Origin of the sequence: Streptomyces sp. V2I9, assembly GCF_030817475.1 — a bacterium.
In the GTDB taxonomy this organism is placed as follows: domain Bacteria; phylum Actinomycetota; class Actinomycetes; order Streptomycetales; family Streptomycetaceae; genus Streptomyces.
In genome coordinates this window covers 1792120-1849386 of record NZ_JAUSZJ010000002.1, presented here as the reverse complement: position 1 = coordinate 1849386, position 57267 = coordinate 1792120, and the positions used below count along the sequence as shown (strand labels likewise).

General features: G+C 72.5%; 49 protein-coding genes, 2 tRNA genes and 1 pseudogene (1 of these 52 only partly in view). 35 read left to right on the top strand and 17 right to left on the bottom strand.

All coding sequences use genetic code 11. The features are described 5' to 3' along the window. The first annotated feature begins 71 nt into the window (after positions 1 to 71). From rsfS to QFZ71_RS08300, 6 genes are all read left to right on the top strand, one after another. On the top strand, positions 72 to 503 hold the full coding sequence (gene rsfS, locus QFZ71_RS08320) for a ribosome silencing factor (RefSeq protein WP_307667616.1): 432 nt from the start codon (positions 72 to 74) through the stop codon (positions 501 to 503). Next, a complete protein-coding gene (locus tag QFZ71_RS08315; protein WP_307671376.1) occupies positions 500 to 1153 on the top strand; it encodes a histidine phosphatase family protein in 654 nt (217 codons plus the stop codon). Before rsfS ends, QFZ71_RS08315 begins: the two co-directional genes overlap by 4 nt. A gap of 150 nt (positions 1154 to 1303) precedes the next feature. Further along, positions 1304 to 1376 (top strand) — tRNA-Ala (locus tag QFZ71_RS08310). 132 nt (positions 1377 to 1508) lie between these two features. Beyond that, positions 1509 to 1697, top strand: coding sequence for a hypothetical protein (locus tag QFZ71_RS30440; RefSeq protein WP_373465091.1), 189 nt, complete (start codon positions 1509 to 1511; stop codon positions 1695 to 1697). A gap of 3 nt (positions 1698 to 1700) precedes the next feature. After that, positions 1701 to 1934: a hypothetical protein gene (locus QFZ71_RS08305; RefSeq protein ID WP_003969224.1), complete on the top strand. Its 234-nt coding sequence runs from the start codon at positions 1701 to 1703 to the stop codon at positions 1932 to 1934. A 183-nt stretch (positions 1935 to 2117) separates the two neighbouring features. Then, positions 2118 to 2190, top strand: a tRNA-Ala gene (locus QFZ71_RS08300). Between the two features lie 122 nt (positions 2191 to 2312). On the opposite strand, the pseudogene QFZ71_RS08295 reads toward QFZ71_RS08300, so the two are convergent. Both QFZ71_RS08295 and QFZ71_RS08290 read right to left on the bottom strand, forming a co-directional pair. Next, positions 2313 to 3888 (bottom strand): annotated as a pseudogene (locus tag QFZ71_RS08295) (NADH-ubiquinone oxidoreductase-F iron-sulfur binding region domain-containing protein). Next, positions 3885 to 5438 (bottom strand): hypothetical protein, encoded by a 1554-nt coding sequence (locus QFZ71_RS08290; protein ID WP_307667615.1) that lies wholly within the window; start codon positions 5436 to 5438, stop codon positions 3885 to 3887. Before QFZ71_RS08290 ends, QFZ71_RS08295 begins: the two are co-directional and overlap by 4 nt. Positions 5439 to 5812: 374 nt before the next feature. Here QFZ71_RS08290 and leuS point away from each other — a divergent pair, with 374 nt between their 5' ends. The 5 genes from leuS to QFZ71_RS08265 all read left to right on the top strand — a co-directional run bounded on the left by leuS (position 5813) and on the right by QFZ71_RS08265 (position 14841). After that, a complete protein-coding gene (gene leuS / locus QFZ71_RS08285; protein WP_307667614.1) occupies positions 5813 to 8680 on the top strand; it encodes a leucine--tRNA ligase in 2868 nt (955 codons plus the stop codon). A 150-nt stretch (positions 8681 to 8830) separates the two neighbouring features. After that, positions 8831 to 9613 carry a hypothetical protein gene (locus QFZ71_RS08280; protein WP_307667613.1) on the top strand — a complete coding sequence of 261 codons (783 nt, stop codon included), beginning with the start codon at positions 8831 to 8833 and terminating at the stop codon, positions 9611 to 9613. 212 nt (positions 9614 to 9825) lie between these two features. Then, positions 9826 to 10671, top strand: a complete 846-nt coding sequence (locus QFZ71_RS08275; protein WP_307667612.1) for a DegV family protein — start codon at positions 9826 to 9828, stop codon at positions 10669 to 10671. A gap of 577 nt (positions 10672 to 11248) precedes the next feature. Beyond that, a complete protein-coding gene (locus QFZ71_RS08270) occupies positions 11249 to 12193 on the top strand; it encodes a ComEA family DNA-binding protein (RefSeq protein ID WP_307667611.1) in 945 nt (314 codons plus the stop codon). Next, positions 12190 to 14841, top strand: a complete 2652-nt coding sequence (locus QFZ71_RS08265; RefSeq protein WP_307667610.1) for a ComEC/Rec2 family competence protein — start codon at positions 12190 to 12192, stop codon at positions 14839 to 14841. The genes QFZ71_RS08270 and QFZ71_RS08265 overlap by 4 nt, the downstream gene beginning before the upstream one ends. 45 nt (positions 14842 to 14886) lie before the next feature. Here QFZ71_RS08265 and QFZ71_RS08260 read toward each other — a convergent pair whose 3' ends face one another. Further along, positions 14887 to 15348, bottom strand: coding sequence for a pyridoxamine 5'-phosphate oxidase family protein (locus QFZ71_RS08260; protein ID WP_307667609.1), 462 nt, complete (start codon positions 15346 to 15348; stop codon positions 14887 to 14889). 364 nt (positions 15349 to 15712) lie between these two features. Between QFZ71_RS08260 and QFZ71_RS08255 the strand changes: the two genes are divergently transcribed. Further along, entirely contained in the window at positions 15713 to 16594 is an 882-nt protein-coding gene (locus QFZ71_RS08255; RefSeq protein WP_307667608.1) for a YceI family protein, read from the top strand. Positions 16595 to 16621: 27 nt separating this feature from the next. Here QFZ71_RS08255 and QFZ71_RS08250 read toward each other — a convergent pair whose 3' ends face one another. Then, positions 16622 to 16867, bottom strand: coding sequence for a hypothetical protein (locus QFZ71_RS08250; protein WP_307667607.1), 246 nt, complete (start codon positions 16865 to 16867; stop codon positions 16622 to 16624). A gap of 143 nt (positions 16868 to 17010) precedes the next feature. Between QFZ71_RS08250 and holA the strand changes: the two genes are divergently transcribed. Continuing rightward, entirely contained in the window at positions 17011 to 17997 is a 987-nt protein-coding gene (holA, locus tag QFZ71_RS08245; RefSeq protein ID WP_307667606.1) for a DNA polymerase III subunit delta, read from the top strand. A 359-nt stretch (positions 17998 to 18356) separates the two neighbouring features. Here holA and rpsT read toward each other — a convergent pair whose 3' ends face one another. Beyond that, positions 18357 to 18623: a 30S ribosomal protein S20 gene (gene rpsT / locus QFZ71_RS08240; protein WP_307667605.1), complete on the bottom strand. Its 267-nt coding sequence runs from the start codon at positions 18621 to 18623 to the stop codon at positions 18357 to 18359. Positions 18624 to 18839: 216 nt separating this feature from the next. Here rpsT and lepA point away from each other — a divergent pair, with 216 nt between their 5' ends. Both lepA and QFZ71_RS08230 read left to right on the top strand, forming a co-directional pair. Next, the gene (lepA, locus tag QFZ71_RS08235; RefSeq protein ID WP_307667604.1) at positions 18840 to 20714 is read left to right on the top strand and encodes a translation elongation factor 4; all 1875 of its coding nucleotides are present in this window, start codon (positions 18840 to 18842) and stop codon (positions 20712 to 20714) included. 491 nt (positions 20715 to 21205) lie between these two features. Further along, positions 21206 to 23095: a long-chain fatty acid--CoA ligase gene (locus QFZ71_RS08230; protein ID WP_307667603.1), complete on the top strand. Its 1890-nt coding sequence runs from the start codon at positions 21206 to 21208 to the stop codon at positions 23093 to 23095. A gap of 477 nt (positions 23096 to 23572) precedes the next feature. Here QFZ71_RS08230 and QFZ71_RS08225 read toward each other — a convergent pair whose 3' ends face one another. Continuing rightward, positions 23573 to 23731 carry a hypothetical protein gene (locus tag QFZ71_RS08225; RefSeq protein WP_307667602.1) on the bottom strand — a complete coding sequence of 53 codons (159 nt, stop codon included), beginning with the start codon at positions 23729 to 23731 and terminating at the stop codon, positions 23573 to 23575. Positions 23732 to 23939: 208 nt separating this feature from the next. Beyond that, positions 23940 to 24503 (bottom strand): hypothetical protein, encoded by a 564-nt coding sequence (locus QFZ71_RS08220; protein WP_307667601.1) that lies wholly within the window; start codon positions 24501 to 24503, stop codon positions 23940 to 23942. A 141-nt stretch (positions 24504 to 24644) separates the two neighbouring features. Between QFZ71_RS08220 and QFZ71_RS08215 the strand changes: the two genes are divergently transcribed. Then, a complete protein-coding gene (locus tag QFZ71_RS08215) occupies positions 24645 to 26609 on the top strand; it encodes an ATP-binding SpoIIE family protein phosphatase (protein WP_307667600.1) in 1965 nt (654 codons plus the stop codon). Positions 26610 to 26684: 75 nt separating this feature from the next. Further along, positions 26685 to 27926 carry a radical SAM family heme chaperone HemW gene (gene hemW, locus QFZ71_RS08210; protein ID WP_307667599.1) on the top strand — a complete coding sequence of 414 codons (1242 nt, stop codon included), beginning with the start codon at positions 26685 to 26687 and terminating at the stop codon, positions 27924 to 27926. Between the two features lie 66 nt (positions 27927 to 27992). Here hemW and QFZ71_RS08205 read toward each other — a convergent pair whose 3' ends face one another. The 3 genes from QFZ71_RS08205 to QFZ71_RS08195 all read right to left on the bottom strand — a co-directional run bounded on the left by QFZ71_RS08205 (position 27993) and on the right by QFZ71_RS08195 (position 32753). Then, entirely contained in the window at positions 27993 to 30869 is a 2877-nt protein-coding gene (locus QFZ71_RS08205; protein WP_307667598.1) for an ABC transporter substrate-binding protein, read from the bottom strand. Positions 30870 to 31017: 148 nt separating this feature from the next. Further along, positions 31018 to 31836: a DUF3097 domain-containing protein gene (locus QFZ71_RS08200; protein WP_307667597.1), complete on the bottom strand. Its 819-nt coding sequence runs from the start codon at positions 31834 to 31836 to the stop codon at positions 31018 to 31020. A gap of 185 nt (positions 31837 to 32021) precedes the next feature. After that, a complete protein-coding gene (locus QFZ71_RS08195; protein ID WP_307667596.1) occupies positions 32022 to 32753 on the bottom strand; it encodes an MBL fold metallo-hydrolase in 732 nt (243 codons plus the stop codon). A 183-nt stretch (positions 32754 to 32936) separates the two neighbouring features. Between QFZ71_RS08195 and hrcA the strand changes: the two genes are divergently transcribed. The 7 genes from hrcA to QFZ71_RS08160 all read left to right on the top strand — a co-directional run bounded on the left by hrcA (position 32937) and on the right by QFZ71_RS08160 (position 39472). Further along, positions 32937 to 33953: a heat-inducible transcriptional repressor HrcA gene (gene hrcA / locus QFZ71_RS08190; protein ID WP_307667595.1), complete on the top strand. Its 1017-nt coding sequence runs from the start codon at positions 32937 to 32939 to the stop codon at positions 33951 to 33953. Next, positions 33954 to 35093, top strand: coding sequence for a molecular chaperone DnaJ (dnaJ, locus tag QFZ71_RS08185; protein WP_307667594.1), 1140 nt, complete (start codon positions 33954 to 33956; stop codon positions 35091 to 35093). Between the two features lie 133 nt (positions 35094 to 35226). Next, a complete protein-coding gene (locus QFZ71_RS08180) occupies positions 35227 to 36300 on the top strand; it encodes a nitronate monooxygenase (RefSeq protein WP_307667593.1) in 1074 nt (357 codons plus the stop codon). Next, complete coding sequence (locus QFZ71_RS08175) at positions 36297 to 37043, top strand: 16S rRNA (uracil(1498)-N(3))-methyltransferase (protein WP_307667592.1); 747 nt, start codon at positions 36297 to 36299, stop codon at positions 37041 to 37043. Before QFZ71_RS08180 ends, QFZ71_RS08175 begins: the two co-directional genes overlap by 4 nt. Before the next feature lie 107 nt (positions 37044 to 37150). Then, entirely contained in the window at positions 37151 to 37510 is a 360-nt protein-coding gene (locus QFZ71_RS08170; RefSeq protein WP_307667591.1) for a histidine triad nucleotide-binding protein, read from the top strand. 26 nt (positions 37511 to 37536) lie between these two features. Continuing rightward, on the top strand, positions 37537 to 38448 hold the full coding sequence (locus QFZ71_RS08165; protein WP_307667590.1) for a ribonuclease Z: 912 nt from the start codon (positions 37537 to 37539) through the stop codon (positions 38446 to 38448). A 31-nt stretch (positions 38449 to 38479) separates the two neighbouring features. After that, the gene (locus QFZ71_RS08160; RefSeq protein ID WP_307667589.1) at positions 38480 to 39472 is read left to right on the top strand and encodes an adenosine deaminase; all 993 of its coding nucleotides are present in this window, start codon (positions 38480 to 38482) and stop codon (positions 39470 to 39472) included. 61 nt (positions 39473 to 39533) lie between these two features. Here the strand turns inward: QFZ71_RS08160 and QFZ71_RS08155 are convergent, their stop codons facing one another. Then, the gene (locus QFZ71_RS08155) at positions 39534 to 40877 is read right to left on the bottom strand and encodes an MFS transporter (RefSeq protein ID WP_307667588.1); all 1344 of its coding nucleotides are present in this window, start codon (positions 40875 to 40877) and stop codon (positions 39534 to 39536) included. A gap of 472 nt (positions 40878 to 41349) precedes the next feature. Here QFZ71_RS08155 and QFZ71_RS08150 point away from each other — a divergent pair, with 472 nt between their 5' ends. The 7 genes from QFZ71_RS08150 (at position 41350) to era (ending at position 48616) form a co-directional block, all read left to right on the top strand. Beyond that, positions 41350 to 42528: a carbohydrate kinase family protein gene (locus QFZ71_RS08150; RefSeq protein WP_307667587.1), complete on the top strand. Its 1179-nt coding sequence runs from the start codon at positions 41350 to 41352 to the stop codon at positions 42526 to 42528. A 150-nt stretch (positions 42529 to 42678) separates the two neighbouring features. After that, positions 42679 to 44811 carry a PhoH family protein gene (locus tag QFZ71_RS08145; protein ID WP_307667586.1) on the top strand — a complete coding sequence of 711 codons (2133 nt, stop codon included), beginning with the start codon at positions 42679 to 42681 and terminating at the stop codon, positions 44809 to 44811. 12 nt (positions 44812 to 44823) lie between these two features. Further along, entirely contained in the window at positions 44824 to 45321 is a 498-nt protein-coding gene (gene ybeY / locus QFZ71_RS08140) for an rRNA maturation RNase YbeY (protein WP_307667585.1), read from the top strand. Continuing rightward, the gene (locus QFZ71_RS08135; RefSeq protein ID WP_307667584.1) at positions 45318 to 46616 is read left to right on the top strand and encodes a hemolysin family protein; all 1299 of its coding nucleotides are present in this window, start codon (positions 45318 to 45320) and stop codon (positions 46614 to 46616) included. Before ybeY ends, QFZ71_RS08135 begins: the two co-directional genes overlap by 4 nt. After that, complete coding sequence (locus QFZ71_RS08130) at positions 46613 to 46966, top strand: MmcQ/YjbR family DNA-binding protein (protein WP_307667583.1); 354 nt, start codon at positions 46613 to 46615, stop codon at positions 46964 to 46966. Before QFZ71_RS08135 ends, QFZ71_RS08130 begins: the two co-directional genes overlap by 4 nt. Before the next feature lie 158 nt (positions 46967 to 47124). Next, the gene (locus QFZ71_RS08125; protein WP_307667582.1) at positions 47125 to 47487 is read left to right on the top strand and encodes a cytidine deaminase; all 363 of its coding nucleotides are present in this window, start codon (positions 47125 to 47127) and stop codon (positions 47485 to 47487) included. Between the two features lie 154 nt (positions 47488 to 47641). Then, on the top strand, positions 47642 to 48616 hold the full coding sequence (gene era, locus QFZ71_RS08120) for a GTPase Era (RefSeq protein ID WP_373465090.1): 975 nt from the start codon (positions 47642 to 47644) through the stop codon (positions 48614 to 48616). A gap of 24 nt (positions 48617 to 48640) precedes the next feature. Here the strand turns inward: era and QFZ71_RS08115 are convergent, their stop codons facing one another. Then, complete coding sequence (locus QFZ71_RS08115; protein ID WP_307667580.1) at positions 48641 to 48907, bottom strand: protealysin inhibitor emfourin; 267 nt, start codon at positions 48905 to 48907, stop codon at positions 48641 to 48643. 105 nt (positions 48908 to 49012) lie between these two features. Continuing rightward, positions 49013 to 50089 carry a M4 family metallopeptidase gene (locus tag QFZ71_RS08110; protein WP_307667579.1) on the bottom strand — a complete coding sequence of 359 codons (1077 nt, stop codon included), beginning with the start codon at positions 50087 to 50089 and terminating at the stop codon, positions 49013 to 49015. A 293-nt stretch (positions 50090 to 50382) separates the two neighbouring features. Between QFZ71_RS08110 and leuA the strand changes: the two genes are divergently transcribed. The 4 genes from leuA to QFZ71_RS08090 all read left to right on the top strand — a co-directional run bounded on the left by leuA (position 50383) and on the right by QFZ71_RS08090 (position 54672). Further along, positions 50383 to 52161 (top strand): 2-isopropylmalate synthase, encoded by a 1779-nt coding sequence (gene leuA, locus QFZ71_RS08105; protein WP_307667578.1) that lies wholly within the window; start codon positions 50383 to 50385, stop codon positions 52159 to 52161. Between the two features lie 165 nt (positions 52162 to 52326). Further along, positions 52327 to 53031 carry a TerB family tellurite resistance protein gene (locus QFZ71_RS08100; RefSeq protein ID WP_307667577.1) on the top strand — a complete coding sequence of 235 codons (705 nt, stop codon included), beginning with the start codon at positions 52327 to 52329 and terminating at the stop codon, positions 53029 to 53031. A gap of 57 nt (positions 53032 to 53088) precedes the next feature. Then, the gene (gene recO, locus QFZ71_RS08095; RefSeq protein ID WP_307667576.1) at positions 53089 to 53835 is read left to right on the top strand and encodes a DNA repair protein RecO; all 747 of its coding nucleotides are present in this window, start codon (positions 53089 to 53091) and stop codon (positions 53833 to 53835) included. 21 nt (positions 53836 to 53856) lie between these two features. Then, on the top strand, positions 53857 to 54672 hold the full coding sequence (locus tag QFZ71_RS08090) for an isoprenyl transferase (protein ID WP_307667575.1): 816 nt from the start codon (positions 53857 to 53859) through the stop codon (positions 54670 to 54672). Positions 54673 to 54739: 67 nt separating this feature from the next. Here the strand turns inward: QFZ71_RS08090 and QFZ71_RS08085 are convergent, their stop codons facing one another. From QFZ71_RS08085 to QFZ71_RS08070, 4 genes are all read right to left on the bottom strand, one after another. Next, on the bottom strand, positions 54740 to 55174 hold the full coding sequence (locus QFZ71_RS08085; RefSeq protein WP_307667574.1) for a Fur family transcriptional regulator: 435 nt from the start codon (positions 55172 to 55174) through the stop codon (positions 54740 to 54742). 155 nt (positions 55175 to 55329) lie between these two features. Next, entirely contained in the window at positions 55330 to 56229 is a 900-nt protein-coding gene (locus QFZ71_RS08080) for a metal ABC transporter permease (RefSeq protein WP_307667573.1), read from the bottom strand. After that, complete coding sequence (locus QFZ71_RS08075; protein WP_307671375.1) at positions 56229 to 57035, bottom strand: metal ABC transporter ATP-binding protein; 807 nt, start codon at positions 57033 to 57035, stop codon at positions 56229 to 56231. Before QFZ71_RS08075 ends, QFZ71_RS08080 begins: the two co-directional genes overlap by 1 nt. Before the next feature lie 38 nt (positions 57036 to 57073). Further along, positions 57074 to 57267 carry the 3' portion of a metal ABC transporter substrate-binding protein gene (locus tag QFZ71_RS08070; protein WP_307667572.1) on the bottom strand. The gene runs 835 nt beyond the window's last position, so only the last 194 of its 1029 coding nucleotides appear in the window; its start codon lies off the right edge, out of view — the gene reads right to left on this strand; the stop codon is at positions 57074 to 57076.

Genomic DNA, 57267 nt, shown 5'->3' with positions numbered 1-57267 from the left:
ACGCAGTAAGGCTCTGTCGGCGGTCCGTGAGACCCTGGAGGTTGTATCCGACCGCCGACGAAAGCCTGCATGTGACCGCCACGGACCGCTCCATCGAGCTCATCAACGCCGCCGCTCAGGCGGCCGCCGACCGGCTCGCGCACGACATCATCGCCTACGACGTCAGCGATGTGCTGTCGATCACCGACGCCTTCCTGCTGGCCTCGGCCCCCAACGACCGCCAGGTCAAGTCGATCGTCGACGAGATCGAGGAGCGGCTCCAGAAGGAGCTCGGCGCCAAGCCGGTGCGCCGCGAGGGCGACCGCGACGCCCGCTGGATCCTCCTCGACTACGTCGACATCGTCATCCACGTCCAGCACAGCGAGGAGCGCGTCTTCTACGCGCTGGAGCGCCTGTGGAAGGACTGCCCGGAGATCGCCCTCCCCGAGGACGCGGTCAAGACCCGCGGCAAGGCCGACGAGCACGCACAGCTCAACGGCGGCACGGAAGGTGACCCGAGCTGAACGGCAGCAAGAGCGGCAAGGGCCGCAGGATCGTCCTCTGGCGCCACGGCCAGACGGCGTGGAACCTGGAGCGCCGCTTCCAGGGCTCCACGGACATCGAGCTCACCGAGACCGGTGTCGGGCAGGCCCGCCGCGCCGCCCGGCTGCTCGCCTCGCTGAAGCCGGACGCCATCGTGGCGTCCGACCTCCGGCGGGCGGCGGCCACGGCCGCCGAGCTGTCCGCCGTCAGCGGTCTGCCGGTCGCCCACGACGCCGCACTCCGCGAGACGTACGCGGGCGCCTGGCAGGGGCTGACCCACGAGGAGATCATCGAGCGGTACGGCGAGCAGTACGCGGCCTGGAAGCGCGGCGAGCCGGTGCGCCGGGGCGGCGGCGAGCTGGAGACCGAGGTGGCCGACCGGGCCGCGCCGGTCGTCCTGGAGCATGCCGACAAGCTCCCGGACGACGGCACGCTCGTCGTGGTCAGTCACGGTGGCACGATCAGGACGACGATCGGCCGGCTGCTCGGTCTGGAGGCGCACCACTGGGAAGGGCTCGGCGGGCTGTCCAACTGCTGCTGGTCCGTCCTCGGGGAGGGCGCGCGCGGCTGGCGCCTGCTGGAGCACAACGCCGGAACACTTCCGGAGCCGGTGCTCGGCGACGACGACTAGACGTCCTGCGGACGGTTGTTCCAGGGATGTCGGGGGACGGCCCGCGGGCTGTCCCCGGGCGGCTCCGGCCGGATTTCACTTTCCGGGCGGTCGCAGGCTAGAGTTCTTCTTGTTCGCAGGGCGGAAACGCCGGGAAACACAGCGAACAGCGGGGCTATAGCTCAGTTGGTAGAGCGCCTGCATGGCATGCAGGAGGTCAGGAGTTCAATTCTCCTTAGCTCCACAATCAGGATCCCGTCCCCACCAGGGGGCGGGATCTTCTGCGTGGTGGGCGCCGAGCGGGCTGACCCTCTTGCGGGGCCATGGCAGAATCGGAACGCCGGAGGGGGCGACGTACCGATCGGGAGGGAGCGCGATGCCTGCGAGTCGCGACCACGTTCCCGACCAGCGCCTTGTCACCGCCTCGCCCCTCGGTCCCGTAACGTCCGACGAACGATCCCGTCCCGGCCGGCCGTCCTGCGGTTCGTCCCATGTCGCCCCGGTGCCGGGTGACAGCGGAGGGGTCTCCTACGTGTGCACGGCCTGCGGCCACAGCTGGAGCTGACTGATGGGTGCACACAGGCGTAAGTGCGACTGGTGCGGCAGCGGTACGCCCATCGTCAGGGACATGGACCCGGTCAACGCCGAGTACCAGTATTGGTGCGAGGAATGCGCACGGGCGCTGATCATAAAAGGCGACCCCATCGAGACCTATCGGGAGCTGGAGGGGGAGCCGATCTACGGGCGGCTCCTGGAGGAGCACTGCACCCTCAAGCGCTTCTACTCCTTCGCAACCGCCTGACCGTCCGCTCGTCCGGCCGCCGTTCGGCACCGCCTGTCCGCACCCCTCTGACCTGCGGTGGAAGATCAGCCGCTCCGGACGATTCGGGCATAGTGGCGCAAGCCGGAAACGATTTGGTGAAGCACCGGGGTGACCGTGTAATGTTCTCGATGTCGCCAAGGGAAACCGGGCGGAACACAACACGGGGCTATAGCTCAGTTGGTAGAGCGCCTGCATGGCATGCAGGAGGTCAGGAGTTCAATTCTCCTTAGCTCCACAAGTTCGACAGTGAAGAAGCGGGCCGCCCGGATCGGGTGGCCCGCTTCTTCGCGTTCGGCTTTCCTGCCCGACTCGGCCTCGAAGCGGCTTCGGCCCGACGCGGCCCGGCCTCCGTCCGGATCAGCCGCGCCCGCTGCCCAGGGCGCGCCGTCCCGTTGTCGGCGGAGCCGGGCGCCGGTCGGCCGGAGGCTGCTCGACGCGGAGCGCCAGGGCGGGGTACCGCCGCACGGCACGCTGGGCGCTCCCGCGCAGATGCATCGGAACGGCGGCGTCCGCGAGTGCCGGGTAGCCGTCCGGGCTCAGCCTGATCAGCTCGGGGACGATATCGGCGCACAGACCGTGGCCCCGGCAGAGCGTCCAGTCGACCGCCAGCTTCTCGCCGCTCGGGATCGACTCCTCCAGGCCCTGCTGTCCGGACGCGGGCAACGGCAGTACCCCGGCCGTCTCCCGTCCGCAGCCACCGCCCAGGACATGGGCGGCGAGGTCGTCCGTGAACACCGACAGGGCCGAGAACAGGAACCGGGCGGAACCGTCCGGGTGTTTGCACGCCTCACGGCCCCTCACCGCCCGGGTCACCTCGCGCAGCGCCTCCAGGGCGGCGGGCCCACCGCCGTTCAGCACGTCGGAGAGCCCGCCCGCGACGGCGGGGAGCCCCAGCTTGCACGGTCCGCACTGGCCGGCGGTCTCGGCGGCCGGCCGGTTGGCTATCCGCGGGGACTCGCCGAGCGGGCAGGTGTCCGGCCCGATCGGCAGGATGGCCCCCGCGCCGAGCGCGCCGCCCGCGGTGGTCAGGGACTCGCGGGAGACCAGGGCGTCGTGCGCGGCGACCGCGTCGATCCAGTTGCCGTGGTAGCCGCCGGTCAGCACCCCCTGGGGGAACGGCGGGGACCCGGCCAGTTCCAGGACGTACCGCAGCGGCACCCCGGTCGGCACCTCGACGACCATGGGCCGCGCCACGGCCCCGGAGAGGGGGAGCAGGACGGTTCCCGGCTCGCTCGGCAGCCCGGTGTGCGCGTAGCGGCGGGGCCCGATCCGGGCGGCGACGGCGAGCTGGGCGTACGTCTCCGCGTTGGACAGCAGGGTCGGGGCCCCGCCCACCCCGGTCTCCGCCGCCCGCTCGCGCCGTCCCGGTGGCAGGGCGGGCCCGCCGTTCGCCGCCCGGATCACCGAGGACGCCTCGCCCGAGACCATGCGTTCCGGGGTGCGGACCACGCGGGCGCGCAGCCGTCGGCCGCGCCGGTCGGAGAGGCCGCGCTCGGCGAGGGCCGCGCGCACGGAGAGTTCCGTGGAGTTGCGGGTGACGGCGATGACCAGGGTGCGCGCCGAGTGCCTCCGCAGCCAGCAGAGCGCTGTCCAGGATCAGGTGCGGGGCGCGGTTGAGCAGGACGGTGTCCTTGCGGCATGCGGGTTCGCCCTCACCGCCGTTGATCACGACGGCGGGCCGCACCCCGCGCCGGATCGCCGCCTCCGCCACGGCCCGCAGCTTCCTGCCGAACGGGAAGCCGGCGCCTCCCCTTCCGTGCAGCACGACCGCTTCGGCCAGTTCGGCCAGCCGTTCACCGGTCATCGGCTTCAGCGGTCCGTGCACCTTCAGGTGCATGGCGAGGTCGAGCCGTTCCACCAGGTCGAAGCCGGATGTCAGGTGGGGCAGCCCGACGACGCGGACCTCGGGGACATCGGGGAGCGGGACGTTCACGGCCGGTCTCCTGCGGGTGTGTGCCAGGGCTCACCGGCCGGGGGCGCGGTGCACGGTCCGGCCCCCGGATCGGGTACGGCGCGGGGCGTGGGGGAGGCGAAGGGGGAGGGCGGCGGAGTGTAGGTGTGTTCCGGAGAGGTGTGCGCGGCCGGTTCCCGCCGGGGTGAGCCGTGGCGGGCCTGCGCGGGCGGTGCGGGGGACGGTGCGGGCCAGCGGGTGCCCGGCCGGGGCGACGGGCCGCTGCCGAACGACACCGCGCGGTAGCCGGCGGCCAGGCCGGGGCCGGGAGCGGTGCCCGGTCCGGGCGTGCCGTGGCCCCGGCCGGTCAGCCCCTGGTCGGGAAGGTCCGGGTGGGGGAGCCCCGGATTCGACAGGTCGTCCGGAAGGCCGAAGGCGAGGCGGTCGGCGCTGCGGGGCGGCGGTTCGTACGGCGGCTCGTGAAGGGGCCGGTGGAGCGGCATGTGAAGGGACGGCCCGGCTCCGTACAGCGTCTTCGCCGTCGTCTCCGTCTCCGTCTCCGTTTCCGGTGAAGGGGGCGCGGGCGGGGGCGCTGCCAGCGTGCGCGGGCGCATCGGCGTACCCGCGAACCCGAGGGCGTGCTCCGACCGGGTCCCGGCGGGCGGGTCGGGCCAGGCCGACGGGGCGGTCCAGGGCTCCGGGGCGGCCGGAGCCCCCGACGCGGAGCCCGCCCCGGAGGATGAGGGGAAGACGGGCTGCTCGGTGTCTCGCAGGACCGGATCGGGGGCGGCCGGCGGCCCCTGGCCCAGCAGCTCGGAGACCCGGGCGGCGATCCGCCGCTTCACCGGGTGCGGCAGCAGCCGCAGACACAGCGCCCCGGCGACGCCGGTGAGGCAGAGCCCGTACATCACGATCACCCAGGTGGCGGGCGCACGCCCCGCGTACAGACCGTGGATCAGCGCGGCGCACCAGGCCGGGTACGCCAGCGCGTGCAGGGAGCGCCACCGGCCCGCGATGCCGCCCGTATCGCGGGCGGACCCCAGTGACTGGCCGAGCCGGGCGGCTGTCGGGGAGGGCTGGGCGAAGGCGCTGCGCAGGGCGCCGGTGGCCGCCGTGACGAGCATCAGCAGGCCGGCCAGCGAGCCGAAGCCGATCAGCCCTGCGGTGCCGGTGACGCCGAGGCCGAAGGGTATGAGGGCGCCGGTCGGGGCGACATGGCCGAGGGCCACCTTCACCGTTCCGTGCAGCAGCAGGAAGCCGAGCGCGGCGATGGCGGTGGCCCGATGGACGCCTTGGCAGACGATCCGCCCGCGGGCGGAGGGGAACACCCGGTCGGTGGCCAGCAGGCCCCAGACGACGGCCGCGCTGAGCGACACCAGCGACAGCACTCCGGTGGTGAAATCGAGAGCGGCCCGCAGTGCGTCGCTTCCCACGACGGCGGGCAGAGGGGCGAAAACCAACGTGGCGGCGGTCAGACCGCCCTGCACCGGCCGACTCGGTGCGGGGCTCATGCCGGTGGATACGCGGATCTTGCGATGAGGGTTCGTGGGGGCGACTCCGAACAGTTCGGCAAAGCGGTCCCGTTGCCGCATGCTAGGACGCTCCATACCAAGCAGTACGGGCTTTGCTCTGTTGTTGTCCCGATAGAGGTCGGTACGCGGAGTAACCTCGCTCTCCGGGCGGGCCCTGCCCGTCCGGCGCCGCTCCCCACGGGCTCACGGCCGCCGCGCAGCCGGCCGCCCCGCGGTCACGTCCAGGAGCCGGTCGCTCCTCGGTCACTCCCCGCAGTGTTCCGGGGCCGTGCGGTACCCTGGCGCCATGCGTGCCGTACGCCTTCTGCTTAGCGAGCCGCGCTGAACAGTCCCGACCGGTGAGTACGCCTGGTCGGAGTCAGCGCGGCGTCCCCTCCTGTGCGAGGGGATTTTTCGTTTCCCGGCAGATGACGATCGATGGAGCTTTGAGGATCATGAGCGAGACGAATTCCGCTGCCGAGACGGCCGCGACGCACCGCTACACGGCGGCGATGGCTGCCGACATCGAGGCACGCTGGCAGGACTTCTGGGACGCCGAGGGGACGTACGAGGCGCCGAACCCCACCGGTGATCTGGCGGGCGACCCCGAGGAGGCCGCCAAGCCGAAGAAGTTCATCATGGACATGTTCCCGTACCCCTCGGGCGCGGGTCTGCACGTCGGACACCCGCTGGGCTACATCGCCACCGACGTCTACGCCCGCCACCAGCGGATGACCGGCCACAACGTGCTGCACACCCTCGGCTTCGACGCGTTCGGCCTGCCCGCCGAGCAGTACGCGGTCCAGACCGGCACGCACCCACGGGTCTCCACCGAGGCCAACATGGAGAACATGAAGCTCCAGCTGCGCAGGCTGGGCCTGGGGCACGACAAGCGCCGCTCCTTCGCGACGATCGACGCCGAGTACTACAAGTGGACGCAGTGGATCTTCCTGCAGATCTTCAACTCCTGGTACGACACCGAGGCCGACCGGGCCCGCCCGATCGCCGAGCTGGTCGAGCAGTTCGAGAGCGGTGCCCGCACCACCCCCGACGGCCGTGAGTGGGGGGCGCTGAGCGCCACCGAGCGCGCGGACCTGCTGAGCGAGTACCGCCTGGCGTACGCCTCCGACGCCCCGGTGAACTGGGCGCCCGGCCTGGGCACGGTCCTGGCCAACGAGGAGGTCACCGCCGACGGCCGCTCCGAGCGCGGCAACTTCCCCGTCTTCAAGGCCAAGCTGCGTCAGTGGAACATGCGCATCACCGCCTACGCCGACCGGCTGCTGAACGACCTGGACGGGCTGGACTGGCCCGAGGCCATCAAGCTGCAGCAGCGCAACTGGATCGGTCGCTCCGAGGGCGCCCGCGTCGAGTTCCCGGTGGACACCGCGGGCGGTATCACTGTCTTCACCACGCGCCAGGACACCCTGTTCGGCGCCACGTACATGGTGCTGGCACCCGAGCACGACATGGTGGAGCGGATCATTCCGGCCGCCTGGCCCGAGGGCACCCACCCGGTGTGGACCGGTGGCCACGCGAACCCGGCCGAGGCCGTCACCGCGTACCGCAAGCAGGCCGCCGCCAAGTCCGACGTCGAGCGACAGGCCGAGGCCAAGGACAAGACCGGCGTCTTCACCGGCGCGTACGCCACCAACCCCGTCAGCGGCGAGAAGGTCCCCGTCTTCATCGCGGACTACGTCCTGATGGGCTACGGCACCGGCGCGATCATGGCCGTACCGGCGCACGACGCGCGCGACTTCGCCTTCGCGCGCGCCTTCGAGCTGCCGATGCGCTGCGTCGTCCAGCCCTCCGACGACCGCGGGACCGACCCGTCCACCTGGGACGACGCCTTCAGCTCGTACGACGCGAAGCTGGTCAACTCCGCGAACGACGAGATCTCGCTGGACGGCCTGGGCGTCGTCGAGGCCAAGGCGAAGATCACCGAGTGGCTGCGGGAGCACGGCGTCGGCGAGGGCACCGTCAACTTCCGGCTGCGCGACTGGCTGTTCAGCCGGCAGCGCTACTGGGGCGAGCCCTTCCCGATCGTGTACGACGAGGACGGCATCGCCCACCCGCTGCCCGAGTCGATGCTGCCGCTGGAGCTGCCCGAGGTCGAGGACTACTCGCCGCGCACCTTCGACCCGGACGACGCGACGGCCCAGCCCGAGACCCCGCTGTCGCGCAATGCCGACTGGGTCGACGTCACGCTGGACCTGGGCGACGGACCGAAGAAGTACCGCCGCGAGACCAACACCATGCCCAACTGGGCCGGTTCCTGCTGGTACGAGCTGCGCTACCTGGACCCGACCAACAGCCGTCAGCTGGTCGACCCCGCGATCGAGCAGTACTGGATGGGCCCGCGCGAGGGGCAGCCCACCGGAGGCGTCGACCTGTACGTCGGCGGCGCCGAGCACGCCGTACTGCACCTGCTGTACGCGCGCTTCTGGTCGAAGGTGCTGTTCGACCTGGGCCACATCTCGTCCGCCGAGCCGTTCCACAAGCTGTACAACCAGGGCATGATCCAGGCGTTCGTCTACCGCGACAGCCGGGGCATCGCCGTCCCCGCCGCCGAGGTGGAGGAGCGCGACGGCGCTTTCTACCACGCGGGCGAGAAGGTCAGCCGCGTCCTGGGCAAGATGGGCAAGTCCCTGAAGAACGCGGTCACACCGGACGAGATCTGCGGCGAGTACGGTGCGGACACCCTGCGCCTCTACGAGATGGCGATGGGCCCGCTGGACGTGTCGCGTCCCTGGGACACCCGCGCCGTCGTCGGCCAGTACCGCCTGCTGCAGCGCCTGTGGCGCAACGTCGTCGACGAGGAGACCGGCCAGGTCACCGTCGTCGACACGGAGCCGGACGAGGACACGCTGCGCGCCCTGCACAAGGCCATCGACGGGGTCGGCCAGGATCTGGAGGGGATGCGGTTCAACACCGCCATCGCCAAGATCACCGAGCTGAACAACCACCTGACGAAGGCGGGCGGCCCGCTGTCGCGGTCCGTGGCCGAGCGGCTGGTCCTGCTGATCGCCCCGCTGGCCCCGCACATCGCGGAGGAGCTGTGGCGGCGGCTGGGCCACACCGAGTCGGTCGTCCACCAGGACTTCCCGGTGGCGGACCCGGCGTACGTCGTGGACGAGACCGTCACCTGTGTGGTCCAGGTCAAGGGCAAGGTCCGGGCCCGCCTGGAGGTATCGCCGTCGATCACGGACGAGGAGCTGGAGAAGCTGGCGCTGGCCGACGAGGCAGTCGTCACGGCGCTGGGCGGGGCGGGCATCCGCAAGGTGATCGTGCGCGCGCCGAAGCTGGTGAACATCGTCCCCGCGTGACGGCGGCCGGTTGACGGCCCCCGTATACGGTCAGGGCCATCCCCTACGGGCAGGTTGGGGGTTCCGAAGGAACCCTCGGCCTGCCCGTTCCGTTTACGGTGGAGGGGGCGACCGGGACCGGCGGCCGCATCGAGACACCGAGGGGCATTCATGGAAGCCGCGATCACGATCCTGGCGCTGCTCTTGGTCGCGTTCATCGCCCTGGGTGTCTACGCGACCGTGAAGGCCGTAGGCGCGGCCAAGCGCGGCATGGACCGCACGATCACCCAGGCCCGCCGCACCGTGGAGGACACCACGCTCCGGGCCAAGAGCTTCGGGCAGACGGGTGTCGCCGGCGAGCTCGCCCAGCTCCGGCTCGCCCTGCGCACCTCGATGCGGGCCACCCAGGACGCCCTGCACGCCGGAGCCGCCGAGGACGCGTCCCTGACCGAGTCGGTGGCCCTGTTCCGGAGGCTGAGCGCGCACGGCCTGGAGCTGGACGACGAGCTGAAGCGGCTGGAGCGCGAGCCGGACCGGACGACGGTGGCGAGCCTGCTCCCCAAGCTGAGGGAGCGCACGCAGCAGATCACGCACTCGGCGGAGTCGCTGCGCTGGGCGGCGCGGGACCGTGCGCGGCAGTTCGCCGACGACGATCTCGACGCGCTGAACGCCCAGATCGACATCGAGGCCGGCGCGCTGCGGCACTGGACCACGGACGAGTCCTCGCCGACGAGCGGCGGGAGGGCCGCTGCGTCGCCGGGGCAGGGACCGGGGACGGACTGGCCCGAGCCGGCCGCCACCGCCGACCCCTCGGCCGCGAACGGCAGCACGGCCGACGAGGCGTGGTCCGGTCCGGCCCGCGAGGAGAGCCCGCAGGCGATCACCGCCCCGGACCCGCGGCTGCGCACCACCTACCCCTGGCAGAAGTCCACCCGCCCGGAGACGACGAACTGACGCACGCCCCTTGGCCGGGGGACCGGTGACGGGGGTGATCACGCGCGCCGGGTCGTGTGGATGCTCCCCGGGGCCGAGTACGTGGAATGACCGCGCTCGCCGGTGGCACGGGGCGGCCACGGGTGAGCGGATACGCTCCGAAGCGGCCAGGAACGATCAGCGGGCCGGGGCCGGGCTGCCGCGCTCCCACCGTGCCAGGTAACCTCCGGCTCATGTCCCGCCATGTCGCTATCGTCACCGATTCCACGGCCTACCTGCCGCGCCCGACGATGGAACGGCACGGCATCACCGCGGTGCCGCTGACCGTCGTCCTGGGCGATCAGGCGCTGGAGGAGGGCACCGAGATCTCGGCCCGCTCGCTCGCCCAGGCTCTGCAGAAACGCCACTCCGTGACCACGTCCCGCCCCAGCCCCGCGGTCTTCGCCGAGACCTACCGGGCGGCGGCCGAGAGCGGTGCGGACGCGGTGGTGTCGCTGCACCTGTCGGCGGAGTTCTCGGGTACGTACGACGCCGCGGTGGTCGCGTCGCGGGGCGCCCCCGTACCGGTACACGTGGTGGACACCGGCATGGTCGCCATGGCGCTGGGGTTCTGCGCGCTCGCCGCGGCGGAGACCGTCGAGGCGGGCGGCGGTCCGGACGAGGCGGTGGCGGCCGCCGTGAAGCGGGCCGCGGGCACCTCGGCGTACTTCTATGTCGACACGCTCGACTACCTGCGCCGGGGCGGCCGCATCGGCACGGCCCGCGCCCTCCTGGGCTCCGCGCTGGCGGTGAAGCCGATCCTGGAACTCGACGGGGGCAGGATCGAGATGCTGGAGAAGGTACGGACGGCGTCCAGGGCCATCGCCCGCCTGGAGGAGATCGTCGCCGAGCGGGCGGGTACGGCCCCGGTGGACATCGCCGTCCACCACCTCGCCGCCCCGGAGCGTGCGGAGCGCCTGGCGGAGCGGCTGCGCGAACGCGTGCCGGGGCTGGCCGAACTCCACGTCAGCGAGGTCGGCGCGGTGATCGGGGCGCACACGGGACCGGGGCTGCTCGGCGCGGTGATCTCGCTGCGGTGATCCCGGCGCGGCGACCTCCGCGCGGTGATCCGGCGCGGCGGGGGTGGGCCGTCGTGCGTCGGGCGGGCATCGCTGTTTTCACCCGGCGGAGGGGCCGAGATATCCACAACTGCCGGGCTGTCCACAGAAATCGGTGCCGCTCAGCAGGGTCGGACGGATGTGCCTAACGTCATGAGGCATGGCCCTTCGAACCTCTCGGGCGTCGGCTCCCGGCGCTCCGATCACAGCTGTCCCGCCGTCCGCCGCGTCGTCCACCGCCGTGTTCACCTCGCCGCCCCCTACTGTGGCCACGTCTCCGTCCGCCTCCCCGGTCGCCTTTCCGGCCGGTTCCGGGGCTCCCGCCGTGGCCGCCTCCCCGTCGGCGTCGGTGGCCGGCTCCCCCGCCACCGTTCTGCCACCGCCCGACCCGCTGTACGGGCGGCGCCCCGCACGGGGAAGGCACGCGGCCGGAACGCGCCCGAACGGCCGCGCGGGGACGGGACCCGGCGTTCGTTCCGGGCCGGGACCCGGCGGGCGGCGGGCCGTGCGGCGTTCCGCCCTCGCGTCGGCTGCCGCACGTCACCGGGCGGACGCGTTGTTGGCCGGTGCGTCCGGGCTCGGGGGCGACGCCGGGCCCGGACCGGGGGCCGAACCCGTACGTGAGGCGGCGATCCTGTCCGTGCCCGCCGCAGGGGTGCGGGGGACTGCGGACGCGCCCGTGCGCGAGGCGCCACCGGAACCCGGACCCGTGCCCGAGGCCGCCGGAGAGGGCGGGACCGCGGGGGACTCCTCGAAGGCGCGCCGGATCGTGGCGGCGGTCCGGGAGCGGCTGCCCCTGTGGGTACGGCTCCGATGCGGCATGGCGCCGCGTACGCCGGTGGTGCTCGGCCTGGTGCTGCTCGTCGCGGTGGCCGTGGCGGCGGTCCACTTCTGGTCCGCGCGCCCCCAGGCCGTGCACGCCCCGGAACCGGTGGCGGACGAGGCGGCCGCGCCCGGACCGGCCCCGGACGCGTTACGGTCCGGTACTCCTGACCCGGTGCCCCGTCCGGCTGCCGGGGAGCCGCCCTCCGCAGGAGGGAGCGGGCAGATCGTCGTCGATGTGAGCGGCAAGGTGCGCCGGCCGGGGATCCGGCGGCTTCCCACGGGATCGCGGGTGGCGGACGCGCTCGACGCGGCGGGCGGTGTGCGCGCCGGCACGGACCTGACCGGGCTCAACCGGGCGCGGGTCCTCACGGACGGGGAGCAGGTCGTCGTGGGCCTTCCGCCCGGTTCGCCCCTCGCCGCCCCAGCCGGCGGAGGCGGGCTCGGGGGCGGCGGGCAGGCCGGGACGCCGGGCGGGGCCGGGCCCTCGGCGCCGCTGAGCCTGAACACGGCGACTGCGGAACAGCTCGAAACCCTGCCGGGGGTCGGACCCGTGCTGGCCCAGCACATGATCGACTACCGCACGGAGAACAACGGGTTCCGGTCCGTCGACGAACTCCGCCAGGTCGACGGGATCGGCGACCGCCGCTTCGCCGACCTCCAGCCGCTCGTACGCCCATGAGTAACCGTGAGTTCCGGCTCGGCCTCCCACGGGACGTGGAGCCGGAGAGGCGCGGCACCATCGGTGGCGCGGCCAGCGCGGTGGTGTCGGGGCCGCTCGCGGCACGGCTTCCGAGCGGCGGCCCCGGAACGCAGGGAGCACGGGGCGGTCGGGGCGGCCCGGATGTGCCCGGAGAAGCGGAAGGGAGGCAGGAGGGCCCTGCCGATCTGCGGCTCGTGCCGCCTGCGCTGGCGGTCTGGGCCGCTGCCGCGGTGGCGCTGGGACTGCCGGGGAGGTGGGCGGCGGTGGTGTCCGTCACCTGCGCGGTCTTCGGGCTCGTCCTGTTGGTGGTCGCCGTGCGCACGGGAGCCCTGCGGACCGCCCGGACGGCGAGGCGGCCGGGGAGCGCTGCCGGACGGTCCCGGCTCATCGCCGCCGGGGGAGCCGTGCTGCTGTGCGCGGCGGGAGGCGCGGCGGTGGCCGGGCTGCACGGGGCCGATGTGCGGCGTGGGCCCGTACCCGCACTGGCGCGGGAGTACGCACGGGTCGACGTCGACGTACGGGTGACGTCGGACCCCCGGACGACGCGCCCGGCGGTGCGGGGCAGTCACAGCACACCCCCTCTTCTCCTGATCGACGCCGAGACCATCCAGGTGCGGGCGGTCCGCGGCCGGACCGCCCGAGTCCGCACCCCGGTGCTGATCACGGTCCCGGCGGGCGGCCACCGGGCGGGCTGGCAGAAGCTGCTGCCGTCCACGCGGCTCCGGCTCGGCGGCCGCCTCTCCCCGCCGGCGCACGAGGGCGAACGGCTCGCGGCTGTCCTGCGGGTGGACAGCGCGGCCGCGCCCCGGATCATCGGGCCTCCGACGTGGATCCAGCGCGCGGCGGGGGAGCTGCGGGCCGGACTGCGGCAGGCGACGGACGGGCTGGACGCGGATGCGCGTGCGCTGCTGCCGGGGCTGGTGGTCGGCGACACCTCCAGAGTCCCGCCCGAACTCCACGAGGCCTTCAAGGCGACCGATCTGACACACCTTTTGAGTGTTTCAGGTGCAAATTTGTCGATCCTCCTCTTCGTCCTCGTCGGGCCGCCGGGGTCCGCGCTGACCGCGGAAAGACGGGGGCTGGCACCGGTGATCGGGCTTTCGCTGCGGGCGACCGCGGTGATCGGCGGCGCGATGACGCTCGCGTTCGTCGTCGTGTGCCGCCCGGAGCCGAGCGTGCTCCGCGCCGCCGCCTGCGGGCTCATCACGCTCCTTGCGATCGGAACGGGCCGCCGGAGATCACTGATCCCCGCGCTGGCGGCGGCGGTCCTCCTGCTGGTGCTCTACGACCCCTGGCTGGCCCGGAGTTACGGTTTCCTGCTGTCGGTCCTGGCCACCGGCGCGCTGCTGACGCTCGCACCGAGATGGAGCCTCGCGCTCCGCGCGCGACGGGTTCCGGGCAGGCTTGCCGAGGTGCTGGCCGCGGCGGCGGCCGCGCAGGCCGTGTGCGCCCCCGTGGTGGTGGTCCTGGCCTCGCGGGTCAGCCTGGTGGCGGTCCCGTGCAATCTGCTGGCGGAGTTCGCGGTGGCGCCGGCGACGGTACTCGGATTCACGGCTCTCGCCGTCGCCCCGGTCGCCCTCCCGGCGGCCGAGGTGCTGGCCCGGATCGCGAGCTGGCCGGTCGGGTGGATCGCCACGGTCGCCCGTACGGGGGCGGGGCTTCCCGGAGCGGAGGCGCAGTGGCCCGGAGGGTGGTCCGGCGCGGCGCTGCTGGCCGGTCTCACGGTGCTGCTCGTGCTCCTGGCCCCGAGGCTGGCCCGGCACCCGTGGATCTGTGCGGCCACCGGGCTGCTCCTCGTGCTGACCGTGCTGCGGCCGGTCCCCTTGACCCGGATCATGACCGGATGGCCGCCGCCCGGCTGGGCGTTCGCACTCTGCGACGTGGGGCAGGGCGACGCGATGATCCTTGCGGCAGGGAAGGGCACGGGGGTGGTCGTCGACGCCGGGCCTGATCCCCGCGCGGTCGACCGTTGCCTGCGCGACCTCGCGGTGACCAGGGTGCCGCTCGTGGTCCTGACCCACTTCCACGCCGACCACGTACGCGGGCTGCCGGGCGTTCTGCGGGGCAGGGCGGTGGGCGCGATCCAGACGACGAGCCTCGAAGAACCGCCCGAGCAGGCCGCGTTCGTGCGGCGCACGGCGGCCGAGGCGCGGGTTCCGACGGTGCGGGCCGCGGCCGGGGAGCGCCGCCGGTGGGGCCCGGTCGACTGGCGGGTCCTCTGGCCGCGTCCGGGGTCCGGGGGAGCGGGGGCAGCGGTGCGGGAGCCGAACGATTCCAGCGTCACCCTGCGCGTACGGGCGGCCGGAGGGCTGACGCTGCTCCTGCTCGGAGACCTCGAGCCCCCGGCTCAGCGGGAGTTGCTGCGGGACCGGGAGGCGTCGGGCCCGGTGGACGTTCTCAAGGTGGCCCACCACGGCTCGGCCTTCCAGGACGCCGGGCTGCTCCACACCGTACGGCCGAGGCTGGCGCTGATCTCCTGCGGCGCGGACAACCCGTACGGTCACCCGTCGCCGCGCACGGTGGGCGCTCTCGGCGCGGCCGGGGCACGGGTCCTGCGCACCGACACCGACGGGGCGATCGCGGTGACGGGCACCGGAAAGGAGCTGCGGGCGGTGGGGAGGTCGTGATCCCGGCGAAGCGGACCCCCGTTTCCCGCGGTCCGGGTGCGTGGGTCAGACGAGCCAGGCACCGTCGGCCATCAGATCGCGGTCGGGGAGTTCGTTCTCCTCACGCCAGGCGCGCAGGGAGTGAGGGGTGATGAGCAGGAACACCCAGCGGGGGCCGTCGCGCGGGTCCCAGTCGAGTTTGGCGGCGAACGCGTCGCCCAGGACGGGGGCCAGGTCCTTTCCCTCCACGACCTGTGCGTCGCCCTCGATCAGTACCACGTCGCGGGTGTGGCCGACGGTGACCCGGATCGGGCCGGTGGGGGTCACGTTGACGGCGGTCGGGTTGGTCCGCCGCGTGCACATCACCAGGGTGCCGGTGTCGTCGTCCCAGGAGAACGACAGCGGCACCAGAGTGGGGACGCCGTCCGGGGAGGCCGTCGCCACCCATGCGTCGTGGTCCCGCCGCAGACGGGTCAGGACGTCCTGTTTGCGTTGCTCCCGGCTGCGGGCGGGGTCGGGTTCGGTCATGCCCGACACGCTAGACCGCGATGATCACGCGACGCCTCGGGCCACAGCCCTCGGGCGGGGGCCCGGCGCACCTCGGACAGGAGACCTAGGTCCGTGGTGTCCGAGGTGGGGAGGGTCGCCGTGCGAGCGCGCCCGATCCCTGTCGCCGATCCCAGTAGTCGGCATCCCCATTACACCTCGTGGCATCTCAGCACAAGACCTTCCGAGGTGGTCAGTTTGCTCGAACGGCGCAATAGTGATCGAATGCATGCTCGTCGGCGGGCCGCTGATCCGACATGTCCGACAGGGACGTCCAAGAGATCCGACAAGGACGTACGCCGGTCAGAGGCCCGGAGTGCGAAGTGCCCCTGGGAGTAGGTAAGAGATGTTCGGCCGTTGGCTGGGAAACAGAGGCCAGGCGGGTGGGCGCGGTGGGGCCCTCGCGGGAGTCCAGGTGCCTCGCACCGCAGGTGTGCTCAGCTGCCGGGTGCTGGACCCGGTCAACGAACCGGTACCGCAGGCCGAGTTCGTCGTGACCGACAGCACGGGCCGCCGGGTGACGGGCGGCGAGACGGACCCCTTCGGCAGGGTTCTCGCCACGGTTCCGGCCGGGGACCACCGTCTCGCGATCACGGCCGAGGGCTTCTCCCCCTTCCACGGGGCGGTGACGGTGACCGAGGGAGCGCACGCCAACCTGGGCGATGTGACGCTCCAGGTGGCACCGCTCCCGCAACTGCCCGAACCCGGCGACTGGGACATCGAGCCGAACCACTCGCAGATCGGCTTCACCGCCCGTCACATCGGGCTCGCCCGCATCCACGGCAGGTTCAACACCTTCGCCGGGGCGGTCCGGATCGCCGACCGCATGGAGGACTCCGCCATGCACGTGATCATCGACGCCGCGTCGATCGACACCAATGTGCAGATGCGTGACGACCATCTGCGCTCCGGCGACTTCCTCGACGTCGGCCGCTATCCGACGCTGGAGTTCTACAGCGAGCGCTTCGTCCACCGGGGCGGCAGCCGCTGGGGCGTCACCGGGGCGCTGACCCTGCACGGGGTGAGCCGGACCGTGACGCTGGACACTCAGTACCTCGGTATCGGCAGTGGCCTGGAGGGCGAGACCCGCGCCGCCTGCCGGGCCACCACCGAACTGCACCGCGAGGACTTCACGCTCACCTGGCAGACCATGCTGGCGCGCGGGATCGCGGTGGTGGGGCCGAGCATCGTCATCGACCTGGACATCCAGATCGTGCCCAAGGGCTGAACCCCGGCCGGTCCGCCGGGACGCCTCTCACGGCTTCTCCAGCCAGCCTTCGTACTCCTCGGCGAACGCGTCCAGCGCGGCCGGGTCCAGGCGTCCGGCCGGATCTTCCACGACCACCAGCCACTGGGCGTCCTCGGCGTCGTCCTCGCCGGCCAGCGCGTCCCGTACGAGCTGAGGCTCCTCGCCGACCCCGAAGCGGTCCGCCAGCTCCTCGGCCACCTCCTGTGCCGCGTCTCGGTCGGGCAGCACCAGTACATGTCTCACATCGCTCACCCGGACATTCTCCGGTACGGCCCTCCGGTACGGGTGCCCGTATCCCCGGGCCGTGCCGATGGGCCGTGGCCCAGGAGCCGGCACCGAGTGGGCGGGCGGCGGGCCGCCGGGGCTGTCGGTGGGGCGTGGGATGCTGGTCGGTGATGGCCACCAGGAAGAATTCCACCGACGATCCGCTCGCTCCCCTCACCCTCGCCGTGGGCCAGGAGGACCTCCTCCTGGACCGCGCGGTGCAGCAGGTGGTGGCGGCCGCGCGCGCCGCCGACGCCGACACGGACGTCCGTGATCTGGCGTCCGACCAGTTGCAGCCGGGCACGCTCGCCGAGCTGACCAGCCCCTCGCTCTTCGCCGAGCGCAAGGTCGTGATCGTGCGCAACGCCCAGGACCTCTCGGCCGACACGGTCAAGGACGTCAAGGCGTATCTCGGCTCGCCGGTCGAGGAGATCACGCTCGTCCTGCTGCACGCGGGCGGGGCCAAGGGCAAGGGGCTGCTGGACGCGGCGCGCAAGGCGGGGGCCCGCGAGGTCGCCTGCCCGAAGACCACCAAGCCGGCCGAGCGGCTCTCGTTCGTACGGTCGGAGTTCCGGACGCACGGGCGGTCCGCGACGCCGGAGGCGTGCCAGGCGCTGGTGGACTCCATCGGCAGCGATCTGCGGGAGCTGGCGAGCGCGGTGTCCCAGCTGATCGCGGACGTCGAGGGCACGATCGACGAGGCGGTCGTCGGGCGCTACTACACCGGGCGCGCGGAAGCCTCCTCGTTCACCGTCGCCGACCGGGCCGTCGAAGGGCGCGCGGCGGAGGCGCTGGAGGCGCTGCGGTGGTCGCTGTCGACCGGGGTCCCGCCCGTGCTGATCACCAGTGCGCTGGCGCAGGGGGTGCGGGCGATCGGGAAGCTGTCGTCGGCCCGCGGCGGCCGACCCGCCGACCTGGCTCGGGAGCTGGGCATGCCGCCGTGGAAGATCGACCGGGTGCGTCAGCAGATGCGGGGATGGACGCCGGACGGGGTCGCGGTGGCCCTGCGGGCGGTGGCGGCGGCGGACGCCGGGGTGAAGGGCGGCGGGGACGACCCCGAGTACGCGCTGGAGAAGGCCGTCGTGACGATCGCCCGCGCCGCGCGCGCGGGGCGGTAGTCCCGCCGGGCAGCCCTGCCGGACAGTCCCGTCGAGTGGTCCCACCAGGCGGTCCCCTCGGGCAGTCCCGGTGAACGACCCCTACGGGGGCGGGGCGGGCGGTACCGCCTACAGGCCGCGCGCCCCTGCCTCCGCCCCCTGCTTTCCCCCCCCGGGACCCACGGAAGCCCCCGGGACACCCGGAAGCCCCGGCCCCGAGCTGGGGAGCTCGGGGCCGGGGCTTCCGGGTCATGCTCTGGGTGCGCCGCACCCGCGTGGCGAACGCAGGTTCGGTGTGCGGCGCGGGGGCCGGGCAGGGGCGGGAGAGAGGGCCCGCTGGTCCGTTCCGGCGTTCACATCAGTGAGCTTCGGGAAGAAGCTCAGGCCTGCAGGGAGCCAACCTTGGACGCCAGCGCCGACTTCTTGTTGGCGGCGGCGTTCTTGTGGATGACACCCTTCGAGACAGCCTTGTCGAGCTGACGGGAGGCGTCGCGAGCGGCCGTGGTGGCCTTCTCGACGTCACCGGCTGCGACGGCCTCGCGGGCCTTGCGGATCGCGGTCTTGAGCGACGACTTGACGGCCTTGTTGCGCAGGCGCGCCTTCTCGTTGGTCTTGTTCCGCTTGATCTGGGACTTGATGTTCGCCACGAATAGAGCCTTTTCAGGTTCGTTGGATCTTCCAGGTGAGCCCCGCCGCTCGTGAGAGCCACGAGGCACAGCTGTCCACGGTAGCAGTCACCCTTCGACCGGCCCAAACCGGTCGCCGCCCCGCAGGCGTGGGACGATGGAGCCTACGTATCGATCCGACCGACCCGACATCGACCCGAGACACGGCGTTCGGCGTCTCAAGAATCAGGACCCTGCGTGCCCGCGACTCCTTCCAACGTGCCCGAGCCGAGCCGTACCGACCCGGCGCTGATCCGCAACTTCTGCATCATCGCGCACATCGACCACGGCAAGTCGACCCTTGCCGACCGGATGCTTCAGCTGACCGGAGTGGTCGACCAGCGGCAGATGCGTGCTCAGTACCTCGACCGGATGGACATCGAGCGCGAGCGCGGCATCACCATCAAGTCCCAGGCGGTCCGGCTGCCCTGGGCGCCCACCGAGGGCGAGGACAAGGGTCGGACCCACGTCCTCAACATGATCGACACTCCGGGACACGTGGACTTCACGTACGAGGTCTCGCGCTCGCTCGCCGCCTGCGAGGGCACGCTCCTGCTGGTCGACGCCGCGCAGGGCATCGAGGCCCAGACGCTGGCCAACCTCTACCTCGCGATGGAGAACGACCTCACCATCGTCCCGGTGCTCAACAAGATCGACCTCCCCGCCGCGCAGCCGGAGAAGTTCTCCGAGGAGCTGGCCAACCTCATCGGCTGCCAGCCCGAGGACGTGCTCAAGGTCTCCGCCAAGACCGGCGTCGGCGTGGACGCGCTGCTCGACCGGGTTGTACGGGACGTGCCGGCCCCGGTCGGCGTCGCGGACGCCCCCGCCCGCGCGATGATCTTCGACTCGGTCTACGACTCGTACCGCGGCGTCGTCACCTACGTCCGTGTCGTGGACGGCCAGCTCAACAAGCGCGAGCGCATCAGGATGATGTCGACCGGCGCCACCCACGAGCTGCTGGAGATCGGGGTGTCCTCCCCGGAGATGACCCCGGCCGACGGCATCGGCGTGGGCGAGGTCGGCTACATCATCACCGGTGTGAAGGACGTCCGGCAGTCCAAGGTCGGTGACACGATCACCTCCCTGCACAACGGGGCGACCGAGGCGCTGGGCGGCTACAAGGACCCGAAGCCGATGGTGTTCTCGGGGCTCTACCCGCTGGACGGCTCCGACTACCCGGACCTGCGTGAGGCGCTCGACAAGCTCCAGCTCAACGACGCCGCCCTGGTCTACGAGCCGGAGACCTCCGCCGCGCTCGGCTTCGGCTTCCGCGTCGGCTTCCTCGGCCTGCTCCACCTCGACGTGGTCCGTGAGCGGCTGGAGCGCGAGTTCGGGCTCGACCTGATCGCCACCGCCCCCAACGTGGTCTACCGCGTCGAGATGGAGGACGGCACCGAGCACGTCGTCACCAACCCGAGCGAGTTCCCCGAGGGCAAGATCGACAAGGTGCACGAGCCGGTCGTCCGCGCCACGGTGCTGGCCCCCAGCGAGTTCATCGGCGCGATCATGGAGCTGTGCCAGGGCCGTCGCGGCACCCTGCTCGGCATGGACTACCTCTCCGAGGACCGGGTCGAGATCCGCTACACCCTGCCCCTCGCGGAGATCGTCTTCGACTTCTTCGACCAGCTGAAGTCCAAGACCCGCGGGTACGCCTCCCTCGACTACGAGCCCACCGGCGAGCAGACGGCCGACCTTGTGAAGGTCGACATCCTGCTGCACGGCGACAAGGTGGACGCGTTCTCCGCGGTCACCCACAAGGACAAGGCGTACGCGTACGGTGTCCGGCTCGTCGCCAAGCTGCAGAAGCTCATCCCGCGCCAGAACTTCGAGGTGCCGATCCAGGCGGCCATCGGCGCTCGGGTCATCGCCCGCGAGACCGTCCGCGCCATCCGCAAGGACGTCCTCGCCAAGTGCTACGGCGGTGACATCTCCCGTAAGCGGAAGCTGCTGGAGAAGCAGAAGGAAGGCAAGAAGCGGATGAAGATGGTCGGCAACGTGGAGGTGCCGCAGGACGCGTTCATCTCCGTCCTGTCGACCGACGAGTCCGCGGGGGAGTCCAAGGGCAAGAAGTAGCCCGACGCGGGCCGGGGCGGGAAACGGCCCGCCGCGGGTCGGGCCGAAAGGTGGCCCGACCCGCGCCGGGCCGAGAAGGAGCCCGCCGCAGCGCTTCAGCCGCCGTCCCCGACATGCCTGTGCCCCGCCTCCCGGCGGTCCCGAGGGCCCCCACTCCGCAGCGCCGCGCGGGGTGGGGGCCCTCCGCCGTCGGCCCCTTCGCCGGGCACCGCTCGCGCCTCTTCGCCGTGGGGCGTCCGGCCCCGAGCCCCTTCGCCGTGGTCCCTTTCGTTATGAAGCGGCGGCCCGCTGCCTCTTACATGGCGGACACGCGCGCTTTACTCTGATCACGTCTTGATGGTTACTGGTCAGTTAAACAAGCCGAACACGCAGGTTGAGCAGCAGGACGAGAACAGCGAGAGCAGCGAGCCGCAGCAGGCAGCAGGACGAGAGCCGCCGGCCGCTGTACCAAAGAAGCCGGTCGTAGCATTGCCGCAGGCCCGGAGGACGTCGTGAGCGACACACAGACCTTGATCGATAACCGGCCGCCCTCCGTGGCGTCCCTTTTCATCGACCGCGTGGCGGCTACCCCCGCCGGGGAGGCGTACCGCTATCCGGTGCCGTCGGCCTCGGGCGAGGGGCCCGACGACTGGAAGTCCCTGAGCTGGGGCCAGGCCGCTGAGCGGGTCTTCGCCATCGCCGCCGGGCTCATCGCGCTCGGCGTGCGGCCGGAGGAGCGGGTCGCCCTCTCCTCGGCCACCCGCGTGGAGTGGATCCTCACCGACCTCGGGGTGATGTGCGCGGGTGCCGCGACCACCACGATCTACCCGTCGACGAACGCCGAGGAGTCCGCGTTCATCCTGTCCGACTCCGAGAGCCGGGTCCTCGTCGCCGAGGACGCCGAGCAGCTGGCCAAGGCGCGGGAGACCCGCGCGGACCTGCCGAACCTGGCCCATGTCGTGGTCATCGACCCGACCGGGGTCGAGCCCGCCGAGGGCGACCCCGAGGGCTGGATCCTCACCCTCGCCGACCTGGAGGCGCGGGGCAACGAGCTGCTCGCCAAGGACCCGGACGCGGTCACCGAGCGGGTCGCCGCGATCACCGCCGACCAGCTCGCCACCCTGATCTACACCTCGGGCACCACCGGCCGCCCCAAGGGCGTACGGCTGCCGCACGACAACTGGTCGTACATGGCCAAGGCCACCGTGTCGACCGGGCTGATCACCGCCGAGGACGTCCAGTACCTCTGGCTGCCGCTCGCCCACGTCTTCGGCAAGGTCCTCACCTCGGGCCAGATCGAGGTCGGCCACGTCACCGCCGTCGACGGCCGGATCGACAAGATCATCGAGAACCTGCCGGTCGTCCAGCCGACCTACATGGCCGCCGTGCCCCGGATCTTCGAGAAGGTCTACAACGGGGTCGCCTCCAAGGCCCGTGCGGGCGGCGGCGCCAAGTACAAGATCTTCCAGTGGGCGGCCGGGGTGGCCCGCGAGTACGCCAAGGTCTCCCAGGACAACTTCCGCCGTACCGGCAACGCGTCCGTGCCCTTCGCGCTCGGCGCCAAGCACAAGATCGCGGACGCGCTCGTCTTCTCCAAGATCCGTGACGCCTTCGGCGGCCGGCTGCGCGCCTGCATCTCCGGCTCCGCCGCCCTCGCGCCCGACATCGGCTACTTCTTCGCGGGCGCCGGTGTCCACATCCTGGAGGGCTACGGCCTCACCGAGTCCAGCGCCGCCTCCTTCGTCAACCCGGGCGAGGCCTACCGCACCGGCACGGTCGGCAAGCCGCTCCCCGGCACCGAGGTGCGGATCGCGGACGACGGCGAGATCCTGCTGCGCGGCCCCGGCATCATGCAGGGCTACCACAAGCTGGCCGACAAGACCGAGGAGGTCCTGGAGTCGGACGGCTGGTTCCACACCGGTGACATCGGCGAGCTGTCGGCCGACGGGTACCTCCGCATCACCGACCGCAAGAAGGACCTGATCAAGACGTCCGGCGGCAAGTACGTCGCCCCGGCGGAGGTGGAGGGGCAGTTCAAGGCGGTCTGTCCGTTCGTCTCCAACATCCTGGTCCACGGCGCGGACCGTAACTTCTGCACCGCGCTCATCGCGCTCGACGGCCCCACGCTCCTCGGCTGGGCCGCCGAGAACGGCCTGGAGGGCAAGTCGTACGCGGAGGTCGTCGCGGCCCCGCAGACGGTCGAGCTGATCGACGGCTACGTCAAGCAGCTCAACGAGGGCCTCCAGCGCTGGCAGACGATCAAGAAGTTCCGCCTCCTGCCGCGCGACCTGGACGTCGAGCACGGCGAGCTGACCCCCAGCCTCAAGCTGAAGCGGCCGGTCGTCGAGCGCGAGTACCGGGGGCTCATCGACGAGATGTACGCGGGCTCGCGCGAGGCCTAGCGGCTGCTCGCGCGAACCGTCCGGGGGCTCGGCCCCGGACGGCCACGGGCGGGGTGTCCGGACCCTTCGGGGGCCGGGGCCCCGCCCGTTGTGCGACCTGCCCCGGTACACGCCCCGCCGCCCTCGCGCGCGCGTGGGGGCGGGCTTCACCCGTCGGGCAGGACGAGGAAGACCTCGGAGAATGTGAGGCCGCGCCGGTCGGTCGTCACCCCGCACGGGCAGCCCGGGGTCACCGGACACCCGTCGCAGAGCACGGTCCACGGTCCGTCCGCGTTCGCGCACCCGGCGCAGCGGAACGTGTCGGCCGTCCCCACGTCGCGGGCGGGCTTCCCGTAGTGCCGGAACCGGCCCGCGTACCGCAGGGGCAGGGGAACGGCCGGGGGTGGTGCGAGCCGGTTCCGGGCGGGGCCGGAACCTCCGTCAGGCGGACGCCGGCCGGCGGCTGTCCGCCCCGTACGCGGTCGGCGGGCGGGCCGGTCACGGGCGCTCGGGCGGGGGGTCTCCACCGGCGCGGCGCGGTCTCGGGCCGCCGCCCCCGGCCCGGTCGCGGTGGGGCGAGGAGGCGGTCACCGGGACGACGCGGCGGTACACGGACCAGCGCACATGCTCGTCCGCGACGGCGGCCTCGGCATCCATGTCGATGATGGCGGCCCCCCGCGAGCAGCCCCGCCACGTCGGAGCGCAAGGTCATCGCTCGATCCCTTCCTGCCGGTCCGGACCCGGCATCGCGCGGACGGCCTCCGCCGGTCCGGCCACGTACGGGAAGCTCGTGGTGGCGTGCCTCCGTGAAGTGATCACGGTGACGGGTCCGTGCCGGGCCACGTGGTCGGCGGCGGGCGCGGTGTCACCGCCCGGTCGCCCCGAGGGCCCGGCCGGCGGTCTCGAAGAGGTGTTCCGCCTGCTTCGGCGCCTCGCGGAGGTGGCCGAAGTACTCCGTTTCCGCCGTTCCGGTGAGTACCGCCAGCAGGAAGGCCAGGCACCCCGTCTCGTGGTGTTCCCACAGGGGGCCGCGCCCCTCGTGGTGGAGCACGGTCCACGCGTCCGGGTGCCGGCCGGGCCGCACGAGCCAGTACAGGAACGCCCCGGTGCCCTCCTCGAACGCCCACGGCAGGACCCTCGCCCCCGCCTCCCGCAACCCGGCGGGCCTCTCCTCGAACTTCCACAACCCGGCCAGGATCTCCTCCCGTTCCGCGGTCTGCGCGTGCAGATCGCAGTCGTCGTGGGCGGAGTCCGGGACGAGCAGCCAGATCGTCTCGTCGAAGACGCCGTCGCCGTACGTCTCGACGAGCCGCTTGTAGTCGGCCGGAAGCGCCGTACCGAGCGCCGACTCGGCACGCGCCCAGTCCACGGCGGGCGGCGGGTCGGCCGGTGGCCGGCAGAGGCGGACGAGCGTGTCGAGGGCGATCATGGAAGGGGACGCTACCGCCTCGGCCGCGAGGGGGCAGCGGTGGGAACGCCCTCAATTTTCCGCTCACTTCGGTGACTCGACGCTTACGGGCGCCGCCCGTCTGTCACCCTGGCGGTGTCGTCGGACCGTAGGAGCCGTACCGTGGCGCCCATTCCCTTGCAGCGGGACACCGTGCAGCGTCCCGGCACCGGCCGGGCCGGGCACGCGCCCGGTCCGCGCCCCGCCCGCCGCACCAGCCTGCCCGGCATACCGCTCACCCCGGCCGCCGCCCGGCGGTTCGTGCGGGCCGCGCTCGCGGAGTGGACCGCGCTGGGGGCGCCCGCCGCCGTCGGCTTCAGCGACCGGCTCGCCGACGACGCCGTGACCGTCACCAACGAGCTGGTCACCAACGCCGTCGTGCACGCCGGGACCACCGTCGACCTGGTCATCGCGCTGGAGGAGGAAGACGGCGACGGACCGGCCGCCGCCCTCGTCCTGGAGGTCACCGACCACCACCCGGCCCGCCCCGTCGGCGGCGACGACCCCGCGCCGGAGCCCGCGTCCACCGGGCCGGCCGCCGGGGAGCTGCCCGACCCCGCCGAGTACGGGCGCGGCCTCCAGCTCGTCGCCACCCTCGCCGACTCCTGGGGCATCACCTACCGCACCGGCCGCAAGACGGTCTGGGCCCGGCTCCCCGTCGACGACTGGAGCGCCCCGCCCACCCCGCCCGACCGGGATGCCCTCCGGCGCGGCCTGCGCGCCGCCGAACCCCTCGCCCCCGCCCCCCGGCGCACCGAACGCGACGACGCCGTCTGGGACGGCCGGGACGCCCCGGCCTTCCTCGCCGAGGCGTCCGACCTGCTCGCCGGGCAGCTCGACGAGGACCTGGTGGCCGCCATAGCGGGCCAGCTCCTGGTGCCCCGGCTGGCCGACTGGTGCGCGATCTGGCTGGAGACCGAGGGCGGGGGACCGGCCGCCGAACCCCGCCTCGCCCGCGTCCGGCACAGCGACGAGACCGGCGCCGAGGCCCTGCGCGCCGCCCTGGAGGCGGCTCCTCTCAAGCTCCCCGCCGCGCTGGGCGCGGGCCCGGTGCCGGTGCCGGTGCCCTGGCCCGTCCTCCGGAGCGACGGGGGCGGGGGAGACGCCGTCCCGCACCCCGAGTGCCCGGACGGGGCCGCGCTGGCGTTCCGGATCACCGCAGGGGACCGGGTGCTCGGCACCGTCCTCGTCGGACGGGAGGGCGCCGCCCGGATGCCCGAGGCCGTCGCTTCGCTCATCGAGGACTTCGTCCGCCGGCTCGGTCTCGCCGTGGGCGCCGCCCGCGCCTACACCCGGCAGGCCACCATCAGTCGCATCCTCCAGCGCGGGCTGCTCCCCAGCAAGGTCGCCGAGATCCCCGGTGTCACCAGCGCCCTGGTCTACGAACCGAGCGACGACGGCGTGGTCGGCGGTGACTTCTACGACATCTTCCCCTGCCCCGGCGACCGCTGGTGCTTCGTCCTCGGCGACGTCCAGGGTTCCGGACCCGAGGCCGCCGTCGTCACCGGCCTCGCCCGCCCCTGGCTGCGGCTGCTCTCCCGCGAGGGCTTCGGCGTGGGGGAGGTCCTGGACCGGCTCAACCGGCTGCTCCTCGACGACGCGATGGAGGCCGCCGAGGCCGCCGCCCTGATGGTCGCCGCCGCCGGGGGCGGGCAGCTCCACGACGGCACCCAGGCGCGGTTCCTCTCCCTGCTGTACGGGGAGGTCGTGCCGCTCCCCGGCGGCGGGGTCCGCTGCACGGTGGCCAGCGCCGGGCACCCGCTGCCGCTGCTGCTGCGCCCCGACGGTTCCGTACGCCCGGCCGCCGAGCCCCAGGTGCTGCTCGGGGTCGTCGAGGACGTGGCGTACGAGAGCCAGGTCTTCGACCTCGCGCCAGGCGACACCCTGCTCTGCGTCACCGACGGGGTCACCGAGCGGCGGTCGGGCCCGCTGATGTTCGACGACGGGGACGGGCTGGCCCGCCTACTGGCCGGGTGCGCCGGACTGCCCGCCGACGCGACCGCCGAACGGCTCCGGCGGGCCGTCCACGCGTTCGCCGAACAGCCCCCGGACGACGACATGGCGCTGCTGGTCCTGCACGCGGAGTGAGCGGCGCACCGCGCCCGCGCGACGGGCGACAATGGGCGGAGTGAGCGGCGCACCGCGCCCGCGCGACGGGCGACAATGGACGGTATGCCTTCCGTACTGCCCGATGGTGAACCCGTGCCCGACGACGGGGCGCTGCCCCGCCACGCCCTGGAAGGCGCAGCCGACCGCCCGCTCGGCTTCTACCTGCACGTCCCGTACTGCGCCACCCGCTGCGGCTACTGCGACTTCAACACCTACACCGCCACCGAGCTGCGCGGCTCCGGCGGCGCCCTGGCCTCCCGCGACAATTACGCCGCTCATCTGATCGAGGAGGTCCGCCAGGCCCGCAAGGTCCTCGGCGACGACCCCCGCCCGGTCCGTACGGTCTTCGTCGGCGGCGGCACTCCCACCCTGCTGCCCGCCGCCGACCTGGTGAGGATGCTGGCGGCGATCCGCGAGGAGTTCGGGCTCGCGGACGACGCGGAGATCACCACCGAGGCCAACCCGGAGTCCGTCGACCCGGCCTACCTCTCCGCCCTGCGCGAGGGCGGATTCAACCGGGTCTCCTTCGGCATGCAGAGCGCCAGGCAGCACGTCCTGAAGATCCTGGACCGCACGCACACCCCCGGCCGCCCCGAGGCGTGCGTCGCCGAGGCGCGCGCCGCGGGCTTCGACCACGTCAACCTCGACCTGATCTACGGCACCCCCGGCGAGTCCGACGACGACTGGCGGGCCTCCCTGGACGCCGCGATCGGCGCGGGCCCCGACCACGTCTCCGCCTACGCCCTGATCGTCGAGGAGGGCACCCAGCTCGCCCGCCGCATCCGGCGCGGCGAGATCCCCATGACCGACGACGACGCGCACGCCGACCGCTACCTCATCGCGGACGAGGCGTTCGCCGCCGCCGGTTTCCACTGGTACGAGGTCTCCAACTGGGCCACCACCGAGGCCGGACGCTGCCTGCACAACGAGCTGTACTGGCGCGGCGCCGACTGGTGGGGCGCCGGCCCCGGCGCGCACAGCCACGTCGGGGGCGTGCGCTGGTGGAACGTGAAGCACCCCGGCGCGTACGCCCAGGCGCTCGCCGAGGGCCGCTCGCCCGGCGCGGGCCGCGAGGTGCTGAGCGACGAGGACCGCCGGGTCGAGCGCGTCCTGCTGGAGCTGCGGCTCCTCGACGGCTGCCCTCTGGACCTGCTGAAGCCCGACGGCCTCGCCGCCTCCCGCCGGGCCCTGGACGACGGGCTGCTGGCGCCGGAGCCGTACCGGAAGGGCCGTGCGGTCCTCACGCTGCGCGGGCGGCTCCTGGCCGACGCCGTCGTCCGCGACCTGGTCGACTGACCCCGGCCGGGCGAAGGGCCGCACGGTGTGCGGCCCTTCGCCCGGTCCGGGCCGCGAACCCGGACCTCACGGCTCGCAGTCCTTCGCCGTCAGCGGCGGCGCGACCCCGGCCGGCTTGCCGCAGACCAGGGTCCGCTCGGCACTCGGCCCCGGCCGGACCACCTTGACGATGTTGAGGCCGTGCACATTGTCCGAGACCGAGGACCGCGACCGGCTGAACGAGATCGTCCCCGTGGGCATGTTGTTGAGGTCCACCGTGTGCAGCGTCGCCCAGGTCTCCGCCGCGCTCCGCCGCTTGTCGCCGCGCGCCGCCGCGTCGTACAGGGCGGCCGTCGCGCTGTACGAGATCACCGTCTGCCCGCTGGCGAACAGGTCGTCCTCGTACGCCGGACGCCCCGAGGCCAGCGTGGCGACCTCCCCCTCGGGGTGCAGCGCCCGCAGCGTGCGGTACGCGTCCCCGTAGAAGCCGAGGTTCTTCCCCCGGTTCAGCGGGGCGAGCGAGCTGTGGTAGAGCGTGACGTTGGCCGCGATCGACGTGGAGTCGTCGAACGTGCCCTTCGTCAGATCGTCCCCGGTGAACACCGTCATCCGCCGGTCCGAACACCCGGTGGTCTCCGACAGGCCCCGCATCAGCGTCGGTACGTCCTCGACCCGTCCGGCGAAGTACAGGGCGTCCGGCACCCGTTCGGCCTGGCAGATCGTGGTCAGCGGGGCGTTCAGGCTCGCCCCGCCGGCCAGGTCGTACTCCACGTCGTCGCCCAGCGAGAACCCCGACCTCCGCAGCATCTCCTTGCCCGCGGCCCGCTGCTCGGCGGTGTACCGGTCCAGGTCGCCGTTGCGGCCCTCGCGCGACAGCACGATCGCGTGCGGACGGTCGAGGCCCTCCGCGATCTGCCGGGCGACCAGCCCGAGCACATGCGTCTGCTCCTCGTCCGTCGCCGCGAGACCGAAGTAGTTGGGGAAGTCGCGCGGCAGGTCGCTGCTGGAGTTCGTCGTGTTCACCACCGGCAGCCCGGCCTCGCGCAACAGCTTCACCGCGTCGTCGCTCTCCTCGGTGTTGCGGCCGAGCCCGACCACGCCGACCACCGTCGGGTCCCGGCGGGCCACCTCGATGATCTTCCGTACGGCGGTGAGCTGCCGCAGCATCCCCTCACCGCCGTTGGCGGTCAGCACCCGCAGCTTCACCGACCGGCGCACGGTCTTGTTCACCGCCCGCTGCTGGAGATAGACGCCGGTCAGCTCCTCCAGGCCCTTGCGGGTGGCCTCCCGGTCATTGCCCGGAGCGGTGAGCGGACCGGCGTACACGACCGTCACATACGCGTCGCCCGCCTCGATGTCGTCGTTCTCCTCACGGATCGCCTGCTCGATCCGCTCGAACGTGATGCCCTTGCCCGCCCCGTTCAGCTCCAGGTCGTTGCCGCGTGCGAACAGCACCTCGGGCGCGGTCGCCACGCCCACGCACTCCCGGTCGCCGTCCCGCCCCTCCCGGACCGCGTCCGTGTTGCGATCGGTCAGCGGACCGTGGCAGTACGTCTCGCGCCAGTGCCCCGCCCACAGGAACGCCCCCAGCAGCGAGCCCACCACGACCACCGCGATCGTCGCCCGTGACATCACCCACCACGCCCACGTCCGCCGCACCCGGTGGGTGACGAGCTGGGCGTGCGCGTGCTCATGGGTCAGCTTCTCCGTCGACAGCGGCAGCAGCAGCACCCACGCCAGGGTCGCCGCCGCCACCGGTGACTGGCCCAGACTCAGATCGTCGACCCAGCGCTCGTAACGGGCCCGCGCCCCGGAGGAGCCGGCCGGCGATCCGGGGCCCGGCCGCTCCGGGGGCAGCGGCGGGGTGTGCCGCATGATCTCGGGGGCCGGCAGCGAGGCGAGCAGCAGCAGCGGATCCACCTCGCTGCGCCGCGACCGCACGTTGTTGATCGCGTTGATCAGCAGGATGCCGCCGTTGTCCTGCGTGGCGCGGGGCAGGAACACCACCGGCGGCACCGTGCGCTTGCTGCGCCGCCAGTCCAGGGAGTGCGGGCGGTAGTTGTGCCGCAGGTCCTCCAGCAGGGCCTGCACCCGCAGCTCCAGGTGGAACTGGCGCGCGTGCTCGTCGCCCGCCCCCGCGTCCGCCACCCGCTCCGCGACCGCCGCCGCCCGTGCCCGGATCACCCGCCACGACCCGCTCGGCGAGAACCACGACCAGCCGTCCGACGGGTAACCGGTGCTGGAGGCGGCCAGCGAGGAGGTGGTGGCGAACCAGCGGCTCGCCCGGCGCAGCCACAGCAGCGGCGGCGCGGCCCGGCCCGCCAGCCCCACCACGGCGAGCCCGATCAGGGCGAGGGCCCCCACCAGGGCCGTCAGCAGCCAGCCGATCTCCCCGAGCAACACGCTGAGGAGGGCGATGAACAGCGCCCCGACGAACGTCTCGGGCCCCACCGCCTGCCGCAGCCCGTCCCACCGGGTCGCCCCGCGCGGCCGCCCCGACCGCCAGCGCAGCCGGGTCAGCTGCTCCAGAATCCGCTCCTCGCGGACCTCGGAGGTGTTCCCGCCGGACTGCTCGACCACCGCCGCGGTGGCCTGTTCGATCGCCCCGAGCAGCCGGGAGCGGGGAAAGGAGAAGTTCTTGTACTGGGTGTTCTCGCGGGTCTCCCACGGCTTCTCGGAGAGCGTGCGCACCATGCCGAGCGCCGCCTCGTACGGGGTCGCCCCCTCGCCGTCCAGCAGCCGCACCGGAACCCGGCGCAGCTCGTTGGCCCGGTGCACCTGGTGGACCAGCTGCTCCACCCGCGCGTCGATCTCCGGCCCGGCCGCCGCGTCCGCGGCCTGGACCACCACGAGCGGCATGACCGGCCGGTTGACCCGGTACCGGTCGATCAGCTGCTGCATCAGGTGGAAGACGGCCGAGGCCGCCTCGTTGTCCGCACTGTCCCGCCAGACCTCGCGCGCCATCGCCCGTGCCCCTCCCCCGTGAGCCCTCCGGCCCGTGCACCGCCTGCCCGTTCTCCCCCCTCACTAGCCGATGGTGCGTGGGGGACGCAGACATTCCCGGGGATCGGGACGTGATCGTCGTGAACGGACCGGCCTCAGCCCCCGGACATCAGTCAGGAACGGTGACGAAGTCGATCAATTCCTCCACCCGGCCCAGGAGTTGGGGCTCAAGATCCTTGTAGCTGCGGACCTTGGACAGGATGTGCTGCCAGGCCGCCCCGGTGCTCTCCGGCCACCCCAGCGCCCGGCAGACGCCCGTCTTCCAGTCCTGCCCCTTCGGCACCACCGGCCAGGCGTCGATCCCCACCGAGGACGGCTTCACCGCCTCCCACACGTCGATGTACGGGTGCCCCACCACCAGCACGTGGTCCCCGGTCACCTCGGCGGCGATCCGGGACTCCTTGGAGCCGGGCACCAGATGGTCCACCAGTACCCCCAGCCGGGCGTCGGGCCCCGGCGCGAACTCCCCGACGATCGCCGGAAGGTCGTCGACGCCCTCCAGGTACTCCACGACCACGCCCTCGATGCGCAGGTCGTCCCCCCACACCCGCTCCACCAGCTCCGCGTCGTGCCGGCCCTCCACGTAGATCCGCCCGGCCCGCGCCACCCGTGCCCGCGCCCCGGGCACCGCCAGCGATCCGGAGGCCGTACGGACGGGGCGCACGGGGCCGCCCGCCGAGGGGCGCACCAGCGTGACGACCTTGCCCTCCAGCAGGAAGCCGCGCGGCTCCATCGGGAACACCCGGTGTTTGCCGAAGCGGTCCTCCAGGGTCACCGTCGGCCCCTGGGCGGTCTTCTCGCAGCGGACCACCGCCCCGCAGAAGCCGGAGCCGACCTCCTCCACGACCAGATCGGGTTCGGCGGGCACCTCGGGCACGGGGGCGGACCGCTTCCACGGCGGGGTCAGGTCCGGCTGATAACTGCGCATGGACCGACGATAATCGGCGTGCCGCCGCGGAGAACCGCTCGCCGCCCCGAGGGCCCCCGTGCCGCCGGGAGCGGACCCCACGCCCGTGCCGGGCTCCCCTTCACCGCCGCGAGGTCCCTCACCCCGCCGCGCGGCTTCCCCCGCGACGAAGGCCGCACACCACCGCGCGGCCGCCCCCGGCGCCCTCACGCCACCGCGAACCGTTCCGCCAGCGACGCCCGCTGTGCCCGGACGAACGCCGCGTCCACCACCGCCCCGTGCCCCGGCACGTACAGCGCGTCCTCGCCGCCCAGCTCCAGCAGCCGGTCCAGCGCGGCCGGCCAGCGCGAGGGGACCGCGTCGTCACCCGCCTGCGGCTCGCCCGACTCCTCGACCAGGTCCCCGCAGAACACCACCGGAGGCTCGCCGTCCGAACCCGGCACCAGTACCGCCAGGTCGTGGCCGCTGTGCCCCGGCCCCACGTTCGCCAGCAGGACCCGTCGGCCGCCGCCCAGGTCGAGCGTCGACTCGCCGCTCACCTCGTGGCCCGGGGTCACCAGCGTGTCCGCCGACCGGGCCGCCTCGTCCTCCGCCACCCCATGGACCACGGCCGACGCGTACATGCTCTCCGCCCCGTCGCGCAGCAGACCGCCCAGGCCCACCGCCCCGTACACCCGCGCTCCGGCGAACGCCGCGGTGCCCAGGACGTGATCGAAGTGCGGGTGGCTCAGTGCGATATGCGTCACCCTCCGCCCCAGCAGCGCCTCCGCCTGCCGGCGCAGCTCCACCCCCTCGCGCAGGGTCGCGCCGGTGTCGTACAGCAGCAGGGCCTCCGGTCCGGCCACCAGCCCGGCGGTGGCGTCCCAGCCGGGCAGGCGACGCCTGCCGATACCGTGGCCCAACCGCTCCCAGCCGAAGTCTTCCCAAGCGACGTCCATGCCGGGAGGCTATCGACAACGGCCCGCCGCGCGGCGTCGACCTGCGCGGTCCCGGCGGAGCGCGGCCGGTCGCCCTTGCCCCGGCCCCACCCCGCCCCCGTACACTGACGGCGGGACGGCTGGCACTCGAACGCACCGAGTGCCAGACAGAGGCACCGAGAACCACAGCTGGAGGTGTGCGCGATGCTCAGCGAACGCAGACTCGAAGTGCTGCGCGCCATCGTCCAGGACTATGTCGGCACCGAGGAGCCGGTCGGTTCCAAGGCGCTCACCGAGCGGCACCAGCTGGGGGTCTCCCCGGCCACCGTCCGCAACGACATGGCGGTGCTGGAGGAGGAGGGCTTCATCGCCCAGCCGCACACGAGCGCGGGCCGCATCCCGACCGACAAGGGGTACCGCCTCTTCGTCGACAAGCTCGCGGGCGTCAAGCCGCTCTCCTCGCCGGAGCGCCGGGCCATCCAGAACTTCCTCGACGGCGCGGTCGACCTCGACGACGTCGTCGGCCGGACGGTGCGGCTGCTCGCGCAGCTCACCCGTCAGGTCGCCGTCGTGCAGTACCCCTCGCTGACCCGTTCGACGGTGCGGCACGTGGAGCTGCTGTCGCTGGCCCCCGCCCGGCTGATGCTCGTCCTGATCACGGACACCGGCCGGGTCGAACAGCGTATGATCGACTGCCCCGCGCCGTTCGGCGAGGCATCGCTCGCGGATCTGCGGGCCCGGCTCAACAGCCGGGTCGTCGGACGCCGCTTCGCCGATGTCCCGCGCCTGGTGCGGGAGCTGCCGGAATCCTTCGACAGCGAGGACCGGGGGACGGTCTCCACGGTTCTCTCCACCCTCCTCGAAACCCTGGTCGAGGAGACGGAGGAGCGGCTGATCATCGGCGGCACCTCCAACCTCACCCGCTTCGGGCACGACTTCCCGGTGATGATCCGGCCGGTGCTGGAAGCGCTGGAGGAGCAGGTCGTCCTGCTGAAGCTGCTCGGTGAGGCGACGGACTCGGGCATGACCGTACGGATCGGGCACGAGAACGCCCACGAGGGGCTCAACTCCACATCCGTCGTCGCGGTCGGCTACGGTTCGGGCGACGAGGCAGTCGCCAAACTCGGCGTGGTCGGACCGACCCGCATGGACTACCCCGGAACGATGGGAGCGGTACGCGCAGTGGCACGTTACGTCGGACAGATCCTGGCGGAGTCGTAAGTGGCCACGGACTACTACGCCGTACTCGGCGTACGCCGCGACGCGTCCCAGGACGAGATCAAGAAGGCATTCCGTCGGCTCGCCCGCGAGCTGCACCCGGATGTCAACCCGGACCCGAAGACCCAGGAGCGGTTCAAGGAGATCAACGCCGCTTACGAGGTGCTGTCGGACCCGCAGAAGAAGCAGGTCTACGACCTCGGCGGCGATCCCCTCTCCGCCAACGGCGGCGGTGGCGGAGCGGGCGGTTTCGGAGCCGGCGGCTTCGGCAACTTCTCCGACATCATGGACGCCTTCTTCGGCAACGCCGCGCAGCGCGGGCCCCGTTCGCGGACCCGGCGCGGCCAGGACGCCATGATCCGCCTGGAGATCGACCTCAACGAGGCGGCCTTCGGCACCACCAAGGACATCCAGGTCGACACCGCCGTCGTCTGCACCACGTGCAGCGGCGAGGGCGCGGCCCCCGGCACCTCCGCCCAGACCTGTGACATGTGTCGCGGCCGCGGCGAGGTCTCGCAGGTCACCCGGTCCTTCCTCGGCCAGGTCATGACCTCGCGGCCCTGCCCCCAGTGCCAGGGCTTCGGCACCGTCGTGCCCACCCCGTGCCCGGAGTGCGCCGGCGACGGCCGCATCCGTTCGCGGCGCACCCTCACGGTCAAGATCCCCGCGGGCGTCGACAACGGCACCCGCATCCAGCTCGCCGGAGAGGGCGAGGTCGGCCCCGGCGGCGGCCCGCCCGGCGACCTCTACGTGGAGATCCACGAGCTGGCGCACCCGGTCTTCCAGCGGCGCGGCGACGATCTGCACTGCACGGTCACCATCCCCATGACGGCCGCGGCCCTCGGCACCAAGTGCCCGCTGGAGACGCTGGACGGCGTGGAGGAGATCGACATCCGGCCCGGCACCCAGTCGGGCCAGTCCGTCCCGCTGCACGGGCGCGGGATCACGCATCTGCGCGGCGGCGGCCGGGGCGACCTGATCGTGCACGTCGAGGTGATGACCCCGTCCAAGCTCGACCCGGAGCAGGAGCGGCTGCTGCGGGAGCTGGCCAAGCTCCGCGGCGAGGAGCGGCCCTTGGGTCAATTCCAGCCAGGTCAGCAGGGCCTCTTCTCCCGTCTGAAGGACGCGTTCAACGGTCGCTGAACCGCTTTCCGCCTTTCACCGCACCGCCCGCCGGTTCCCTACCGGCGGGCGGTGCCGCGTACGGAGGGGGAACCGGTCAGGGCGGTGACTGGCTGATTCGGCCCCGTTGTGCGGGACGTGGCACGATGCGGTCATGTCCTCCGAGCTGACCGGTCTCTCCCGGTATCCGATCGTGCAGGCCCCGATGGCGGGCGGCGCGTCCGGACCCCAGCTCGCCGGGGCCGTCACCGAGGCCGGCGGGATCGGATTCCTGGCCGCCGGATACAAGACGGCGGACGGGATGTACCACGAGGTCAAAGAGCTCCGCAGACTCACCGCCGGACCGTTCGGCGTCAACCTCTTCATGCCGCAGCCCGCGCTCGCCGACCCCAGCGCCGTCGAGGTCTACCGCCACCAGCTCGCCGGAGAGGCCACGTGGTACGAGACGCCGCTCGGCGACCCGGACAGCAGCGGTGACGACGGCTACGAGGCGAAGGTCGCCATCCTGCTGGAGGACCCCGTCCCGGTCGTCTCCTTCACCTTCGGCTGCCCCACCCGCGACACCCTCGACGCCTTCGCCCGCGCCGGGACGCACACCATCGTCACGGTCACCTCCGCCGAGGAGGCCCGGAGCGCCCAGTGGGCCGGAGCCGACACCGTCTGCGTCCAGGGCGTCGAGGCGGGCGGCCACCAGTCCACCCACCGCGACGACCCGCAGGTCGACCAGACCGGCATCGGTCTGCTCTCCCTCATCGCCCAGGTCCGCGAGACCGTGCAGATCCCGATCCTCGCGGCCGGCGGGCTGATGCGCGGCGCCCAGATCGCCGCCGCCCTCGCGGCAGGCGCGGACGCCGCCCAGCTCGGCACCGCCTTCCTGGTCTGCCCCGAGTCCGGTGCCCACCCGCTCCACAAGCAGGCCCTGACCAACCCGCTGTTCGTCCGCACCGAGCTGACCCGCGCCTTCTCCGGGCGGCCCGCCCGCGGCCTGGTCAACCGCTTCGTCCGCGAACACGGCCCGTACGCCCCCGCCGCCTACCCCCAGGTCCACTACGTCACCAGCGGGCTGCGCCAGGCCGCCGCCAAGGCCGGGGACGCCCAGGGCATGGCGCTGTGGGCCGGACAGGGCCACCGGATGGCCCGTGAACTGCCCGCCGGCGAGCTGATCGAGCTGCTCGCCGCCGAACTGGTGGCCGCCAGGGCGGCCCTGAGCATGAGGAGCCCCCGGTGACCGCACCGGTCTTCGTCGTCGAACGGATGCCCACCGGGCCGGAGTTCGTCCTGGACGGCCCCGAGGGGCGGCACGCCGTCTCCGTCCGCCGGCTCCAGCCCGGCGAGGAGGTCGTCCTCACCGACGGGCTCGGCCGGTGGGCCGAGGGAGTCGTCCGCACGGCCGAGGGCAAGGACCGGCTCACCGTCGTCCTCCGCGCGGGCATCCAGGAGGAGCCCGCGCCCGCGCCCCGCATCACCGTCGTCCAGGCCCTCCCCAAGGGCGACCGGGGCGAACTGGCCGTGGAGACGATGACCGAGACCGGGGTCGACGCGATCGTGCCCTGGCAGGCGGCCCGGTGCATCACCCAGTGGAAGGGCGACCGCGGCGCCAAGTCCCTGGCGAAATGGCGCGCCACAGCCCGCGAGGCGGGCAAGCAGTCCCGCCGCGTCCGCTTCCCCGAGGTGGCCGACGCGGCGACGACCAAGCAGGTCGCCGCCCTGCTCGCCGACGCCGATTTCGCCGGGGTCCTGCACGAGGACCGCGACCACGACAGCGCCCCCCTCGCCACCGCAGGCCTCCCGGACACCGGCTCCATCGTGCTCGTCGTCGGCCCCGAGGGCGGCGTCTCCCCGCAGGAGCTGGACGCCTTCGCCGGCGCGGGCGCCCGCCCCTACCGCCTCGGCCGCAGCGTGCTGCGCACCTCCACCGCCGGGACCGCCGCCACCGCGCTGCTGCTGGGCCGCACCGGCCGCTGGGGCTGAACCGCCGGACGGCCTCCGGCGCGGTGGCGGCCCGGCGATAGCATGCCCTGTACCGATCACCCGATCACCGTGTACCGACGCACCAGCCGACGAGGAGGCCCGGAGCCATGGCGGGAGAGCCGCAGTCCGACTGCCTGTTCTGCAAGATCGTCTCAGGAGAGATCCCGGCGACCATCGTCCGCGAGAGCGCGACCACCGTCGCCTTCCGCGACATCAACCCGCAGGCCCCGACCCACGTCCTGGTCATCCCGAAGGTCCACTACCCGGACGCCGCCTCCCTCGCCGCCGCCGCGCCGCAGGTCGCCGCCGACGTGCTGACCGAGGCCGGAGCGGTCGCCGCCGACGAGAAGATCGACTCCACCGGCTACCGCCTCATCTTCAACACCGGGTCCGGCGCCGGCCAGACCGTCTTCCACGCGCACGCCCACGTCCTCGGCGGCCGCGGCCTCCAGTGGCCCCCCGGATAAAGCCCGTACCGCAGGAGCGTCCTCCCATGTCCGTACGCGAGCTGGTGGTGCTCGGCACCGCCAGCCAGGTCCCCACCCGGCACCGCAACCACAACGGCTACCTGCTGCGCTGGGACGGCGAAGGCATCCTCTTCGACCCCGGCGAGGGCACCCAGCGCCAGATGCTCCGGGCCGGGGTCGCCGCGCACGACATCCACCGCATCTGCGTCACCCACTTCCACGGCGACCACTCCCTCGGGCTCGCCGGGGTGATCCAGCGGATCAACCTCGACCAGGTGCCCCACCCGGTGACCGCGCACCACCCGGCGAGCGGGCAGCACTTCTTCGACCGCCTGCGGTACGCCACCGCCTACCGCGAGACCGTCGAACTCGAACAGGTCCCGGCCACCGGGGACGGCGGAATCCTCGCCACCACCCCCGCCTACACGCTGGACTGCCACCGGCTCTCGCACCCCGTCGAGTCGTACGGCTACCGCCTCACCGAGCCCGACACCCGGCGCATGCTGCCCGCCCTCCTCGCGGAGCACGGGATCGCCGGACCGGACGTCGGCCGCCTCCGGCGCGAGGGCTCCCTCGGCGGCGTCACCCTGGAGCAGGTCTCCGAGCACCGGCGCGGCCAGCGGTTCGCGTTCGTGATGGACACCCGGCTCTGCGACGGGGTGTACGCGCTCGCCGAGGGCTGCGACCTGCTCGTGATCGAGTCCACCTTCCTCGACGAGGACGAGAAGCTGGCCGTCGACCACGGCCACCTCACCGCCGGACAGGCCGCCCGGGTGGCGAAGGAGGCGGGCGTACGCCACCTGGTGCTGACCCACTTCTCCCAGCGCTACAGCGACCCGGAGCTGTTCGAGGCCCGGGCCCGCGCCACCGGGTTCGACGGCGAACTCACCGTCGCCCGGGACCTGATGCGCGTCCCGGTCCCCTCCCGGCACCCCTGACCCCACCGGCACCACCGTTTGCGAGACACCCGTGCACCTCCCCAAGGCAGAACTCCACCTCCACATCGAAGGCACCCTCGAACCCGAACTGGCCTTCGCCCTCGCCGAGCGCAACGGGGTGACCCTCCCGTACGCCACCACCGACGAACTGCGCGCCGCCTACGAGTTCGACGACCTCCAGTCCTTCCTGGACCTCTACTACGCGCTGATGGCCGTCCTGCGCACCGAGGAGGACTTCGCCGAACTCGTCGACGCCTACCTCGCCCGCGCCGCCGCCCAGGGCGTCCGGCACGCCGAGATCTTCTTCGACCCGCAGGCCCACACCGCGCGGGGCGTCCCCATCGGCACGGTCATCGAGGGGATCGGCCGGGCGCTGGAGCGCAGCGAGGAGACCCACGGCGTCTCCACCCAGCTCATCATGTGCTTCCTGCGCGACCTGTCCGCCGAATCCGCCCTCGGCACCCTCGACGCGGCGAAGCCGTACCTGCACCGGATCAGCGCGATCGGCCTGGACTCCGCCGAGGTCGGCCACCCGCCCGCCAAGTTCCGCGAGGTGTACGAGGCGGCCGCCGCGCTCGGTCTGCGCAAGGTCGCCCACGCGGGGGAGGAGGGCCCGCCGGAGTACATCCGGGAGGCCCTGGACATCCTCGGCGTCGAGCGGATCGACCACGGGCTGCGTTGCCTGGAGGACCCGGAGCTGGTGGCGCGGCTGGCCGCCGACCGGGTGCCGCTCACGCTCTGCCCGCTCTCCAACGTCAGGCTGCGGACGGTCGACAAGCTCACGGACCACCCGCTTCCGGCGATGCTGGCCGCCGGACTCCACTGCACGGTGAACTCCGACGACCCCGCCTACTTCGGCGGCTACGCGGGGGACAACTTCGACGCCGTCCGCGACGCGCTCGCCCTCGGCCCCGAGCAGCTGCGCGCCTTGGCCCGCAACTCCTTCGAGGCGGCCTTCCTCGACCACGACGAGGAGCGCCGGGCGCGCTACCTGGCCGAGGTCGAGGCCTACACGTTCGACTGAGCCGGGACGGGACGCGCGGCGGCGAGTCCGGCCGGGCGCGGCCCTCCCGGCCGGGTCCCGGTCAGCCGTCCGCCTGGCCGGAGGCGCCGTCGGGACCGGCCGTCCGGATCGCGCTGCGCACCAGCCGCCTGCGCCGCAGCGCCGGCACCCGCAGCTCCGTGACGGTCTGTTCCGGTGAACCGAGCTTCGGCACCGCGCCGGGCAGGCTGCCCGTGGTGGTGGCGGCCAGCAGGGCGACCGGGGCGCCACCACGGCGGCGCACCGAACCGGGCACCAGCGGACGGCCGCCGGTGTGCAGCGCCACGGCGGTCACCGGGGCGGCGACCAGCAGGGTGGCCGCGCCCAGGATCAGCCCCATCGCCGGATAGCCGGCCTCCTCGGAGAGCACGCTGCCCAGCAGCGGGCCGCAGGCCACCCCCACCGAGGAGGCCGAGCCCGCCAGCACCGCCCACCGGCCGCGCGCGTCCAGGGAGGCGGCCAGCCCGATCAGATAGGACAGGACCACCGGATAGACGGCGTTCCACAGGATCTCGCCGGTCGCGAACGATCCGAGGTCCCGCGCCGAGGAGCTGAGCACGATGCTCCCGGCGATGATCACGGTGCCCAGCCCGATCGGCACCGCCCGGCCGAGCCGTCCGCCGAGCAGCCCGGCGCCCGTCACCCCGAGCAGCCCCGCACCGAGCGCGGCGGCGAACACCGCGCCGACGGTGACCTCGGACAGCCCCGCCTGGACCACGCCGATCCGGCTGCTCACGCCCCACAGCGCGTTCTGCGCCATGGACCAGACGAGCATCCCGCCCGCGAGGACGAGCCCGGAGCGGCGGTGCGGCAGCGGGCCGGTGACCGGTGACGCGGCGCCCTCCGCGGCGGTCGCCCCGCCGAGCCGGGCGGTCGCGGGCCAGACGAGCAGGGCCACCAGGGCGATCGCCGCGAACGGGAGCCGGTGGCCGCCGCCCAGGTGGGGGATCGTCAGATAGAGGACTCCCGCCGTGGCGGAGACGGTGAGCAGCCCGAGCGAGGACGTGCGGTGCGGGTCACGGCGGGCGGCTATCCCGGCCGCGGCGACCGCGGTCGCCGTGCCCGATCCGAAGCCGCCGACCACCACACCGAGCACCACCAGCGGTACGGACCCGGCGAGCGCGGCGGAGCCGTACCCGACGGCGGCCAGCACCAGCCCGGTGCGGGCGGAGGCGCGGGGGCCGAACCGCTCGACCCGGCCCGCCAGGGCGAAGCCGGCCCCGGCCGAGCTGAGCAGCAGGGCGCTGCCGACCAGCCCCGACTCGGCGGAAGTGAGCCCCAGCTGGGCGCTGAGCCGCCCGACGAGGGTGGGCAGGAGGTAGGAGGCGAGGTAACCGGCGGTGAACACGGCCACCAGGGGCCACACGGCGCCAGGGCGCGAGGACATGGGCGTTCCTGAAGACATGCCTGAGCAGGCAGGGGGAGGGGAGGGGAGAGGTACTGCGGCACGGCACGGCGAAGCAGGGGGTACGGGGAGAAGGCAGAGGGGTGCTGCGGAGGTAAGGCGATATGCCAGGAGATCGCGGCTCGCGTCGGACAAGGTGCCCGAAGGTGCTCGCGGGCAATTTGTATCAAGCGCTTCCGGCCCCCCGGAAGCCGCCCCGCTGTGATGTGGGTCACTTATGTGTTTATGCAGGGTCAGTGCGGGTATTAGCGCATGTTTATGCAGGTCAGGCGTGCTGCGAACACCAGGGCTCGAACAGTGTGTTCCCCTCCCCGGATCGGGCAGACTGGCCGCACCCCACCCGGTCCGGATCGCCTTCCGATCCGCACCTCACACGGTCCGGATCCCGGCTCGATCCGCACCTCGCACGGTGCGGATCGAGCCGGGATCCGGCGCACGAATCCGGGAGCCCACGGTGAGCACAGAGACTCCGGGCATCGACCCGCTGCTGGCGCTGCGCGCCCCCCGCGACCCCGCCTGCGACGTCTTCCTGACCGGCACGGTCTTCCTCGACATCATCTTCACGGGCCTCGACAGCGCCCCGGTACGCGGCACCGAGTCCTGGGCCCGCGGCATGGGCTCCAGCCCCGGCGGCGTCGCCAACATGGCCACCGCCCTGGCCCGCCTCGGCCTGCGCACCTCCCTCGCCGCCGCCTTCGGGGACGACCACTACGGGGAGTACTGCTGGGACGCCCTCGAACAGGGTGAGGGGATCGACCTGACGATGTCGCACACCGTCCCCGGTTGGCACTCCCCGGTCACCGTCTCCATGGCGTACGAGGGCGAGCGCACGATGGTCTCGCACGGGCACGCGGCGCCCCCGCCCACCGCCGCCACGGCTCCCGCCGGAACGACGCCCCCCGCCCCCGCCCCGGGAACCACGGCCGCCGCCGGATCCACCGCGCCCGCGACCGGCCCCGGCCCGGTCTTCCCGCACTGCCCGCCGCGCGCCCGCGCCGCCGTCGCCTCGCTCGCTCCGGGCCGGAGCGAGCCCTGGGTGGCGGCCGCCGCCCGCGAGGGCGCGCTGATCTTCGCCGACGTCGGCTGGGACGAGACCGGCCGGTGGGACCTGGACGCCCTGCCCGACCTGGCGCACTGCGAGGCGTTCCTGCCCAACGCCGAGGAGGCGATGCGCTACACCCGTACCGACTGTCCCCGTGCCGCCGCCCACGCGCTCGCCGAACGCGTCCCCCTCGCCGTGGTCACGCTGGGGGCCGAGGGCGCGTACGCCGTGGACGGGCGCACCGGCGCCGCCGCCGAGGTGCCCGCCATCGAGGTGGAGGCGCTGGACCCGACCGGCGCGGGTGACGTGTTCGTCGCCGGCTTCGTGACCGGCACCCTCGCCGACTGGCCGCTCGCCGACCGCCTCGCCTTCGCGGGCCTCACCGCAGCCCTCTCCGTCCAGGAGTTCGGCGGCTCGCTCTCCGCCCCCGGCTGGGCCGAGATCGCCGCCTGGTGGCAACTGGTCCGCACCTGCGACCGCCAGGAGCCCGCCGCCCTGGAGCGCTACGCCTTCCTGGACGACCTGCTGCCCACCACGGCCCGCGCCTGGCCGCTGCGGCGCGCGGTGCCCACGATCGGCTTCCGCCAGTGACCCGGTGACCGGCCCCCGGACCGACTCGTACACACGCGCGGTAAAAGCGCTCTGCGTTGTCACCGGCAGGTCGTACGCTGGGTGGTCCAGAGGTTGTCGAACAGCGAGAACCCTGCAACGGGAGGTATGCGCAGGCCATAGGGCCGGCCCATGACTCAGTCACCCACACAGCCGCAGGCGCGTGCCCAGATCAGGATCCCGGCCGCACACCCCATGGTGATGCTCCTCGGATCGGGCGACTCGCTGCTGCGCGTGATCGAAGAGGCTTTCCCGGCAGCCGACATCCACGTCCGGGGCAACGAGATCAGTGCCACCGGTGAGGCCGCCGACGTCGCTCTCATCCAACGCCTGTTCGACGAGATGATGCTCGTGCTCCGCACCGGAGCGCCGATGACGGAGGACGCAGTGGAACGGTCGATCGCCATGCTCAGGGCGGCCGGCAACGGACAGGGAGACCCCGAGGGCGAGACGCCCGCCGAGGTGCTCACGCAGAACATCCTCTCCAACCGCGGCCGCACCATCCGCCCCAAGACGCTCAACCAGAAGCGGTACGTGGACGCGATCGACCAGCACACGATCGTGTTCGGCATCGGTCCCGCCGGTACGGGCAAGACCTACCTCGCCATGGCCAAGGCCGTCCAGGCCCTGCAGTCCAAGCAGGTCAGCCGGATCATCCTGACCCGTCCGGCGGTCGAGGCGGGGGAGCGGCTCGGCTTCCTGCCGGGCACCCTGTTCGACAAGATCGACCCGTATCTGCGCCCGCTCTACGACGCCCTGCACGACATGCTCGACCCCGACTCGATCCCGCGCCTGATGGCGGCGGGCACGATCGAGGTCGCGCCACTGGCGTACATGCGGGGCCGTGCGCAACCCGTTTTCACCAACGTCCTGACCCCGGACGGCTGGCGCTCCATCGGCAGTCTCCAGGTGGGTGACCTCGTCATCGGCTCCAACGGTGAGCCGACCCCTGTCCTGGGGGTCTACCCGCAAGGCGAGAAGGACATCTACCGCGTCAGCGCGCAGGACGGTTCTTGGACGCTTTGCTGCGGCGAGCACCTGTGGACTGTCCGAACCGCTTCGGACCGCCGCAGGGACAAGCCGTGGCGGGTCCTGGAGACCAAGGAGATGATCGGCAACCTCCGCGCGGCGCACGCACGTCGCTACGAGCTGCCGATGCTGACCGCGCCGGTCGCCTTCCCGGAGCGTGAGGTCCCGATGGACCCGTACGCACTGGGCCTGCTACTCGGCGATGGCTGCCTCACCGGCTCCACCACACCGTCGTTCGCCACCACCGACCCCGAACTGGCCGAAGCTCTGCAAGGAGCGCTCACCGGTGTCACCGTGCGGCACAAGGGCGGCCCGGACTACGTGCTCAACCGGACCAAGGCGCCGGGCGATGTAGTGACCCTGGAGAATCCGGTCACCGCCATCCTGCGCCAACTGGACCTTCTAGGGACCCGGTCCCACTCGAAGTTCGTTCCGGACGACTATCTGCACAATTCCGCAGAGGTCCGCGTTGCGGTGCTCCAGGGGCTCCTGGACGCCGACGGAGGTCCGGTCACGCAGTCGGACCGCACCTGTCGCGTTCAGTACTCGACCTCGTCGATCGTGCTTCGCGACGACGTGATCGCCCTTGTCCAGTCGCTCGGCGGAGTGGCGTACACCCGCCGTCGGCAGGCGGAGGGCCGGGCACCGGGTCTGGCCCGGGGCCGGGAGGTCCACCACCGCTACGACGCCCACGTCGTCGACATCCGCCTCCCTGAGGGCATCGAGCCCTTCCGGCTTGCCCGCAAGGCCGAGAAGTACAGCGCGGCCGGAGGCGGCGGACGACCGATGCGGTTCATCGACAGTATCGAGCCCGCAGGACGCGAAGAGGCCGTCTGTATCCAGGTGGCGGCGGAGGACTCGCTGTACGTCACGCAGGACTACCTGCTGACGCACAACACCCTCAATGACGCCTTCATCATCCTGGACGAGGCGCAGAACACCAGCGCCGAGCAGATGAAGATGTTCCTCACCCGCCTCGGCTTCGACTCCAAGATCGTCATCACCGGTGACGTCACCCAGGTCGACCTGCCGAGCGGCACCAGGAGCGGGCTCCGGCAGGTCCAGGAGATCCTGGAGGACGTGGAGGACGTGCACTTCTCCCGGCTCAGCTCCCAGGATGTCGTCCGGCACAAGCTCGTCGGCCGTATCGTCGACGCGTACGAGAAGTACGACAGCCGCAACGGTCAGTCGGACGGCCGCGAGGACGGCCGACGCGACCGCCGAAAAGGGAAGTAGTCGCAGCGCACCATGTCGATCGACGTCAACAACGAGTCCGGAACCGAGGTCGACGAGCAGGCGATCCTCGACATCGCCCGCTACGCACTGGCCCGGATGCGGATCCACCCGCTGTCCGAGCTCTCGGTGATCGTGGTGGACACCGACGCCATGGAGCAGCTGCACATCCAGTGGATGGACCTCCCCGGTCCGACCGATGTCATGTCCTTCCCGATGGACGAGCTGCGTCCGCCGGCCAAGGACGACCAGGAGCCCCCGCAGGGGCTCCTGGGTGACATCGTGCTCTGCCCGGAGGTCGCGAAGAAGCAGGGCGAAGAGGCCCCGACGCAGCACTCCATGGACGAGGAGCTCCAGCTCCTGACCGTCCACGGGGTGCTGCACCTGCTGGGGTACGACCACGAGGAGCCGGACGAGAAGGCCGAGATGTTCGGCCTCCAGGCCGCCATCGTGGACGGCTGGCGCGGCGAGCAGGGGCTCACCGGCGCGTCCCCCGCCCCGACCGTCTCGTGAGCGCGCCCCTGATCGTCGGCGCCGTCCTGCTGGTCGTCGTCGGCTGGCTCGCCGCCTGCGCGGAGGCCGGGATCGCCCGCACCTCCAGCTTCCGGGCGGAGGAGGCCGTCCGCTCCGGCCGCCGCGGCAGCGCGAAGCTGGCGCAGATCGCCGCCGACCCGACCCGCTACCTCAACGTGGCCCTGCTGGTGCGGGTGGCCTGCGAGATGTCGGCCGGGGTCCTCGTCACCTACGCCTGTCTCCGGACGCTCCCCGAGACCTGGGAGGCGCTGGCCGTGGCGATGGGCGTCATGGTCCTCGTGAGCTACGTCGCCATCGGCGTCTCCCCGCGCACCATCGGCCGCCAGCACCCGCTGAACACGGCCACGGCGGCGGCGTACGTCCTGCTGCCGCTGGCCCGGATCATGGGGCCGATCCCCCAGCTGCTGATCCTCGTCGGCAACGCGCTGACTCCGGGCAAGGGGTTCCGCAAAGGCCCGTTCGCCAGCGAGGCCGAACTGCGGGCCATGGTGGACCTGGCCGAGGCGGAGTCGCTCATCGAGGACGACGAGCGCCGCATGGTGCACTCCGTCTTCGAGCTGGGCGACACCCTGGTCCGCGAGGTCATGGTGCCCCGCACCGACCTCGTCTGCATCGAGCGTTTCAAGACGATCCGTCAGGCCCTCACCCTCGCCCTGCGCTCCGGCTTCTCCCGGATACCGGTCACCGGCGAGAACGAGGACGACGTCGTCGGGATCGTCTACCTCAAGGACCTGGTCCGCAAGACGCACATCAACCGCGAGTCCGAGTCCGACCCGGTCTCCACGGCGATGCGCCCCGCCGCCTTCGTCCCCGACACGAAGAACGCCGGCGACCTGCTGCGCGAGATGCAGCAGGACCGCAGCCATGTAGCGGTCGTCATCGACGAGTACGGCGGCACCGCGGGCATCGTCACCATCGAGGACATCCTGGAGGAGATCGTCGGCGAGATCACCGACGAGTACGACCGGGAGCTGCCGCCCGTCCAGGAGCTGGAGAACGGCTGCTACCGGGTCACCGCCCGCCTCGACATCGGGGACCTCGGCGACCTCTTCGGGCTCGACGAGTACGACGACGAGGACGTGGAGACCGTCGGCGGACTGCTCGCCAAGGCGCTCGGCCGGGTCCCGATCGCCGGGGCGTCGGCCGGCGTCGAACTGCCCGACGGCCGTCGTCTCCGGCTCACCGCGGAGTCCCCGGCCGGCCGCCGCAACAAGATCGTCACGGTGCTCGTGGAGCCCGCGCCCGCCGAACCCGAGGAGAAGGAAGCGGAATGACGCCGGAGCGGCTGCGGGCCTTCTGCCTGGAGTTCAACGCGAGCGTGGAGGAGTTCCCGTTCGGCCCGGAGACCTCGGTCTTCAAGGTGCTCGGCAAGATGTTCGCCCTCACCGCGCTCGCCGGACAGCCGCTCACGATCAACCTCAAGTGCGATCCCGACGAGGCGATCCGGCTGCGCGGGACGCACCCCGCGATCGTGCCCGGTTGGCACATGAACAAGCGCCACTGGAACACGGTCACCGTCTCCGACGTCCCCGACCGGCTGCTGCGCGAGCTGATCGAGGACTCCTACGACCTGGTGGTCGCCGGCCTCCCGAAAGCGGAACGGCTCAAGCTGGACCGCCCCTAGGGCGTACGCGTACGCGTCGGGGCCCGCTCCTCCCCCGAGGAGCGGGCCCGTCCGCGTACCGGCGGGTGCCCGGCGGTCACCCCGGCACGGGGGCGCACGGCCCGCCCCCGTGCCGGGGTGACCGGTGCGGACCTCCGCCCGCTTCGTATGCTCGTGCCATGACCGACACCACCGGCACCGCCGAGCTCGACGCCGAGGACCGCAAGATCGTCACGCTGGCGCGCAGCGCCCGTGCCCGGAACGGGGTGCCCGAGGGCGCTGCCGTCCGCGACGAGACGGGACGTACGTACGTCGCGGGAACGGTGGCGCTGGAATCCCTGAAGCTCAGCGCCCTGCAGACCGCCGTCGCCATGGCGGTGGCGAGCGGCGCGACCTCGCTGGAGGCCGCCGCCGTCGTCTCCGCCGCCGAGACCCCCTCCGAGGACGACCGCGCCGCGGTGCGGGACCTCGGCGGCCCGGAGACCCCGGTGCTGCTCGCCGGCCCGGACGGAGTGGTGCGGGTCCGCGTCACCGCCGGCTGACGACCGCCGGAGCGGCTGTGCTCCGGGGTTCCTCCCACGGGCCTCCTCCCGGCCCGGCGGCGGGTCTTCTCAGCGTCCTCCGACGCCCCTCCTCCGAGCCCTCCGGCGCGTCCCGGCGTACCGCTGTGCGAGTGCGTCGCCGGGATCGGGGAGAATGGGCGCCATGAGCGCTCGACCGAACCAAGAATCCGCTGCCCCGCAGGCGGAGACCACCTCCCCCCACCGGGCCGGCTTCGCCTGCTTCGTGGGCCGCCCCAACGCCGGCAAGTCCACCCTCACGAACGCTCTGGTCGGTCAGAAGGTGGCGATCACGTCCAATCGCCCCCAGACCACCCGGCACACGGTGCGCGGCATCGTGCACCGTGACGACGCACAGCTGATCCTGGTCGACACCCCCGGCCTCCACAAGCCGCGCACGCTGCTCGGCGAGCGGCTCAACGACGTGGTGCGCACCACCTGGGCCGAGGTCGACGTCATCGGCTTCTGCCTGCCCGCCGACCAGAAGCTCGGCCCCGGCGACAAGTACATCGTCAAGGAGCTGGCGGGGATCAGGAAGACCCCCAAGATCGCCATCATCACCAAGACCGACCTGGTCGACTCCAAGACGCTCGCCGAACAGCTCATCGCCGTCTCCGCGCTCGCACAGGAGCTGGGCTTCGAGTGGGCCGAGATCGTCCCCGTCTCGGCGGTCGGGGACCGGCAGGTCGGCCTGCTCGCCGACCTCATCGCCCCGCTGCTCCCCGAGAGCCCGCCGCTCTACCCGGAGGGGGACCTCACCGACGAGCCGGAGATGGTCATGGTGGCGGAGCTGATCCGCGAGGCGGCGCTGGAGGGCGTGCGCGACGAGCTGCCGCACTCCATCGCGGTCGTCGTCGAGGAGATGCTGCCCCGCGAGGACCGCCCGGCGGACAAGCCGCTGCTGGACATCCACGCCAACGTCTACATCGAGCGCCCCAGCCAGAAGGGCATCATCATCGGCCCGAAGGGCAAGCGGCTCAAGGACGTCGGCACCAAGTCCCGCAAGCACATCGAGGCGCTGCTCGGCACCCCGGTCTACCTGGATCTGCACGTGAAGGTCGCCAAGGACTGGCAGCGCGACCCGAAGCAGCTGCGCAAGCTCGGCTTCTAGTCGCCGGCCGCTTGGAAGCCGATCTCACGCGCCCTCCTCGAGGACGCGTGAGATCAGCGTGCGCTGCGCCCCGGTCAGATCGGGGTCAGCGCAGTACACGGTGGTCCCGTCGACCGTGATCTCGTACCGGAAGCCGTCCGGTGCCCCGGTGGGCGGGGTGTTCCGGGCCGAGGAGAGTGCCTGTTCGGCGAGCGACCGCCATGCGGAGGCGTCCTCGCGGCCTTCGGTGTCGAGTTCGCCGCGCCGGGCGATGCCGGCGAAGCCGCCGGTCCGGCTGACCTGAATACGCATGGGGTCCTGTCTATCGGGGGCCGGGCGGAGGCTCAACCCGCCCGGCCGGCGGGCTGGTCCGGCCCGCCGCCGGACGCGGGCTGCGCCCCGAGGTGACGGGCGGGGTCAGGCGCGGGTGGGGACGCCCACCTCGGACCATGCCTTGAGGACCGCCTCCCGTTCGTCCGCCTCGCCGAAGCGGTCGCCCGCCGCCGCGACCGTCAGCCGGGCGAACTGCGCGAAGTCCGCGTCGGCCGTCAGCTCGCCGCCGGTCAGCACGTCGAACCAGATCTGCCCGGCGCGCTCCCAGGAGTTGCCGCCCAGCGCGGTGGCGGTGAGGTAGAACGCCCGGTTCGGGATGCCGGAGTTGAGGTGGACCCCGCCGTTGTCCTCCGTCGTCTCGATGTAGTCCGCCATGGAGCCGGGCTGCGGGTCCTTGCCGAGGACGTCGTCGTCGTACGCCGTGCCCGGCGCCTTCATCGAGCGCAGCGCCTTCCCGCTGACGCCGGGGGCGAGCAGTCCGGAGCCGATCAGCCAGTCCGCCTGTTCGGCGCTCTGGCCCAGCGAGTGCTGCTTCACCAGCGAGCCGAAGACGTCGGACACGGACTCGTTGAGCGCGCCGGACTGGCCCTCGTACCGGAGGTTGGCGGTGTACTGCGTGAGGCCGTGGGCCAGTTCGTGGGCGATCACGTCGACCGCGACGGTGAAGTCCAGGAAGATCTCGCCGTCACCGTCGCCGAAGACCATCTGCTCGCCGTCGAAGAAGGCGTTGTTGTACTCCTGGCCGTAGTGCACGGAGCCGATCAGCGGCAGGCCCCGGCCGTCGATCGAACTGCGCCCGTACGCCGAGAGCAGCAGGTCGAAGGTGGCCCCGAGTCCGGCGTAGGCGCGGTTGACGCTGGCGTCGGAGGTGGGCTTGTCGCCCTCGTCGCGGACCTGGGTGCCCGGCAGCGTGGAGCCGTTCTCGCAGTCGTACAGGGTGCGGTGCGGTTTGGAGGGGACCGCGCCCGCGGTGTGCCGGACCGGTGTCGCGGCCAGCGCCGTGATCCGGCGGTGGTCGCGGCGCAGGGCGTCGGCCGCCAGCGTGCGGCGGGCCGGATCGGCGAGCCGGGGTTCGGCCGACCGGGAGAGGTGGTCGAGGAGGTGAGGCGGAACGATGGTGCAGAAGACGGGGTTGAGCTCGCCGTCGGTTCGAAGGTGCATACAACGACTGTGGCACTCCGTCACCGTCCTGTCACTGGTTGCGACGGTGATTGACGAAATGGAGTGATGAGTCACCGTTTTCCCGTCATCGAGGCCCGATCCCGCATACTGATACGGACCGACACCACGGGCCACACTCGGTTACGCTCGCCGCATCATGCGTTTCGGGCTGCTTCTCCTTAGCTGCCGCGGCGAGGGCCTGTAGTCGTAGGCCGACCCCCTCCCCGCGGAGTCTGGTGCTGCAGCGACACCGTCGGCCGACCCCATGTCGGACCCCCGAGGAGCCCTACGTCATGACCACCCCCGTGAACCCCGCCGGCAACGCCGTGGGCCGCCCCACCCCGATCACCAACGCGACGCAGCTGCAGAAGCCGTCCGGGATGCCGGTCCACAAGTACCGCGGCTACGAGGCCGTCGACATCGCCGACCGCACCTGGCCGGACAACCGGATCACCGTGGCGCCCCGCTGGCTGTCCACCGATCTGCGCGACGGCAACCAGGCGCTGATCGACCCGATGTCCCCGGCCCGCAAGCGCGAGATGTTCGACCTGCTGGTGAAGATGGGCTACAAGGAGATCGAGGTCGGCTTCCCGTCCTCCGGCGAGACCGACTTCGCCTTCGTCCGCTCCATCATCGAAGAGGGCGCGATCCCCGAGGACGTGACGATCTCCGTCCTGACCCAGGCCCGCGAGGAGCTGATCGAGCGGACCGTGGAGTCGCTGGTCGGCGCCCGCCGCGCCACCGTCCACCTGTACAACGCCACCGCCCCGACCTTCCGCCGCGTCGTCTTCCGCGGCTCCCGCGAAGAGGTCAAGCAGATCGCGGTGGACGGCACCCGGCTGGTCATGGAGTACGCCGAGAAGATCCTGGGCCCGGAGACGGTCTTCGGCTACCAGTACAGCCCGGAGATCTTCACCGACACCGAGCTGGACTTCGCCCTGGAGGTCTGCGAGGCCGTCTGCGACGTGTGGCAGCCGGAGGAGGGCCGCGAGATCATCCTCAACCTGCCCGCCACCGTGGAGCGTTCGACGCCCTCCACGCACGCGGACCGCTTCGAGTGGATGTCCCGCAACCTGACCCGCCGCGAGCACATCTGCCTGTCGGTCCACCCGCACAACGACCGGGGCACCGCCGTCGCCGCCGCCGAACTGGCCATCATGGCGGGCGCCGACCGCATCGAGGGCTGCCTGTTCGGCCAGGGCGAGCGCACCGGCAACGTCGACCTGGTCACCCTGGGCATGAACCTGTTCTCCCAGGGCGTCGATCCGCAGATCGACTTCTCGCAGATCGACGAGATCCGCCGCACCAGCGAGTACTGCAACCAGATGGAGATCCACCCGCGCCACCCCTACGCGGGCGACCTCGTCTACACCGCCTTCTCCGGCTCCCACCAGGACGCCATCAAGAAGGGCTTCGACGCCATGGAGCGCGACGCCGCCGCCCGGGGGAAGACGGTCGACGAGATCGAGTGGGCCGTGCCGTACCTGCCGATCGACCCGAAGGACGTCGGCCGCTCCTACGAGGCCGTCATCCGGGTCAACTCGCAGTCCGGCAAGGGCGGGATCGCGTACGTCCTGAAGAACGACCACAAGCTGGACCTGCCGCGCCGGATGCAGATCGAGTTCTCCCGGATCATTCAGGCCAAGACCGACGCCGAGGGCGGCGAGGTCACCCCGACGCAGATCTGGTCCACCTTCCAGGACGAGTACCTGCCGAACGCCGAGAACGCCTGGGGGCGCGTCCAGCTGCGCTCCGGCCAGACCACCTCCGACACCGACGGCACCGACACCCTGACCGTCGAGGCGGTCGTGGACGGGGTGGACACCGTCCTGACCGGCACCGGCAACGGCCCGATCTCCGCGTTCTTCGAGGCGCTGCAGGCCATCGGCATCGACGCCCGGCTGCTGGACTACACCGAGCACACGATGAGCGAGGGCGCCAGTGCCCAGGCCGCCTCGTACATCGAGTGCGCCATCGACGGCAAGGTCCTGTGGGGCATCGGCATCGACGCCAACACCACCCGCGCCTCGCTGAAGGCGGTCGTCTCCGCCGTCAACCGCGCGGCCCGCTGACGCCCGAACGGCACCCTCCGGACCCCGATCGCCCGCACCGGGTGGTCGGGGTTCGGCCATATCCGGGGGTTGTGACGTCCGACAGGCTGACGCCGCATCGCGCATGTGGCTAACATCACGTCCAACACACGGCAATGTTGCCGGAGCGTTACGGAGGTGTGCGACGTGCGGTCAGCCAAAGGACAACGTGCTCTGAGGCCGGTCCTCTGCGGAGTTCGCACCGTCTGGGACGCCGTCGGCGACGGCGTCTTCTTCTGCTCCGGCTGCGGAGGGGACCGCAACTACCGCCGGCTCACCGGCCGCCGCCGCCTCACCGTCCTCGGCGTCCCGCTGGTCCGCCGCGGCGAGGCCGAGCCCGTCGTCGAGTGCGCCGCCTGCCTGGCCCGCTACGTCCCCGGGGCGCTGGAGCACCCCACCACGGCCCGGTTCTCGTCGATGCTGCGCGAGGCCGTCCACACCGTCACCCTGGCCGTCCTCGCCGCCGGCGGCACCACCTCCCGCACGGTCCTGGAGGCCGCCGTCGCCACCGTGCGCGACGCCGGGCTCGACGACTGCACCCAGGAGCAGCTGTACACGGTCGCCGAGGTGCTGGCCGCCGACACCGGGCACGGCTCCGGCAACGATCCGGCCGCCGAGGCGTGCGGCCCGACCCTCGCCATCGAGCTGCACGAGGTGCTGGCCCCGCTCGCCCCGCACCTGGCCACTTCCGGCCGCGAGTCCGTCCTCCTCCAGGGCGCCCGGATCGCGCTGGCGGACGGTCCCTACCGCGCCGCCGAACGCCAGGTCCTCACGACGGTCGGCACCGCCCTCCAGCTCCCCGCGGAGGACGTCGCCGGCCTGCTGGCGGCAGCCGCCCGGACGCCCTCGTAACCTCTCGCACCGTACGGGGCCGCCCGCCCCCGGCCACCGGTGGGCGACAATGGTCGTATGAGCTTGTTCCGGGACGACGGCATCGTGCTGCGTACGCAGAAACTGGGCGAGGCCGACCGGATCATCACGATCCTGACCCGCGGCCACGGCCGGATCCGCGCCGTCGCCCGCGGGGTGCGCCGCACCAAGTCCAAGTTCGGCGCCCGCCTGGAGCCCTTCTCCCACGTGGACGTGCAGTTCTTCGCCCGCGGCAGCGAGCTGGTCGGCCGGGGGCTGCCGCTGTGCACCCAGAGCGAGACGATCGCCCCGTACGGCGGCGGGATCGTCACCGACTACGCCCGTTACACCGCCGGCACCGCGATGCTGGAGACCGCCGAGCGGTTCACCGACCACGAGGGCGAACCGGCCGTCCAGCAGTACCTGCTGCTCGTCGGCGGCCTGCGGACCCTCGCCCGCGGCGAGCACGCCCCCCATCTGATCCTGGACGCGTTCCTGCTGCGCTCGCTCGCGGTGAACGGGTACGCGCCCAGCTTCGAGGACTGCGCCAAGTGCGGAATGCCCGGCCCGAACCGGTTCTTCTCCGTCGGGGCGGGGGGCGTCATCTGCGGTGACTGCCGGGCCCCCGGCAGCGTCGTACCCTCGGCACAGGCCCTGGAACTGCTGAGCGCGCTGCTCAGCGGCGACTGGGCGACGGCGGACGCGTGCGAGGCGCGTCATGTCAGGGAGGGGAGCGGGCTGGTGTCCGCCTATCTGCACTGGCATCTGGAGCGCGGCCTGCGCTCGCTGCGGTACGTAGAGAAGTGACACAGGGAGACTGAGAAGCTCATGGCAGTACGCGGGATCCTCGGCGGCCGTAACCGGCGCACGTACAAGACCCCCGAGCCGCACCCCTCGGGCGCGACGCCCCCGAAGATCCCCGGCGAGCTGGTGCCCCGGCACGTCGCCGTCGTGATGGACGGCAACGGCCGCTGGGCCAAGGAGCGGGGGCTGCCCCGCACCGAGGGCCACAAGGTCGGCGAGGGCGTCGTCATGGACGTGCTCAAGGGCTGCATCGAGATGGGCGTGAAGAACCTCTCCCTGTACGCCTTCTCCACCGAGAACTGGAAGCGCTCGCCGGACGAGGTGAAGTTCCTGATGAACTTCAACCGCGACGTGATCCGCCGCCGCCGCGACGAGATGGACGAACTGGGCATCCGCATCCGCTGGGTGGGCCGCATGCCCAAGCTGTGGAAGTCCGTCGTCCAGGAGCTCCAGGTCGCCCAGGAGCAGACCAAGGACAACGACGCGATGACGCTGTACTTCTGCGTCAACTACGGCGGCCGCGCCGAGATCGCGGACGCCGCGCAGCGCATCGCGCAGGACGTGGCGGCCGGGAAGCTGGACCCCTCGAAGGTCAACGAGAAGACCTTCCAGAAGTACATCTACTACCCGGACATGCCGGACGTGGACCTCTTCGTGCGCCCCAGCGGCGAGCAGCGGACCTCGAACTACCTGATCTGGCAGAGCGCGTACGCGGAGATGGTCTTCCAGGACGTTCTCTGGCCGGATTTCGACCGCCGGGACCTGTGGCGTGCCTGCCTGGAGTACGCCCAGCGCGACCGCCGCTTCGGCGGGGCGCAGGAGGCGGAAGCCGCCACGTGAGCAGGGAGAAGGGGTGGGCCCGGAACGCGGCTGCGTTCCGGGCCCACCCCTTTCCTGTCCGTGCCGGCTACGCCTTGCTCGCGGCGCACTCCGCGCAGGTGCCGAAGATCTCGACGGTGTGCGCGACGTTCACATAGCCGTGCTGGGCGGCGATCGACTCGGCCCACTGCTCGACGGCCGGACCTTCGACCTCCACCGCCTTGCCGCAGAGCCGGCAGACCAGGTGGTGGTGATGGTCGCCGGTCGAGCACCGCCGGTAGACGGCCTCGCCCTCGGTGGTGCGCAGGACGTCGACCTCACCGGCGTCGGCGAGGGACTGCAGGGTCCGGTAGACCGTGGTCAGGCCCACGGAGTCACCGCGGTGCTTGAGGACGTCGTGCAGTTCCTGGGCGCTGCGGAACTCGTCGACCTCGTCGAGCGCCGCCGCCACCGCCGCCCGCTGCCGGGTGGACCGGCCGCGTACCGGCGCTGCGTTCGTGCCACTGATCGGCGCCGTGGCCACAGGTGCCTCCTCGTGTCGCCCGTACATGTGTCGGGCCATTGTGCCAGCCCGGCCGGTCGCTCCCGGCGAACACGTACGGGGCGACTCCGTCACACCCGCGGCTCCCGCACCCGTCACGGGCGCCACCCGTGTGGCCCGCGCACCCGTCACGGGCATCACACCCGTACGTCGTCCCGGTCCCGGCGGGCCGCCGGTACGTCCAGGGTGCACGCGGCGCCCCTGGCCTCGCTCGCCCGCGCCCGGCGTCGTGCGAGCGGGGCGGCGAGCACGGTCAGCGCGACGAACACAGCGATGGCCAGCAGCACGATCGTCGCGCCCGGCGGAACGTCCTGGTAGTACGAGGTGACGGTGCCGGTGAGGGTGACGGCCGTGCCGATCACCACGGCCAGCACGAAGGTGACCCTGAAGGACTTGGTGATCTGCTGGGCGGCCGCCACCGGCACCACCATCAGCGCGCTGACCAGCAGCAGGCCGACCACGCGCATCGCGACGGTCACGGTCACGGCGGCGACCACCGCGATCAGCAGGTTCAGCAGCCGCACCGGCAGCCCGGAGACCCGCGCGAACTCCTCGTCCTGGCTGACCGCGAACAGCTGCCGCCGCAGCCCCACCGTCACCAGCACCACGAAGGCCGCCAGGACGCAGATCGCCACGACGTCCGACTCGGAGACGGTGGCGAGCGAGCCGAAGAGGTACGAGGTCAGATTGGCGTTGGAGCCCGTGTCGGACAGGTTGATCAGCATGACGCCGCCCGCCATGCCGCCGTAGAACAGCATCGCCAGGGCGAGATCGCCGCGCGTGTGCCCGTACCAGCGGATCAGCTCCATCACGACGGCACCGGCCACCGCGACGGCGGTCGCCATCCAGACGGGGCTGGTGGAGAGCAGGAAGCCGAGGCCGACGCCGGTCATCGCGATGTGCCCGATGCCGTCGCCCATCAGGGCCTGCCGCCGCTGCACCAGGTAGATGCCGATGGCGGGCGCGGTGATGCCGACCAGCACGGCCGCGATGAGCGCCCGCTGCATGAAGGGAGGGTTGAGGAATTCGAGGAGCATCAGGTCAGCAGTCCCGTCCGGACGGGCTCGGCGGCCGCGTGGGGGTGTACGTGGTCGTGGCCGGGCAGCGCGTGCTGGCCGACCGCCTCGGGCGGCGGCCCGTCGTGGGTCACGCAGCCGTCGCGCAGGACGACCGCCCGGTCGATCAGGGGCTCCAGCGGGCCCAGCTCGTGCAGCACCAGCAGCACGGACGCGCCCTCGGCCACCTGCTGCCGCAGGGTCGAGGCGAGGATCTCCTGGCTGGCGAGGTCCACCCCCGCCATCGGCTCGTCCATGATCAGCACCTCCGGCTCGGAGGCCAGGGCGCGGGCGATCAGGACCCGCTGGTGCTGGCCGCCCGACAGGGCGTTCACGGAGTCCTTGGCACGGTCGGCCAGGCCCACCAGCTCGATGGCACGGTCCACGGCCGCCCGGTCCGCCTTCCCCGGCCACCGCAGCCCCGTACGGGACAGCCGGCCGGAGGCGACGACCTCGCGGATCGTGGCGGGCACGCCGCCCGCCGCCGTGGTGCGCTGCGGGACGTACCCGATCCGGTCCCACCGGCGGAAGCGGCGCAGCTCGGTGCCGAACAGCTCCACCCCGCCGCCGGTCAGCGGGACCTGCCCGATGACCGACCGTACGGCGGTGGACTTGCCGGAACCGTTGGCGCCCAGCAGGGCGACGACCTCGCCTCGGTGCACGGTCAGGTCCACGCCGCGCAGCACGGGGCGCGCGCCGAGGGTGGCCGTAGCGCCGCGCAGGGCTATGACGGGCTCCTGGAGGGCCTCGTGGGTCCTCTCGCGGGGGGTGCTCTCACGCTCCGGCATGAGCGCCTCCGATCCGGTGGTGGTGCGGGCGGTGCGGGTCACTTCGCGCCGAGGGCCTTCTTCAGCGCGGCGAGGTTGGACTCCATGACCTCGGTGTAGTCAGCGCCCTTGGACCTGTCCGTGATTCCCTCCAGCGGGTCCAGGACGTCGGTCCTCAGGCCGGTGTCCTTCGCGAGGGTCTTCGCGGTCCGGTCGCTGGCGAGCGTCTCGAAGAAGACCGTGGTGGCCTTCT

Bases quoted from the DNA above. Each gene is read 5' to 3' on its own strand.
- QFZ71_RS08265 (WP_307667610.1), top strand. From the start codon at position 12,190: ATGAGTAACCGTGAGTTCCGGCTCGGCCTCCCACGGGACGTGGAGCCG.
- QFZ71_RS08125 (WP_307667582.1), top strand. From the start codon at position 47,125: ATGACCGACACCACCGGCACCGCCGAGCTCGACGCCGAGGACCGCAAG.
- hemW (WP_307667599.1), top strand. From the start codon at position 26,685: ATGGACGGTATGCCTTCCGTACTGCCCGATGGTGAACCCGTGCCCGAC.
- holA (WP_307667606.1), top strand. From the start codon at position 17,011: ATGGCCACCAGGAAGAATTCCACCGACGATCCGCTCGCTCCCCTCACC.
- QFZ71_RS08145 (WP_307667586.1), top strand. From the start codon at position 42,679: ATGACTCAGTCACCCACACAGCCGCAGGCGCGTGCCCAGATCAGGATC.
- QFZ71_RS08205 (WP_307667598.1), bottom strand. From the start codon at position 30,869: ATGGCGCGCGAGGTCTGGCGGGACAGTGCGGACAACGAGGCGGCCTCG.
- QFZ71_RS08180 (WP_307667593.1), top strand. From the start codon at position 35,227: ATGTCCTCCGAGCTGACCGGTCTCTCCCGGTATCCGATCGTGCAGGCC.
- QFZ71_RS08170 (WP_307667591.1), top strand. From the start codon at position 37,151: ATGGCGGGAGAGCCGCAGTCCGACTGCCTGTTCTGCAAGATCGTCTCA.
- QFZ71_RS08225 (WP_307667602.1), bottom strand. From the start codon at position 23,731: ATGGATGCCGAGGCCGCCGTCGCGGACGAGCATGTGCGCTGGTCCGTG.
- QFZ71_RS08130 (WP_307667583.1), top strand. From the start codon at position 46,613: ATGACGCCGGAGCGGCTGCGGGCCTTCTGCCTGGAGTTCAACGCGAGC.
- ybeY (WP_307667585.1), top strand. From the start codon at position 44,824: ATGTCGATCGACGTCAACAACGAGTCCGGAACCGAGGTCGACGAGCAG.
- QFZ71_RS08275 (WP_307667612.1), top strand. From the start codon at position 9,826: ATGTCCCGCCATGTCGCTATCGTCACCGATTCCACGGCCTACCTGCCG.
- QFZ71_RS08220 (WP_307667601.1), bottom strand. From the start codon at position 24,503: ATGATCGCCCTCGACACGCTCGTCCGCCTCTGCCGGCCACCGGCCGAC.
- leuS (WP_307667614.1), top strand. From the start codon at position 5,813: ATGAGCGAGACGAATTCCGCTGCCGAGACGGCCGCGACGCACCGCTAC.
- leuA (WP_307667578.1), top strand. From the start codon at position 50,383: ATGACCACCCCCGTGAACCCCGCCGGCAACGCCGTGGGCCGCCCCACC.
- QFZ71_RS08075 (WP_307671375.1), bottom strand. From the start codon at position 57,035: ATGCCGGAGCGTGAGAGCACCCCCCGCGAGAGGACCCACGAGGCCCTC.
- QFZ71_RS08090 (WP_307667575.1), top strand. From the start codon at position 53,857: ATGGCAGTACGCGGGATCCTCGGCGGCCGTAACCGGCGCACGTACAAG.
- QFZ71_RS08155 (WP_307667588.1), bottom strand. From the start codon at position 40,877: ATGTCCTCGCGCCCTGGCGCCGTGTGGCCCCTGGTGGCCGTGTTCACC.
- QFZ71_RS08260 (WP_307667609.1), bottom strand. From the start codon at position 15,348: ATGACCGAACCCGACCCCGCCCGCAGCCGGGAGCAACGCAAACAGGAC.
- QFZ71_RS08280 (WP_307667613.1), top strand. From the start codon at position 8,831: ATGGAAGCCGCGATCACGATCCTGGCGCTGCTCTTGGTCGCGTTCATC.
- QFZ71_RS08255 (WP_307667608.1), top strand. From the start codon at position 15,713: ATGTTCGGCCGTTGGCTGGGAAACAGAGGCCAGGCGGGTGGGCGCGGT.
- QFZ71_RS08115 (WP_307667580.1), bottom strand. From the start codon at position 48,907: ATGCGTATTCAGGTCAGCCGGACCGGCGGCTTCGCCGGCATCGCCCGG.
- QFZ71_RS08195 (WP_307667596.1), bottom strand. From the start codon at position 32,753: ATGGACGTCGCTTGGGAAGACTTCGGCTGGGAGCGGTTGGGCCACGGT.
- QFZ71_RS30440 (WP_373465091.1), top strand. From the start codon at position 1,509: ATGCCTGCGAGTCGCGACCACGTTCCCGACCAGCGCCTTGTCACCGCC.
- hrcA (WP_307667595.1), top strand. From the start codon at position 32,937: ATGCTCAGCGAACGCAGACTCGAAGTGCTGCGCGCCATCGTCCAGGAC.
- QFZ71_RS08305 (WP_003969224.1), top strand. From the start codon at position 1,701: ATGGGTGCACACAGGCGTAAGTGCGACTGGTGCGGCAGCGGTACGCCC.
- QFZ71_RS08290 (WP_307667615.1), bottom strand. From the start codon at position 5,438: ATGCGGCAACGGGACCGCTTTGCCGAACTGTTCGGAGTCGCCCCCACG.
- QFZ71_RS08165 (WP_307667590.1), top strand. From the start codon at position 37,537: ATGTCCGTACGCGAGCTGGTGGTGCTCGGCACCGCCAGCCAGGTCCCC.
- recO (WP_307667576.1), top strand. From the start codon at position 53,089: ATGAGCTTGTTCCGGGACGACGGCATCGTGCTGCGTACGCAGAAACTG.
- QFZ71_RS08200 (WP_307667597.1), bottom strand. From the start codon at position 31,836: ATGCGCAGTTATCAGCCGGACCTGACCCCGCCGTGGAAGCGGTCCGCC.
- QFZ71_RS08110 (WP_307667579.1), bottom strand. From the start codon at position 50,089: ATGCACCTTCGAACCGACGGCGAGCTCAACCCCGTCTTCTGCACCATC.
- QFZ71_RS08080 (WP_307667573.1), bottom strand. From the start codon at position 56,229: ATGCTCCTCGAATTCCTCAACCCTCCCTTCATGCAGCGGGCGCTCATC.
- era (WP_373465090.1), top strand. From the start codon at position 47,642: ATGGGCGCCATGAGCGCTCGACCGAACCAAGAATCCGCTGCCCCGCAG.